This is a genomic window from Streptomyces sp. NPDC048275 (genome assembly GCF_040652275.1).
In the GTDB taxonomy this organism is placed as follows: domain Bacteria; phylum Actinomycetota; class Actinomycetes; order Streptomycetales; family Streptomycetaceae; genus Streptomyces.
Map to the genome: position 1 here is coordinate 1 of NZ_JBEZLR010000044.1, position 55,014 is coordinate 55,014.

55 protein-coding genes and 4 pseudogenes are annotated in these 55,014 nt (G+C 69.1%); 28 read left to right on the plus strand and 31 right to left on the minus strand.

The annotated features are described in order from the left end of the window. Window positions 1-413: 413 nt before the first annotated feature. Complete coding sequence (locus AB0D57_RS24780; protein WP_362076874.1) at window positions 414-623, minus strand: hypothetical protein; 210 nt, start codon at window positions 621-623, stop codon at window positions 414-416. 67 nt (window positions 624-690) lie between these two features. Beyond that, a complete protein-coding gene (locus AB0D57_RS24785; RefSeq protein WP_362076877.1) occupies window positions 691-1,080 on the minus strand; it encodes a hypothetical protein in 390 nt (129 codons plus the stop codon). A 124-nt stretch (window positions 1,081-1,204) separates the two neighbouring features. Between AB0D57_RS24785 and AB0D57_RS24790 the strand changes: the two genes are divergently transcribed. The 5 genes from AB0D57_RS24790 (at window position 1,205) to AB0D57_RS24810 (ending at window position 4,589) form a co-directional block, all read left to right on the plus strand. After that, complete coding sequence (locus AB0D57_RS24790) at window positions 1,205-1,630, plus strand: hypothetical protein (protein WP_362076880.1); 426 nt, start codon at window positions 1,205-1,207, stop codon at window positions 1,628-1,630. 175 nt (window positions 1,631-1,805) lie between these two features. Further along, window positions 1,806-2,114 (plus strand): DUF6191 domain-containing protein, encoded by a 309-nt coding sequence (locus AB0D57_RS24795; RefSeq protein WP_362077080.1) that lies wholly within the window; start codon window positions 1,806-1,808, stop codon window positions 2,112-2,114. 93 nt (window positions 2,115-2,207) lie between these two features. Then, on the plus strand, window positions 2,208-2,336 hold the full coding sequence (locus AB0D57_RS24800) for a hypothetical protein (protein ID WP_362076883.1): 129 nt from the start codon (window positions 2,208-2,210) through the stop codon (window positions 2,334-2,336). Between the two features lie 185 nt (window positions 2,337-2,521). Beyond that, on the plus strand, window positions 2,522-3,280 hold the full coding sequence (locus AB0D57_RS24805) for a GntR family transcriptional regulator (protein WP_362076886.1): 759 nt from the start codon (window positions 2,522-2,524) through the stop codon (window positions 3,278-3,280). Window positions 3,281-3,329: 49 nt separating this feature from the next. Then, window positions 3,330-4,589 carry an MFS transporter gene (locus tag AB0D57_RS24810; RefSeq protein WP_362076889.1) on the plus strand — a complete coding sequence of 420 codons (1,260 nt, stop codon included), beginning with the start codon at window positions 3,330-3,332 and terminating at the stop codon, window positions 4,587-4,589. 579 nt (window positions 4,590-5,168) lie between these two features. On the opposite strand, the gene AB0D57_RS24815 is transcribed toward AB0D57_RS24810, so the two are convergent. Then, window positions 5,169-5,747 carry a TetR/AcrR family transcriptional regulator gene (locus AB0D57_RS24815; RefSeq protein ID WP_362076892.1) on the minus strand — a complete coding sequence of 193 codons (579 nt, stop codon included), beginning with the start codon at window positions 5,745-5,747 and terminating at the stop codon, window positions 5,169-5,171. A gap of 88 nt (window positions 5,748-5,835) precedes the next feature. On the opposite strand from AB0D57_RS24815, the gene AB0D57_RS24820 reads away from it, so the two are divergent. Beyond that, a complete protein-coding gene (locus tag AB0D57_RS24820; RefSeq protein WP_362076895.1) occupies window positions 5,836-6,282 on the plus strand; it encodes a DUF1772 domain-containing protein in 447 nt (148 codons plus the stop codon). 125 nt (window positions 6,283-6,407) lie between these two features. Here the strand turns inward: AB0D57_RS24820 and AB0D57_RS24825 are convergent. After that, window positions 6,408-7,438 (minus strand): annotated as a pseudogene (locus AB0D57_RS24825) (IS5 family transposase). A 379-nt stretch (window positions 7,439-7,817) separates the two neighbouring features. Here AB0D57_RS24825 and sthA point away from each other — a divergent pair. After that, window positions 7,818-9,221 carry a Si-specific NAD(P)(+) transhydrogenase gene (sthA, locus tag AB0D57_RS24830; RefSeq protein ID WP_362076898.1) on the plus strand — a complete coding sequence of 468 codons (1,404 nt, stop codon included), beginning with the start codon at window positions 7,818-7,820 and terminating at the stop codon, window positions 9,219-9,221. Between the two features lie 265 nt (window positions 9,222-9,486). Further along, a complete protein-coding gene (locus AB0D57_RS24835) occupies window positions 9,487-9,645 on the plus strand; it encodes a hypothetical protein (RefSeq protein ID WP_362076901.1) in 159 nt (52 codons plus the stop codon). A 36-nt stretch (window positions 9,646-9,681) separates the two neighbouring features. Here the strand turns inward: AB0D57_RS24835 and AB0D57_RS24840 are convergent, their stop codons facing one another. Then, complete coding sequence (locus tag AB0D57_RS24840; RefSeq protein WP_362076904.1) at window positions 9,682-9,942, minus strand: helix-turn-helix transcriptional regulator; 261 nt, start codon at window positions 9,940-9,942, stop codon at window positions 9,682-9,684. A gap of 54 nt (window positions 9,943-9,996) precedes the next feature. Between AB0D57_RS24840 and AB0D57_RS24845 the strand changes: the two are divergent. From AB0D57_RS24845 to AB0D57_RS24890, 10 genes and pseudogenes are all read left to right on the plus strand, one after another. Continuing rightward, window positions 9,997-10,491, plus strand: a pseudogene (locus tag AB0D57_RS24845) (catechol 1,2-dioxygenase); the annotation flags it as partial. Between the two features lie 6 nt (window positions 10,492-10,497). Continuing rightward, entirely contained in the window at window positions 10,498-10,788 is a 291-nt protein-coding gene (gene catC / locus AB0D57_RS24850; protein ID WP_362076907.1) for a muconolactone Delta-isomerase, read from the plus strand. Between the two features lie 35 nt (window positions 10,789-10,823). Then, a pseudogene (locus AB0D57_RS24855) lies at window positions 10,824-11,078 on the plus strand (3-oxoadipyl-CoA thiolase); the annotation flags it as partial. Between the two features lie 109 nt (window positions 11,079-11,187). Then, a complete protein-coding gene (locus AB0D57_RS24860) occupies window positions 11,188-11,718 on the plus strand; it encodes a PadR family transcriptional regulator (protein ID WP_362076910.1) in 531 nt (176 codons plus the stop codon). A 20-nt stretch (window positions 11,719-11,738) separates the two neighbouring features. After that, complete coding sequence (locus AB0D57_RS24865) at window positions 11,739-12,719, plus strand: NADPH:quinone reductase (RefSeq protein ID WP_362076913.1); 981 nt, start codon at window positions 11,739-11,741, stop codon at window positions 12,717-12,719. 182 nt (window positions 12,720-12,901) lie between these two features. Further along, window positions 12,902-15,052: pseudogene (locus tag AB0D57_RS24870) on the plus strand (MMPL family transporter); the annotation flags it as partial. Between the two features lie 658 nt (window positions 15,053-15,710). Next, complete coding sequence (locus tag AB0D57_RS24875; RefSeq protein WP_362076917.1) at window positions 15,711-17,045, plus strand: histidine kinase; 1,335 nt, start codon at window positions 15,711-15,713, stop codon at window positions 17,043-17,045. Then, a complete protein-coding gene (locus AB0D57_RS24880) occupies window positions 17,042-17,698 on the plus strand; it encodes a response regulator transcription factor (protein WP_362076920.1) in 657 nt (218 codons plus the stop codon). The genes AB0D57_RS24875 and AB0D57_RS24880 overlap by 4 nt, the downstream gene beginning before the upstream one ends. Window positions 17,699-17,844: 146 nt before the next feature. Continuing rightward, complete coding sequence (locus AB0D57_RS24885; RefSeq protein WP_362076923.1) at window positions 17,845-18,813, plus strand: SGNH/GDSL hydrolase family protein; 969 nt, start codon at window positions 17,845-17,847, stop codon at window positions 18,811-18,813. 279 nt (window positions 18,814-19,092) lie between these two features. Beyond that, window positions 19,093-19,830 (plus strand): response regulator transcription factor, encoded by a 738-nt coding sequence (locus AB0D57_RS24890; protein ID WP_362077083.1) that lies wholly within the window; start codon window positions 19,093-19,095, stop codon window positions 19,828-19,830. Here AB0D57_RS24890 and AB0D57_RS24895 read toward each other — a convergent pair. Continuing rightward, window positions 19,775-20,443, minus strand: a complete 669-nt coding sequence (locus AB0D57_RS24895) for a glycoside hydrolase family 3 C-terminal domain-containing protein (RefSeq protein ID WP_362076926.1) — start codon at window positions 20,441-20,443, stop codon at window positions 19,775-19,777. The genes AB0D57_RS24890 and AB0D57_RS24895 overlap by 56 nt on opposite strands. Window positions 20,444-21,060: 617 nt before the next feature. Between AB0D57_RS24895 and AB0D57_RS24900 the strand changes: the two genes are divergently transcribed. From AB0D57_RS24900 to AB0D57_RS24910, 3 genes are read left to right on the plus strand one after another with little or no spacing between them, the layout of a single operon-like run. Then, window positions 21,061-21,477, plus strand: a complete 417-nt coding sequence (locus AB0D57_RS24900; RefSeq protein ID WP_362076929.1) for an NUDIX domain-containing protein — start codon at window positions 21,061-21,063, stop codon at window positions 21,475-21,477. Next, entirely contained in the window at window positions 21,474-23,462 is a 1,989-nt protein-coding gene (locus AB0D57_RS24905) for an ABC transporter ATP-binding protein (protein ID WP_362076932.1), read from the plus strand. Before AB0D57_RS24900 ends, AB0D57_RS24905 begins: the two co-directional genes overlap by 4 nt. Continuing rightward, complete coding sequence (locus AB0D57_RS24910) at window positions 23,459-23,641, plus strand: hypothetical protein (RefSeq protein WP_362076935.1); 183 nt, start codon at window positions 23,459-23,461, stop codon at window positions 23,639-23,641. The genes AB0D57_RS24905 and AB0D57_RS24910 overlap by 4 nt, the downstream gene beginning before the upstream one ends. A gap of 57 nt (window positions 23,642-23,698) precedes the next feature. Here AB0D57_RS24910 and AB0D57_RS24915 read toward each other — a convergent pair whose 3' ends face one another. After that, window positions 23,699-24,577: a sigma-70 family RNA polymerase sigma factor gene (locus AB0D57_RS24915; RefSeq protein WP_362076938.1), complete on the minus strand. Its 879-nt coding sequence runs from the start codon at window positions 24,575-24,577 to the stop codon at window positions 23,699-23,701. Window positions 24,578-24,671: 94 nt separating this feature from the next. Between AB0D57_RS24915 and AB0D57_RS24920 the strand changes: the two genes are divergently transcribed. Next, window positions 24,672-25,121 (plus strand): carboxymuconolactone decarboxylase family protein, encoded by a 450-nt coding sequence (locus tag AB0D57_RS24920; protein WP_362076941.1) that lies wholly within the window; start codon window positions 24,672-24,674, stop codon window positions 25,119-25,121. Between the two features lie 510 nt (window positions 25,122-25,631). Beyond that, entirely contained in the window at window positions 25,632-26,582 is a 951-nt protein-coding gene (locus AB0D57_RS24925; RefSeq protein ID WP_362076944.1) for an alpha/beta hydrolase, read from the plus strand. Window positions 26,583-26,730: 148 nt separating this feature from the next. Here the strand turns inward: AB0D57_RS24925 and AB0D57_RS24930 are convergent, their stop codons facing one another. The 5 genes from AB0D57_RS24930 to AB0D57_RS24950 all read right to left on the minus strand — a co-directional run bounded on the left by AB0D57_RS24930 (window position 26,731) and on the right by AB0D57_RS24950 (window position 33,275). Continuing rightward, a complete protein-coding gene (locus tag AB0D57_RS24930; RefSeq protein WP_362076947.1) occupies window positions 26,731-27,801 on the minus strand; it encodes an Ldh family oxidoreductase in 1,071 nt (356 codons plus the stop codon). 20 nt (window positions 27,802-27,821) lie between these two features. Next, window positions 27,822-29,531 carry a thiamine pyrophosphate-dependent enzyme gene (locus AB0D57_RS24935; RefSeq protein ID WP_362076950.1) on the minus strand — a complete coding sequence of 570 codons (1,710 nt, stop codon included), beginning with the start codon at window positions 29,529-29,531 and terminating at the stop codon, window positions 27,822-27,824. A 13-nt stretch (window positions 29,532-29,544) separates the two neighbouring features. Then, window positions 29,545-30,405: an amidohydrolase family protein gene (locus AB0D57_RS24940; RefSeq protein WP_362076953.1), complete on the minus strand. Its 861-nt coding sequence runs from the start codon at window positions 30,403-30,405 to the stop codon at window positions 29,545-29,547. Window positions 30,406-30,539: 134 nt separating this feature from the next. Next, a complete protein-coding gene (gene lhgO / locus AB0D57_RS24945) occupies window positions 30,540-31,751 on the minus strand; it encodes an L-2-hydroxyglutarate oxidase (protein ID WP_362076956.1) in 1,212 nt (403 codons plus the stop codon). Between the two features lie 75 nt (window positions 31,752-31,826). Next, on the minus strand, window positions 31,827-33,275 hold the full coding sequence (locus AB0D57_RS24950; RefSeq protein WP_362076959.1) for an aldehyde dehydrogenase family protein: 1,449 nt from the start codon (window positions 33,273-33,275) through the stop codon (window positions 31,827-31,829). Window positions 33,276-33,481: 206 nt separating this feature from the next. Between AB0D57_RS24950 and AB0D57_RS24955 the strand changes: the two genes are divergently transcribed. Then, window positions 33,482-33,769 carry an antibiotic biosynthesis monooxygenase gene (locus AB0D57_RS24955; RefSeq protein WP_362076962.1) on the plus strand — a complete coding sequence of 96 codons (288 nt, stop codon included), beginning with the start codon at window positions 33,482-33,484 and terminating at the stop codon, window positions 33,767-33,769. Between the two features lie 101 nt (window positions 33,770-33,870). Here the strand turns inward: AB0D57_RS24955 and AB0D57_RS24960 are convergent, their stop codons facing one another. The 12 genes from AB0D57_RS24960 to AB0D57_RS25015 form a co-directional block, all read right to left on the minus strand. Then, on the minus strand, window positions 33,871-34,911 hold the full coding sequence (locus AB0D57_RS24960; RefSeq protein ID WP_362076965.1) for a methionine synthase II (cobalamin-independent)-like protein: 1,041 nt from the start codon (window positions 34,909-34,911) through the stop codon (window positions 33,871-33,873). 3 nt (window positions 34,912-34,914) lie between these two features. After that, window positions 34,915-35,394: a heme-binding protein gene (locus AB0D57_RS24965; RefSeq protein ID WP_362076968.1), complete on the minus strand. Its 480-nt coding sequence runs from the start codon at window positions 35,392-35,394 to the stop codon at window positions 34,915-34,917. Then, a complete protein-coding gene (locus AB0D57_RS24970) occupies window positions 35,391-36,194 on the minus strand; it encodes an alpha/beta hydrolase (RefSeq protein ID WP_362076971.1) in 804 nt (267 codons plus the stop codon). The genes AB0D57_RS24965 and AB0D57_RS24970 overlap by 4 nt, the downstream gene beginning before the upstream one ends. A gap of 49 nt (window positions 36,195-36,243) precedes the next feature. Next, a complete protein-coding gene (locus AB0D57_RS24975; RefSeq protein WP_362076974.1) occupies window positions 36,244-36,615 on the minus strand; it encodes a VOC family protein in 372 nt (123 codons plus the stop codon). Continuing rightward, on the minus strand, window positions 36,612-37,382 hold the full coding sequence (locus AB0D57_RS24980) for a fumarylacetoacetate hydrolase family protein (RefSeq protein WP_362076977.1): 771 nt from the start codon (window positions 37,380-37,382) through the stop codon (window positions 36,612-36,614). The genes AB0D57_RS24975 and AB0D57_RS24980 overlap by 4 nt, the downstream gene beginning before the upstream one ends. Then, window positions 37,379-38,827 (minus strand): NAD-dependent succinate-semialdehyde dehydrogenase, encoded by a 1,449-nt coding sequence (locus tag AB0D57_RS24985; RefSeq protein ID WP_362076980.1) that lies wholly within the window; start codon window positions 38,825-38,827, stop codon window positions 37,379-37,381. The genes AB0D57_RS24980 and AB0D57_RS24985 overlap by 4 nt, the downstream gene beginning before the upstream one ends. A 31-nt stretch (window positions 38,828-38,858) precedes the next feature. Next, window positions 38,859-39,779, minus strand: coding sequence for a VOC family protein (locus AB0D57_RS24990; protein WP_362076983.1), 921 nt, complete (start codon window positions 39,777-39,779; stop codon window positions 38,859-38,861). Between the two features lie 264 nt (window positions 39,780-40,043). Continuing rightward, window positions 40,044-40,955: a LysR family transcriptional regulator gene (locus tag AB0D57_RS24995; RefSeq protein WP_362076986.1), complete on the minus strand. Its 912-nt coding sequence runs from the start codon at window positions 40,953-40,955 to the stop codon at window positions 40,044-40,046. 233 nt (window positions 40,956-41,188) lie between these two features. Further along, window positions 41,189-42,148 carry a sugar ABC transporter substrate-binding protein gene (locus AB0D57_RS25000; protein WP_362076989.1) on the minus strand — a complete coding sequence of 320 codons (960 nt, stop codon included), beginning with the start codon at window positions 42,146-42,148 and terminating at the stop codon, window positions 41,189-41,191. Between the two features lie 62 nt (window positions 42,149-42,210). Beyond that, complete coding sequence (locus AB0D57_RS25005; protein ID WP_362076992.1) at window positions 42,211-43,227, minus strand: ABC transporter permease; 1,017 nt, start codon at window positions 43,225-43,227, stop codon at window positions 42,211-42,213. Further along, window positions 43,224-44,750, minus strand: coding sequence for a sugar ABC transporter ATP-binding protein (locus AB0D57_RS25010; RefSeq protein ID WP_362076995.1), 1,527 nt, complete (start codon window positions 44,748-44,750; stop codon window positions 43,224-43,226). Before AB0D57_RS25010 ends, AB0D57_RS25005 begins: the two co-directional genes overlap by 4 nt. Before the next feature lie 47 nt (window positions 44,751-44,797). Further along, window positions 44,798-45,361, minus strand: a complete 564-nt coding sequence (locus AB0D57_RS25015; protein WP_362077086.1) for a carboxymuconolactone decarboxylase family protein — start codon at window positions 45,359-45,361, stop codon at window positions 44,798-44,800. Between the two features lie 235 nt (window positions 45,362-45,596). Here AB0D57_RS25015 and AB0D57_RS25020 point away from each other — a divergent pair, with 235 nt between their 5' ends. Continuing rightward, entirely contained in the window at window positions 45,597-46,001 is a 405-nt protein-coding gene (locus tag AB0D57_RS25020; protein WP_362076998.1) for a cupin domain-containing protein, read from the plus strand. Window positions 46,002-46,465: 464 nt separating this feature from the next. Here AB0D57_RS25020 and AB0D57_RS25025 read toward each other — a convergent pair whose 3' ends face one another. From AB0D57_RS25025 to AB0D57_RS25050, 6 genes are all read right to left on the minus strand, one after another. Beyond that, complete coding sequence (locus AB0D57_RS25025) at window positions 46,466-47,791, minus strand: aromatic acid/H+ symport family MFS transporter (protein WP_362077001.1); 1,326 nt, start codon at window positions 47,789-47,791, stop codon at window positions 46,466-46,468. A 290-nt stretch (window positions 47,792-48,081) separates the two neighbouring features. Next, window positions 48,082-49,032: a catechol 2,3-dioxygenase gene (locus AB0D57_RS25030; protein WP_362077004.1), complete on the minus strand. Its 951-nt coding sequence runs from the start codon at window positions 49,030-49,032 to the stop codon at window positions 48,082-48,084. Window positions 49,033-49,045: 13 nt separating this feature from the next. Continuing rightward, window positions 49,046-50,146, minus strand: coding sequence for a 4-oxalomesaconate tautomerase (locus tag AB0D57_RS25035; protein WP_362077007.1), 1,101 nt, complete (start codon window positions 50,144-50,146; stop codon window positions 49,046-49,048). Next, complete coding sequence (locus AB0D57_RS25040) at window positions 50,143-50,853, minus strand: 4-carboxy-4-hydroxy-2-oxoadipate aldolase/oxaloacetate decarboxylase (protein ID WP_362077010.1); 711 nt, start codon at window positions 50,851-50,853, stop codon at window positions 50,143-50,145. The genes AB0D57_RS25035 and AB0D57_RS25040 overlap by 4 nt, the downstream gene beginning before the upstream one ends. After that, a complete protein-coding gene (locus AB0D57_RS25045) occupies window positions 50,850-51,599 on the minus strand; it encodes a PIG-L deacetylase family protein (RefSeq protein ID WP_362077013.1) in 750 nt (249 codons plus the stop codon). The genes AB0D57_RS25040 and AB0D57_RS25045 overlap by 4 nt, the downstream gene beginning before the upstream one ends. A gap of 48 nt (window positions 51,600-51,647) precedes the next feature. Beyond that, window positions 51,648-52,298 (minus strand): GntR family transcriptional regulator, encoded by a 651-nt coding sequence (locus AB0D57_RS25050; protein ID WP_362077016.1) that lies wholly within the window; start codon window positions 52,296-52,298, stop codon window positions 51,648-51,650. A 261-nt stretch (window positions 52,299-52,559) separates the two neighbouring features. Here AB0D57_RS25050 and AB0D57_RS25055 point away from each other — a divergent pair, with 261 nt between their 5' ends. After that, window positions 52,560-53,027: a hypothetical protein gene (locus tag AB0D57_RS25055; protein WP_362077019.1), complete on the plus strand. Its 468-nt coding sequence runs from the start codon at window positions 52,560-52,562 to the stop codon at window positions 53,025-53,027. Between the two features lie 24 nt (window positions 53,028-53,051). Here the strand turns inward: AB0D57_RS25055 and AB0D57_RS25060 are convergent, their stop codons facing one another. Then, window positions 53,052-53,435, minus strand: coding sequence for a hypothetical protein (locus AB0D57_RS25060; RefSeq protein WP_362077022.1), 384 nt, complete (start codon window positions 53,433-53,435; stop codon window positions 53,052-53,054). A 184-nt stretch (window positions 53,436-53,619) separates the two neighbouring features. Between AB0D57_RS25060 and AB0D57_RS25065 the strand changes: the two genes are divergently transcribed. Further along, complete coding sequence (locus AB0D57_RS25065) at window positions 53,620-54,000, plus strand: DoxX family protein (RefSeq protein ID WP_362077025.1); 381 nt, start codon at window positions 53,620-53,622, stop codon at window positions 53,998-54,000. Beyond that, complete coding sequence (locus AB0D57_RS25070) at window positions 53,997-54,464, plus strand: peroxiredoxin (RefSeq protein WP_362077028.1); 468 nt, start codon at window positions 53,997-53,999, stop codon at window positions 54,462-54,464. The genes AB0D57_RS25065 and AB0D57_RS25070 overlap by 4 nt, the downstream gene beginning before the upstream one ends. Window positions 54,465-55,014: the final 550 nt, after the last annotated feature.

The window sequence follows — 55,014 nt, forward strand, 5'->3', positions numbered from 1 at the left end:
TTGCCGGGACGCTTCGTGGGCTGCAGTCTCCGCAGAGATCGCCACGGGTCTCGAACCGGAACGCGTAGCTCTTGATCCCCTACACCACGTCGCGGGACACGGCCCGATGGCAGCGCCGAGGCTATCCCCGCACCCCAGCGCGAGACGGGAATTTTTGAACGGTCGCACTCCCCAGCGCGCCCACCCTGACCGTCGGCTTCTCCCAGAGAGGCCTGCTTGGGCAGTCGAGCCCAGCCGTCCGTGGCTTTCGCAACAGGCCCTAGCCGGCCACCCCTGCTCCAACTCCGCGAGCACCCCCGCCGTATCCGGTCGTACATGCGCCGCCAGCGCACCTGCGGGGTTGGCCGCGACGTCGTTCGGCGGCCCCACCCGGGCGGCTGGAATCTGCCCCCACGTGAGCATCGGCAGCTTTCTCAGGCTCCGGCAGAGACCTGCCCATGCCCGGCACGGGGGCCGCTTCGAGTCGTCATGCCGCGACGTCGTAGCCAGTCCGGGGCGTCGGCCGTGGACATGTGCAGGGCGGTGCCGTCGTAGACGAGCCGGATCCAGTCCTGCTCAAGGTCTCGTCGTCGTGGTGCCTGACGCAGGAATTCGGCCAGGTCCCGGATCTTCAGCTGAGCCATGGCATCATCCTCTCCCCGAAGTCGCCGTCGAGCCGACGGAGGTCAGCACATCGATCGCCGGTTCCGCTCATGAGGGTCCCAGGCCGAAACGCCAGTACTTGGTGAAGCGCTCCAGCGTCAGCTCGGCGTCGAGTTCCTCGTTCCACACCCCTTCGAGCCACAGCGGGGCAATGTCCAGGCGCTCGCAGACCACAACGCTCTCGGGCTGATGGGTCAGGTAGCAGCGACTCTCGTCCGCGAACTTTCCGCCCGGCCCGTACTTCCCGTACAACTGCCCGAGGCGTTCACGGTTGGCTGCGGCGAAGGCCTCCAACTGCCGTACGTAGCCCTCCTGCTGTTCGGCACTGACAGTCTTCAGGACGACCATGAGGATCTCTTCCGACAGGTCGCGGTCGAAGCCGGTGTAGCCGGTCAGGGACACGAAGACCCTCTCGGCCGCCTCCAGCACCTGGTGCACCTGCTCCGCCCCCCACGCTTTCGACTGGCGTGGGCGAGGGACGCGGAGTCCGGCTCGGCGCGGCCGACGGTGTCTCGAGGGCGGCGGCCTTCGCTCGGGCCTGGCCGACGGTGCGGTCGGCGATGTGGGCGAGCCTGCCGGCAGCCGCCTCGACAGCGCGAAGCCAGCCTTCGTGGACCTGGTCGCTGCTGCCGGAGGGGGCCTGAGTGTCCAGCTCGATGACCAGGCCCACTACGGCGTGGGCTGCCTCCGATGGGTTGCCCTCAGTCGCGCAGTCCACCATCGACTCCAGTTGGCGCAGCGCGAGATCGCGCAATCGGAGTCTTGCGTAGTCCCATGCGGCCCGGGCGTGCCGGTCCATTGCCTCGACGCGCTTTCCTGCTCGTCGGTGAGCGGCTGCTGCCTGTGCCGATGCGTTGGCCTGCAGGTGGACGATGGCTTCCCTGACCTCGTCGGACTGGCGCTGTGCGTACAGGTCGGCTTCTTCGAGCAGTTCGATGGCTGCCCGGGGTTCCTCCCCGTGGTACGCGTGCGCGGCCATGTGCAGTGAGGCGGCTGCTCGGCGTGCCGGATCGTCGGCGACTGAGGCGAGGACCGCAGTCACATCTTCTTGGGTGGTGTCCGGGCGCGGGCAGAACAGCTCATCACCGGGCAGCACGTGAACATGGCTCTCCCAGGTCTCCCGTAGGTATTCCCGGTCCGGAGGCGTGGGCAACTCCGTATGGATGGCGCTCACGAGTTCGCGGAGCTGTTCACGGTTGCCGGTCTCGCGCAGAAGACACAAGGCCTGGTTGGCTGTTGCCCAGGCCAGCCGCACACCGTGCTTCTCGACCAGCTCAGATGGGTCAGCTGCTGAGGCGTGGGGTGAGCTGTTCCATCCATCACAGCGACACGTCCAACAGGAGCCGGAACGCCAACTCGTCCTTCGAGACGACGCCGAATCCGGTGCACCACCCAGCTCCGTTGACCTCGACTCCGGCAAGGCGGCTATCCATCCCATGCGGAGCCCCATGAGCAGGCACGACGCGCCATGACGGCTCGTTAGGTCACCATCTCCGTGCACCGTTGGCAGGAGTTCCCTTTCGCCAAGCCCTGGGCACCCGCTGGACCAACAGAGGCTGATCGTAGTGCTGAACAACTTCTGTCCGCGCAAGCACGCCAAGGTCCGCGTCTGGACGGCCGATCGGCAGGTCTTGGTCTCCTCGCCGACCTACGACTCCTGGCCGAACTGGGTGGAAGCGATCCTCCAGCGATAGGTGGCCGGCCCGGCTCCGCGCCGAGTACCGCAGCGGGCAATCAGGGGCACGACGCCTCGAACTTCTGTAGGCGCATGAGCGCCGAGCGTATTCCTACTCCAGCAGCTTTCATCCGGTGCAGTAGCTTGCCAACGCCCCCTAGGAACGACCAGCTGCCGTCGAGCAGAACAACCGGAGGATCGCCCATGCCCCGAGAGGCGCCGTACCTCGCAGTAGCCGACGTGCTGCGTGCACGGATTCTCGCGGGAGAGTGGGAGATCGGGGAGCGACTGCCGTCCCGGGCACGGCTCGCCGTGGAGTACGGGGTCGGACGCAACGTCATGCAGAGGGCTATGGACCGTTTGATCATCGACGGTCTCCTCGAAGGACGCGCCGGCTCGGGCACCTACGTCCGCGTGCCGCGCGAGCGCCTGCGGCTGGTCCGGTCGCGGCACCGCGAACGCGGGGAGGGCTCTCCCCCCTGCTCCGGCATGAGGGAGCAGGGCAGGGCTAATGCCTGGGATTCGCACAGTCAGCTGCGCGTTCCCGCCCCTGAGTCAATCGCCGAGCGGCTCGCCATCAGTTCCGGGGACCTTTGCGTCAATACGCATTACGAGTTCCTCGCCGACGGGCAACCCGTCCAGCTTTCCGAATCCTGGGAGCCGATGGCTATCACGGATGGAACGCCGATTGTGCTGCCCGAGATGGGCCCCTCGGCGGGAAAGGGGGTTGTCGAGCGCATGCGCTCCATCGGCGTAGTCATCTCGACTGTGGTCGAGGTGCCGCGCCCGGCTCGTGCCACCCAGGTGCAGGCAAACCTCCTGGGGATCAGCGTGGGGGACCTCGTGCTTCAGATCGAGCGGACCATATTCGACACGGACGGACGTCCGGTGGAAACGGCCGACATGGTCATTCCGGACGTGCGCCGGGAAGTGGTCTACGAGTTCGGAGTCGACCGTCCGTAGTCGTTGAAGCCATTAGAGAGACATCGCAAATTCGACAGTAGGGTGTTCCATGCCAAAATCCTCCCGGCTCGGCCTCTTACGCGATCGGGACTTCGGGCGATTGTTTGCCGCCACTGCGCTCGGTCAACTAGGCGACCGGATCATCTTTCTGGCCTTGCCTCTGGTTGCCATCGCGGCATTACATGCAGACGAGTTCCAGGTGGGATTAATGACCACGATGACTACGGCAGGATCACTCCTGGTCGGGCTGCCGGCAGGCGCATGGATGGACCGCATGCGGAAGCGACCGGTGATGATCAGCACTGATCTCACTCGCGCGCTGGTCCTCTTGACGATACCGGTGGCGTGGTGGACAGACGATCTCACCATCTGGTGGCTCTACGCAGTCGCCTTGGTTCATGGAATATTGACTGTTTTCTTCGATGTTGCGTACGTCAGCTATCTCCCGCACTTGGTGGGACGCAGCAATCTCGTGGAAGGAAACTCAAAACTGTCGGCAATACGCTCGGTAACCAGTATCAGCGGGCCGATGGTGGCAGGGCCGCTGGTCGGCCTGGTTGGAGCTCCTGCAACGCTTTTGGTGAGTTCGGCCGGGATGGCTATTTCGGGACTGCTCGCGATCACCATCCGGAAACGCGAACAGAAGCCTGAGCTGAGTGAGCACCCTCAATTGGGCCGAGAGATCAAGGAGGGACTGAAGTTCGTCGTGAAGAACCCTACCCTACGTGCAATCATGCTGGGGGATGCGATATTCAACCTCTTCCTGGTCATGTATCAAACCATGTTGCTGGTCTTTTTGGAGCGGGAGATAGGTCTCCAGTCCTCTGGTATTGGCCTCGTTCTTTCGGGAATGGGTTGTGGTGCCTTGCTGGGCGCACTGTTGGCAACCAGGGTCTCGAAGCGGGTCGGGCGCGGTCCGGTCATCTGGCTCGCGTCACTGGTCACCTGTCCGTTGACCGTCCTCATGCCGATGGCGCGAACGGGTTGGAGCGTGTATGTGGCTGCGATCGGACTCGCGGCTCTTTCACTGGGCGGAGTCCTCCGCGTGGTGGCTCAATCAAGCTTCCAACAGGCCCTGACACCGGATCGGCTTCTGGGCCGGATGAGCGCAACAGCTCGATTCGTTTCCTGGGGTGGCATTCCTCTCGGTGGGCTTTTGGGCGGAGCCTCGGGCTCTGTGTTCGGAGCAACAGGCACCTTGTGGATTGGTGCAGCCGGTATGACGCTGAGCGTCCTTCCCAACTTGCTGTCACCGCTTCGAACAATGCGCACCCTGCCCACGGAAAAGGCCCCCGAACTCGCGCGCTGAGTGACCCAGATGTACCCAGGTCAGGACGATGATGGCGGGCGCCGAGCCAAGTCAGTCCCCCACGTCCTTGGCGGGTGGTCTGATGACTGCGACGCCGTCGTGGGCTTCCAGGGCTGCGCGCAGGGTTGCGTTCTCCACGGTGAGGCGCCTGATGTGATCCTCGTAGATGTGCAGGTGACGGGTGAGATTCTCCTTCTCCTGCCGTAGGCGGGCGATGACTGCCCGGTCGGTGGTGGTGCCCCGGGGACGTGGGAGGGCGGCTGCGCGGGGGCATGCTGCGTCTGCAGGCGGGTGACCTGGTCAGGGAAGTCGCGGTAGAGGGTCTGGCGGTTGACCTGCAGACGGCGAGCGAGGGCGGAGACGGTGGCCCATGGCCCGTCCTCGGCTTCTTGAAAAAGGGCGTCGACAGCGGCCTCTACGACTTGGGGTGTCAGGGTGTGCCGTCTCATGTCCGTACCTCGTTGCCGCCAGCCCTCAGGGTCTCGCTGAGGTAGGCGGCGATTTCGTCGCGTCGTCGGGTCAGGCGTTCGCGGACGAGGGGCGCGAGGGCCCCGGCCTGGTGCCCGCCGGGAGGGGGTGTCAGGTGATGGCGAGCCGGTCCACCAGCAGCTCCACCCTCGGCTCGAGGTACTCCGGCGGCAGCCGTCCCGCCCGGGTCAGCGTCGCCACCCCGTGCAGGGCCGCCCAGAACAGCTCGGTGAACAGCCCCGGGTGGACGCCGTCCCCGGCGACCTCACTCAGGCTCTCCAGCAGCGCAGCGAAGGCGTCCTTGAGAGGTTCCGGGGTGTCCTCGTCCGCGAACGCCAGGCCGCCGTCGAGCTGGAACATGGCGTCGTAGAGCGCCGGGTTGCGCTCGGCGAAGTCGAGGTAGGCGCGGGCGAGGGCGGCGACACGCTCGCGCGGGCCGTCCGCGGCGGAGGCCGCGGCCCGCACCGCCGCGGCCAGCTCGGCGGCACCCTCGAGGGCGACGGCGCCGATGATCTCGCGCTTGCCGCGGAAGTGGCTGTAGAGGACGGGCTGACTGTATTCGATGCGCTCGGCGAGCCGGCGGGTGGTGACCGCGTCCCAGCCCTGCTGTTCGGCGAGTTCGCGGGCTGTCGCCACGATGAGGCGCTCGCGGGCCGCCCGTTCGCGCTCCTTGCGTTCCTGTACCGACATGATTCGATCCTAGCACCGCTAGACAAGCAAGCGTAAGCAGTACTAGCGTTGCCTCATCATCTAGCACCACTAGATATCAGGGGGCATCATGCTCAACGCACTTGAGGTCTTCACCACCGTGGTCGTCGGCCTGATGGTGGGGGTGGAGTTCTCCGTCGCCTTCGTCATGAACCCGATCCTCAACGCCCTCCCCGAGGACAGTGGCCAACTCGGCCACGCCCACGGGGGCCGGATGCTCGGCACCCTGATGCCGTTCTGGTACATCGGCTCGCTCGTCCTCGTCGCGGTCTGGGCCATCGCCGGATGGCATCACCACGGCGCCGGCCTCGTCGTCACCGCCGGCGCGCTGCTGATCCTGAGCGTGATCATGTCGCTCCTGCTGCTCGTCCCGATCAACAACCGGAACAAGTCGTGGACCCCCGAGAATCGGCCCGAGGACTGGAAGGAGCAGATGAACCGCTGGCTCCGCTTCCACTACGTCCGCGTCGCCGTCATCATCGCCGCCTTCACCCTGCTGGTCGCCGCCCTCGCCTGAGCCCGCGGGCCGACACCACGCTGGCGGCGCACAATCCCCACGCCCCGGGTGGCAGCGGGCCACCGAAATCCCGACATCCGGGAATGCGACTGCCGCTGAGAGCCCACAACTGCGATCCCGACAAGCTACGCCCCTCGGTGACCTGCGCGGCTCTCGGCTCTGGTTCGGGTGAGGTCTTTGATCCAGATCACCGAGGCACGCAGGTGCAGCCCGGCGAGGTAGCTTTCCGGGGTCTTGTCGTAGCGGGTCGCGATGCCCCGCCACGTCTTGAGCTTGTCGATCAGGCGCTCGACGGTGTTCCTCTCCTTGTCGAACTCGGCGTCGTGGTCGACGGGGCGTCCCCCTCTGCGGCCCTTCGCCTTCCGGTTGGCGGCCTGGTCCCGTTTTTCCGGGATGACGGCCTTGATGCCGCGCCTGCGCAGGTGGGCGCGGTTGCCGCGGGACGAGTACGCCTTATCCCCGGCGACCGCGTCCGGCCTGGTGCGAGGCCGCCCCGCTGGGCCGTGGACCCGGATCTTCCCCAGCACCGGGATGAACTGTGGGCTGTCGGCCGCCTGTCCCGCGGTCAAGACGAACGCCAACGGCCGGCACTTGCGGTCGCCGGCGAGATGGACCCTGCTGGTCTGCCCACGCCGGGAGCGCCCCAGCAGAGCGGCTTTCAGCCGGACCCTGCGCCGACGTCGGACGCGTCGCCGCTCGCCCCGCTCGGGATCGGCACCACCGTCCTGCCCGCTTCGTCCCTCTGGACCGCCCCCTTTGACCTGGCCACCTCCTCTTCGGCGGCAGCCTTCTCCAGAGCGGCGAGCACGTCCTGGCTCGTGTGCATCCCGGCGGCATCGTGATGGGCCCGCACGGTGGTGGAGTCGATACCGACCAGCGACAGATCCACCTCACCCCGCTTCGCTGCCTCCGCGATCAGGCCCTCCAGCAGGGCCTCGAACACGCCGGCGTCACGCCACTGCCGGAAACGATTGGACACCGTCGACCAGGCACCAAATTCCTGCGGCATCTCCCGCCACTGCCCGCCGGCCCTGAACCGCCAGACCACGCCCTCGAACCGCTGGCGCAACCATTCGGGGTACGGGCCATACTCGCCGATCGGCAGGTACGGCTCGATGAACTCCCACTCCACATCGGTCAGCTGCGCACGCGTCACGCAAGACGATCTACCGGATCGAAGATCAGCACGAGGGGAGAACCCGCTCATTGATCACGACCCGGTACGCGCCCTAGGGCCCGTCCGGTCGATCACGGTGGAGGAAAGCAGCAGCGCCTGTCCGATGCCGGTGAGCGGGGTGTGGTGCGTGCAGTTGCAAGGCGGAGGAGGGCGTCGACGCGGAGCCCTGACCCCCGAGGCGATCGTCCAGCAGGCCGAGGCGGCCTACGAGTTGTACGGCTTCCGCGACTTCAAAGCTCAAGGGTGGTGTCCTGCAAGCGGCACCGCCCTGTCCGTTAGGCAGTGAGCGGCGGTTCGGAGCCAACTGTTGCCAATTCACCCTTTCGGGAGAGGACTTGGGCCTGACAGACTCCGGAGGGTGCCAGACTTCGACATGCTCGTCATCGGTTCCGGCCCGGGCGGCCAGAAGGCCGCCATCGCCGCGGCCAAGCTCGGCCGCCGGGTTGCCGTCGTCGACCGCCCCGACATGGTCGGAGGGGTCTCCATCCACACCGGGACCATCCCCTCCAAGACGCTGCGCGAGGCGGTCCTCTATCTCACCGGCCTCACCCAGCGCGATCTGTACGGCCAGAGCTACCGCCTCAAGGAGGACATCACCGTCGCCGATCTGACCGCGCGCACCCAGCACGTGGTCAGCCGCGAGGTCGACGTCATCCGCAGCCAGCTGTCCCGCAACCACGTCTCCCTCTTCGCCGGCACCGGCCGCTTCGTGGACGACCACACCGTCGCCCTGTCCGAAGTGAACGGCAACGAAAAGCTGTTGAGCGCCGAGCACGTCGTCATCGCCACCGGCACCCGACCGGCGCGGCCGGCGACCGTCGAGTTCGACGGGCGGACGATCATGGACTCGGACAACGTGCTCAATCTCGAGCGGGTGCCTCGTTCCATGGTCATCGTCGGGGCCGGCGTGATCGGCATGGAGTACGCCTCCATGTTCGCCGCCCTCGGCAGCAAGATCACGGTGGTCGAGAAGCGGTCCGGGATGCTCGACTTCTGCGATGTCGAGGTGATCGAGTCGCTGAAGTACCACCTGCGGGACCTGGCCGTCACCTTCCGCTTCGGAGAGACCGTCGCCGCGGTCGAACGTCATCCCCGGGGCACCCTCACCCTCCTGGAGAGCGGCAAGAAGATCCCCGCGGACGCCGTGATGTACTCCGCGGGCCGGCAGGGCCTCACCGACGAACTCGACCTGGACAAGGCGGGCTTGTCCGCCGACCCGCGCGGCCGCATCAGGGTCGACGAGCACTACCGCACCGAGGTGCCGCACATCTACGCCGTAGGGGACGTCATCGGCTTCCCGGCACTGGCGGCGACCTCGATGGAGCAGGGGCGTACGGCGGCGTACCACGCCTTCGGCGAGCCGGTGCACCCGATGCACGACCTCCAGCCGATCGGCATCTACACCATCCCGGAAATCAGCTTCATCGGGCGGACCGAGGACCAGCTCACCGAGGCGTGCGTGCCCTTCGAGGTCGGTATCTCCCGCTACCGCGAACTGGCCCGGGGGCAGATCATCGGCGACTCGCACGGCATGCTCAAACTGTTGGTCTCCCCGGAGGACCGCAAACTGCTCGGTGTGCACTGCTTCGGGACCGGGGCCACCGAGCTGATCCACATCGGTCAGTCGGTGATGGGCTGTGGCGGCACGGTCGACTACCTGGTCGACGCGGTGTTCAACTACCCGACGCTCGCCGAGTCCTACAAGGTCGCCGCCCTGGACGCGACCAACAAGATCCGCCAGATCGACCGGCTCAGGGACTGACCGCGACGACGCGGCCGTCCTACGGCTCGCTGCGGGAGCGCGGTCGCCTTGGTGGAGATGGCCGGTAGCTGGCCGCGTCGTCCTTGTCACCCGTACCGTCATAGGCCACCCCGGGGGATACGCCTTGGTCGGCACGCGCAGCCTTACGTGCTGGTGTCGCTGTTGGCGACCGCCGCGTCGCCCAGCCCGACGTTCCCCTGATGGACATGCGCATGTCGTCCTCCAGCCGGGTGAGCCTCTCGCACTGGAGGAGGTCCGGGCGTCGATGGAACGCGCCGGCATCGCTCGGTTCAAGCTGCCCGAACGGCTGGTGATCGTGGACGAGTTGGCGGCCACGAAGGTCGGCAAGATCGACAAGAAGGCGCTGCAGACCGACATCACCCAGCGTTTCGAGACCGAGTCCCGCGACCAGCACCGCCGTTGACCTGAGCGGCGTCCGACGTGCCGGCGAGCACGCCGATCAGTCGGGCGACGGCAAGTCCCTGAAGCTGACGGCGAGTTCACTGCGAGAGCGGATGCCCAGCTTGGAATAGACGTGTGTCAGGTGGTACTGCACGGTCTTGACGGAGATGAACAGCTCCAACGCCGCCTGCTGGTTGGTCGCCCCGGAGGCGACCAACCGGGCCACGGCCTGTTCCTGGGGGGTGAGCTTGGCCATGCCGGGGGCGAGACGGGTGCCGTGCAGACCGCCTGCCTGCAGCTCCCGCTCGCAGCGCTCCACATGCGTGCGGGTGCCGAGGGTGGCATAGGCTTCGCGGGCGTTTTTGAGGATGGTGAGGCGACCCTGCCGATGCGCGACGGCGAGGAGGGCACCCCGCTGCTCTTCCAGGGCCAGGTCACGAACGTGGACGGCGCACCGCTGGTCGGCGCCACGGTGGACGTCTGGCACGCCGACAACGACGGCTACTACTCGCAGTTCGCACCCGGACTGCCCGAGTGGAACCTGCGCGGCACGGTCATCGCCGACGACCAGGGCCACTTCAAGATCCACACCATTGAGCCCGCCCCGTACCAGATCCCGACCGACGGCTCGTGCGGCAGGCTCATCGCGGCCGCCGGCCGGCATGCGTGGCGGCCCGCCCACCTACACCTGAAGGTGTCGGCGCCCGGCCACCAGCTCATCACCACCCAGCTGTACTTCCAGGGCGGCAGCTACGTCGAGGACGACATCGCCCAGGCCGTGAAGCCCGAACTGATCCTCTCCCCGACCCCGGTCGCGGACGGCACCGGCAACGAGGTCACATACGACTTCGTCCTCGACAAGGCGTGATGCGCGGTGCTGTTCGCGGTACGAATGGACGTTGAGATTCCGCGCGACCTCGACCCCGAGGTCCGCGCGGACCTGGTGGCACGCGAGAAGGCGTACTGCCAGGAGCTGCAGAAGTCGGGTGAGTGGGTGCACATCTGGCGGTGCGTCGGGCAGTACGCCAACATCAGCGTCTTCGATGTCGCCGACAACGAGGCACTGCACCGGATCCTGTGGAGCCTCCCGCTCTTCCCCTACATGAAGGTCGACGTGACACCGCTGGCTCAGCATCCGTCCGACCTGGCCGCCGTCGTGGCGTGATGGACAAGGTGGTCGCCACTGCGATGGAGGCGGTGGCGGTCAACCGCGCACCGGCCAAGTCGGGCAACGGGTTTGACGATCTGTCAGTTCTGGACGAGGACTTCGCCGCCCAGGTGCTGGGCTGTATGGCCGAATGGCCCGAGTTCGACCCGGCCATCCTCAACCCGCAAGGCGGCGCGATCGACCTCGGTCATCCGCTGGGCGCCTCCGGTGCTCGCCTCGCCGGTACCGTGGCGCTCTCGGGGAGTTCGGCGACGCTCGGGACGGGGGCACCTGCGGGGACGAGTTGAGCGGAACGGCGGGGACGTTCGGGCCTCGGCGGTGAGGCGAGCCGTCAATGACCGTAACATCGATTCGATGTACATATCGATTCGATGCACGTTGTGAGACGATGGCCCCATGCTGGAACTCGCCATACTGGGCTTCCTCGCCGAAGGCCCCTTGCCGGGGCATGAGCTGCGCCGCCGTGTCTCCCGACTGACCGGCCATATCCGCCCGGTCAGTGACGGCAGCCTCTACCCGGCCATCAACCGCCTCGCCAAAGCGGGCCTGCTGGAACGGCGGGCCGACCCGCGCGCGGGCGCCGCCCGCTACGTGCTGAGCCTGACCGAGGCCGGCCGTGCCGAGATGCTGGAGCGCCTGCGCGAGCCGGCCGACCACGAGATCACCGACCACACCCGCTTCTATACGGTGCTGTCCTTCCTCTCGCTGCTCCCCGACGTGACCGACCAACACACGGTGCTGCGTCGGCGCCTCGCCTTCCTGGAGGAGCCGGCGAGCTTCTTCTACGACGGTGACCGGCCGATGCGCGCCGAGGAGGTCGCCGACCCGTACCGGCGCGGCATTCTCCTCACCGCCCGCGCGACCAGCCGCGCCGAACGCGCCTGGCTCCGCGAAGTGCTGGGCGAGGAACCGCCCGAGAACTCCTGAAAGACACCGGAGGTACTTCCATGCTCGCGTCCTGGTACGACGAACAAGGCCCCGCCGCCGACGTCCTGCACGTCGGTGAACTGCCCGACCCGGAGCCCGGCCCCGGCGAGGTCCGCGTCCGCGTGAGCGTCTCCGGCGTCAATCCCGGCGACACCAAGAAGCGGCACGGCTGGCTCGGTTCCTCGATGCCGTACCCGAGGGTCGTCCCGCACAGCGACGCCGCCGGCGTCATCGACGCGGTGGGTGAGGGGGTCGACGCCCGCCGCGTGGGCCAGCGGGTGTGGGTCTACGGCGCCCAGTCCTACCGGGCCTTCGGTACTGCCGCCCAGTACACCGTCGTACCCGATCAGCAGGCCGTCCGGCTCCCCGACCATCTCAGCGACGAACTCGGCGCGAGCCTCGGTATCCCCGGCATCACCGCCCACCGCGCGGTGTTCGCGGACGGCCCGGTGGACGGCCGGCTCGTTCTCGTGCACGGTGTGCTCGGCGGCGTCGGCTCGCAGGCCGCCCAACTCGCCCGCTGGGGCGGCGCCACCGTGATCGGCACCGTCCGCCGCAGCGGCGATCTGGACCGCGTCGACCCGGCTGTCATCTCCCACGCCGTCGCCCTGGACGCCGAGGACCCGGCGGCGGCGATCCGCGCTTACGCGCCCGACGGCGTGCACCGCGTCGTCGAGGTGTCCCTGTCGGCCAACGCGGACCTCGACAACGCGGTCATCGCGCTCGACGCCGTCATCGCCGCCTACGGAACTCATGACGACCGCACCGAACTCCCTTTCTGGCCCCTGCTGTTCAACAACATCACCCTGCGCCTGCTCGGCGGCGACGACTTCCCGGTCGCCGCCAAACGGCAGGCCGCGCGCGACCTGACCGCGGCGGCCGCGGTCGGCGCCCTGACCGTCGACGTCGGTGACCGCTACCCGCTCGTGGACATCGCCAAGGCCCACGACCGGGTCGACGCGGGCGGGCGCGGCCGGGTGCTGGTCACCGTCACCCACTGACGAGCGCGTCGCCGGTCCTCTCGCTGGGAGGACGAGAGCCATGGGTACTGCGGTACTAATCGCAGCCCCTCGGATTCGGTCCCACAGGAGGCAGGGAGCGCGAAAAACCGCCCCTAGCTTGAGTTCACGGGCCGCCAAGGCCTCAGCGTACGCAATGATCTCTTCTCCAGTGGGAGTAATCCGTGGCCACCTTCCTCTATCGGCTCGGCCGGTTCGCCTTCCGGCGACGACGCCTCGTCCTCATGTTGTGGATCGCCGTCCTGGCCGCCGTAGGCATGGGCGCCATGAGTTCCACCGGCTCCACCTCGGACAGCTTCACGCTGCCGGGCACCCAGTCCCAGAAAGCCATCGACCTGCTGGGCAAGGAGTTCCCGCAAGCATCCGCGGGCGGCGCCTCCGCCCGGGTCGTCTTCGAGGCACCCGACGGACAGAAGCTGACCTCCGGCACCAACAAGGCCGAGGTCGAGTCCCTGGTGGCGAAGCTGGAGAAGTCGCCGCAGGTGTCGAGCGTCTCCGACCCCTTCGCCAGCGGCCAGATCAGCAAGTCCGGCACCATCGGCTACGCCGGGGTGACGTACAAGGTCACCGAGGCCGACGTCAGTGACGCCGCACACGACGTCCAGACCGCTGTCGTCGAGCAGGGCGAAAAGGCGGGCCTCACGGTGAGCCTGGGCGGCGACGCGGTAGCCGAGGAGGCCGCCAGCAAGGCGGCCGAGCTGATCGGCCTCGGCGTCGCCGCCGTCGCCCTGGTGATCACCTTCGGCTCGCTGATCGCCGCCGGACTGCCCCTGCTCACCGCGATCCTCGGCGTCGGCGCGGCCATCCTGTCGATCACCGTCGCCACCCAGTTCTTCGACATCGCCTCCCAGACGTCCGCGCTGGCACTGATGCTCGGCCTGGCCGTCGCCATTGACTACGCCCTGTTCATCGTCTCCCGCTACCGCAACGAAATCCGCGACGGGCACGACCCGGAAGAGGCCTGCGGACGGGCCCTGGGCACCGCCGGCTCCGCGGTCGTCTTCGCGGGCCTGACCGTGATCATCGCGCTGGCCGGACTGAGCGTCATCGGCATCCAGATGCTCACCTCCATGGGGCTGGGCTCCGCCTTTGCCGTCGCCGTCGCTGTGGTGATCGCGCTGACGCTGCTGCCCGCCCTGCTCGGCTTCGCCGGTATGCGGATCATGAAGGCCAAGCTGCTGTCGCGCCGTATGAAAGCGCTGGAGCGCGGCGAGGGCGAGTCGATGGGCGTGCGCTGGGCGACGTTCGTCACCCGCAACCCTGTCAAGGTCCTCGCTGTCTCGGTGATCGGCCTCGGACTGCTGGCCATCCCCGCCATGTCACTGCGCCTGACCCTGCCCGACGACTCCATGAAGCCCCCCGCCAGCACCCAACGCCTCGCCTACGACACCCTCAGCCAAGGCTTCGGACCGGGCTTCAACGGCCCGCTGACCGTGGTCGTCGACGCCCGGGGCAGTGACGACCCCAAGGCCGCCGCCGCGGACGCGACCGCGAGCCTGGGCAAGCTGGACGACGTCGTCTCGGTACGTGACGCGGCCTTCAACAAGGCCGGTGACGTCGCCATCATCGGTGTCGTCCCGAACAGTTCCCCGACCAGTCAGGCCACCAAGGACCTGGTCACCGACATCCGCGACCACAGCGCCGCCCTGCAGAAGGACACCGGCGCCGACCTGATGGTCACCGGCACCACCGCCGTCAACATCGACGTCTCCACCAAGCTCGCCCAGGCCCTCATCCCGTACCTCGCCATCGTCGTCGGCCTGGCCCTTGTCCTGCTCCTGCTGGTCTTCCGCTCGATCCTGATCCCGCTCAAGGCGACGCTCGGCTTCCTGCTCACCATCGCCGCCACCCTCGGCGTCCTGGTGGCTGTCTTCCAGTGGGGCTGGCTCGCGGATGTCTTCGGCGTCGACCAGACGGCGCCCATCGTCAGCGTGCTGCCCATCCTGCTGATCGGTGTCGTCTTCGGCCTCGCCATGGACTACGAGGTCTTCCTCGTCACCCGGATGCGGGAGGAGTACGTCCACGGGGCCACCCCCACACAGGCCATCGTCGGGGGCTTCCGGCACAGCGGCCGGGTGGTCACTGCCGCCGCGGTCATCATGATCGCCGTCTTCTCCGGGTTCCTCCTCGACGATGCGGCACTGATCAAGTCGGTCGGTCTGGGTCTCGCCTCCGCGGTCCTCTTCGACGCCTTCGTGGTCCGCATGACCATCGTCCCGGCGGTGATGGCCCTGCTCGGCGACCGCGCCTGGGGCCTGCCCAAGTGGCTCGACCGCGCCATGCCCGACGTGGACGTCGAGGGCGAGAAGCTGCGCCACACGCTGTCCGCCGCCAGCACGAGCACCGCGCCCGAACCGGTACTCGTCGGCGTGGCCGCCGGGGCTCACCCAGGCTCGTACAGCCACAGGGCACCGGCTGTCTTCACGGGCGGCACCGGCTCCGATGCCTCGGACACGCCTGCGTTCACGCCGGCGCCTTCACGCCACCACCGCGGCAGGACACCGGGACTGTCCGGGCTCAGGCAGCACCGCGCGCACAACCGCGACGCCAATGCCTCCGCCGCCACGGGAGCCGGGACACACACAGCCTCGGACAGCGACCTGCCCAACGCCAACGGCTCCGGCGACACGGAGGCGCCGGGCCGTCGCACGAGGGGCCGCGGCAGGAAGCGAGGACTGTCAGGGCTCATGCAGCGGCTCGCACGCGCCGACGACGCCACCACCACCACGCCCGCCGACACGGCCGAGTCGAAGGAAACGACGACGAGGGGGCTACGGAAGAAACTGTTCCGCAAGCGTTGACGGCACCGAGTCGCAGCGGCAGCTGCCGACCACCGCTGGATCGCCGACCGGAACGGCCGGATCCCACCGACCGACTCCCCAGGCCCGCCCGCCGGTCCAATCCCCCAGCCCCCGCCCGCCAGTCCAATCCCAGGACCGGCGGGCGGCCCTCCGAGCCATGAAGGACTCCCCCGTGACCGCACCGAGCGCACCCGCCCACCGCCCGGGCGACGACCGGACCCTGGAGACCCTGACCAGCGATTCCGAGCAGCGCGTGATCGCCTCGGTCGTCTTCCGGCTGGCCGCGTTGCGGCGGGCCGACCAAGCCCACCCCAAGGTCCGGCACTGGGGTGTTCCGGTCTTCTGCGCCGCGCTCGGCGTCAGCTCCCCCCTCAACCCCTACAACACCGGCGACATCCCGGCGCAGCTGGCACTCATCGTCGCTTTCGCCGTCCCGCTCCTGTGGCGGGAGCGCCGGTCCATGCTCGTCTTCGCCCTCACCACCGCCGTGTCCGTGGCGGCCCTGCCCCTGGGGGTCATGACCGGTGCCGAGTCCGCACGCGTCGTGGCCCTCTTCAACGTCGGCCGCCACTGCACGCCGCGCCAACTGGCCCTCGCCATCGGTGTCACCACCGCGCAACTCGTCGCGTGGGCCGCCGTGTTCTGGAACGGGCGCCAGCTGGAGCACGCCACACGGCCGGAGATCGTGACCCTGATGGCGATGACCGCCATGGCGGCCTTCGCCGCGCTCGGTCTGCTGAGCCGGCTGGCGAGCGCCTACGTCGACGCTCTGAGGAAAGAACGCGACCAGCAGGCGCGTCTCGCCATCGCGCAGGAACGCGCCCGTGTCTCCCGCGAGATGCACGACATCCTCGGCCACACCCTCTCCGTCATCGTCGGCCTCGCCGACGGCGCCGCCGCCCTCACCGAGACGAAACCGGAACGCGGCGCACAGACACTCCGCATCATCAGCGCCAGCGGCCGCGACGCCCTGGCCGAACTTCGCCGCCTGCTCGCCGTCATCGGCAAGGACAGCGACCGAGCGGACAACGCGCCGCTCGCCCCGCAGCCCGGTCTGGTCGACCTGGGCTCACTGCTGGACCGCGTCCGCGCAGCCGGTCCCACCGTCATGCTGGACACCCAGGGCGACCTCACCGGCCTGCCCCCAGGTCTCCAGCTCTCCGTCTACCGCATCGTCCAGGAGGCCTTGACCAACACCGTCAAGTACGCCGCCTCCGACACCTCGGTCCGCGTGTCCCTCGCGGCCGGCCCGGACGCCGTCCACGTCACCGTCGAGGACGACGGCCCGCCCCGCACACCGGGAACCCGCCGCCCGCGAACCGGGGGCGGTCGTGGCCTGGTCGGCATGCGCGAACGCGTCGCTCTCTACCGAGGAACTGTCACCGCGGGCCCCAACGCCCGTGGGGGCTGGACCGTCCACGCGTCTCTCGTTCCCAATCCGCCCTCCCCCACCCTCGACTCCGCTCGAGCGGGGGGACCCCCATCCTCCCCGGAGTACCCCGCATGACCACAGTCCTCATCGTCGACGACCAGGCCCTGCAACGCATGGGCTTCAGCATGCTCCTGGAGGCCCAGCCCGACATGACCGTCGTCGGCGAGGCCACCAACGGCAGCGAAGCGGTCCGCATGGCGGCCGAGCTGCGTCCCGACGTCGTCCTGATGGACGTACGCATGCCCGGTATGGACGGCATCGAGGCCACCCGCCGCATCGTCGAGTCCGGCGGCCGCTCCCGCGTCCTGGTGCTGACCACCTTCGACCTCGACGAGTACGCCTACGACGCCCTGCGCGCCGGAGCCAGCGGCTTCCTGCTCAAGGACGCCCTTCCCGAGGAACTCATCGCCGGTGTCCGGGCGGTGGCCGCCGGAGACGCCGTCATCTCCCCCAGCCTCACCCGCAAGCTCCTCGACGCCTTCAGTGACCGCCTTCCCGGCCACTCCCCCGGGCAGCAACGCCGGCTCGACGACCTCACCGAACGTGAACGTGAAGTCCTCACCGCCATCGCCACCGGCTGGACGAACCAGGAGATCGCCGAACGTCTGCACCTGGCCGAATCCACGGTCAAGTCCCACATCGGCCGCATCCTCACCAAGATTGACGCCCGCGATCGCGTCCAGGCCGTGATCTTCGCGTACGACACCGGGCTCGTACGGCCGACATGACCCGGTCCACCCCGCTCGCCCGCCTCGTCCGACGCCCGGACCGTCTCCCCACGTCCCCGCCCCGTGTTCACCTCTTCGCCCCCGAAGCCGAGCCACCTCGGCAGCACCGCAGTTGAGCATCCACGACGAAGGAACAGGACACAGCAATGGGACCGTTGGCACGAACCGGCATAGGCGTGGCCCTTGCCTGCGGGGTACTGGTCACCGCCGTCAGCATCGGACAGAACTCGGACAGCGACAGTAGCGGTGACGGTGACGGTGACAAGGAACAGGCAAAGGCATCGGCATCGGCACCCCCCAAGGGGCCTTACGTCGCACTCGGCGACTCGTACACCTCGGGCCCCAAAATCCCTCCCCAGACCGGCGATCCGGCCGGCTGCGACCGGTCCGGCCGTAACTATCCGGCCGTCGTCGCAAAGGAACTGGGCCTCAAGGCGGCCGACTTCCGTGACGTCAGCTGCAGTGGCGCCACCATCGCCGACCTCACCGCTCCCCAGTCGACCGACAACGGCACCAACCCCGCTCAGCTCTCGGCGCTTTCCACCACCACGAGGCTGGTCACCCTGGGTATCGGCGGCAACGACATCGGCTTCAGCTCGATGATCACCAAGTGCGTCACCACGGGAACGCTCTTCGAACTGGCCGACAAACTCATGGACATCACCGGCAAGGCGCCCTGTCAGGAGAGGTACGCCTCTGACGGCGCCGACGAAGTCGCCGAGAAGATCCGCGCCACGGGCAACCGCCTCGCCCGAGCACTGACCGAGATCGAACGCCGCGCGCCCGAGGCCCGCGTCTACGTCGTCGGCTACCCGGCGATCCTGCCCGTCAAGGGCACCGACTGCGACCGTGGCCTGCCCCTCGCCCCTGGCGACGTCACATTCCTGCGCCAGAAGCAACGGGAGTTCAACACCATGCTCAGCGAACACGCGCGGGCTGCGGGAGCGACGTATGTCGACACCTTCGCCCCGTCGGTCGGACACGACGCCTGTTCCCCGGCGGGCACCCGTTGGATCGAGCCGCTCCGGCCCAGCAGCCCCGCAGCCATGGTCCACCCGAACGCACACGGCGAACGAGGCATGGCCACCGCCGTCCTGAGCGCCTTGAAGAACTGAGGACGCCTCAGCAGGGCAGAGCCACGGGGCCATCAGCAGCCGGCCCGCCGCGTCCGCGTCCCTCATACACCCGCGCCTGCGGGCGCGCGTGCTCAAGCGGAGCGCGCGCCCGGTCCGCTCCGGCCGCCCGTGGGGACAGACGGCCGGTGCGCGGAAGGGCGCGGTCGCGATCCGGAACATTCCAGGATGCGCGGCCGGGTCCTCACCTTCATGCTCCGCCCCGCTGCGAACATGGTCGGCCGCATGCCTCCGGGCCCGGTCCGCCGGGAGAACGCCCGCATGATCACCGTACTCATCGTCAACGACCAGACTCTGCAACGTCTCGGCCTGCGGATGTTCCTTGAAGCCCAGCCCAGCATCACGGTCGTGGGCGAGGCGGCCGACTGCGACCAGGCGATCCGAGCCGCCGGCCCTCTCCGGCCCGATGCCGTCCTCATGGACATGGGCCGGCCGGACGTCGACCGCATTCAGGCCGTACGCCGCATCGCCCGACCCGACAGTCATGTCCAGGCGCGTCACACCGATCCGGCAAGCAGGCTCCCCCCGCGGGTACTGGTGCTGGCGCCCTCCGACGCCGATGAGTACGCCTACGCCACCCTGCGCGCGGGTGCCGGCGGACTCCTCCTCAAGGACGCTCTCCCCGACGAGCTCGCCGCAGCCCTCCACACCGTCGCGCTGGGAGGCTCCGTCCTGTCGCCTCGTTTCACGCGCGCACTCATCGAGGCCGTCCGTGACCAGGGCTCCACCAGCAGCACAGACCGAAGAAGCAGGCTGTCCCGCCTCACCGAACGCGAAATCGAAGTGCTTGCCGCTCTCGCCTCCGGCTGGAGCAACTCGGAGATCGCCGAGCGGCTGTCGATAGCCCCGACCACGGTCAAGACCCACATCAGCAACATTCTCGCCAAGATCGGCGCCCGTGCCCGGGTCCAGGCCGTCGTGTTCGCCTACGAGACGGGTCTGGTCAAGCCTCTGTCCCTTCGACCCCCCGGCCGAGCAGACGCAGTGGCGTCTCGGTGAAGGCCTGACGCGTGTGCGGACGTCGCACGGCAGGACCGCCTGCGCGGTCAATCGGTTCGAGGACGTCAAGATGGCGCGGAGCGATCCGCCGATCAGCGCGGACGCCCGCCGGTACCCCGTGCTGACGGCCAGTGGCCAGAACACGGATTTGCCGGCGGCGTTCCCGCGCATGGACGACCCCGAACACGCGGTGGTCATGGTCCGGGTGTCGTCGACGAGGCGCGGCTCGCCCCACACGACCGGGTCGGTGAGGTACAGCGGGTCGATGGTGTTGGTCACGCCATCGCTCCTGAGTGCGAGCGGAGGCGCCAGGTAGGTGCCCGGCCGGCCTGGTGCCGCCCGGGATCTGCACGGGCAGGCGCCCCGAGGAGTTGATCCGCCCGGAGAAGACACCGGCGATCGCCGCCGCGCCCTCATCGCCGGGGAAGAACGCCTGCACGGTCGCGTCGGCCTTGCGGGCGTGCCGACCGATCGCGTACGGGCGGCCCGAGACCATGACGAGAACGGCGCGGTTCGCGGCCTCGAGGGCCGCCTCCACCAGGGCGTCCTGGACTCCGGGGAGTGTCAGCGCGCCGACGTCGCGGCCCTCGCCGGAGGTTCCCGCTCCGAACATCCCGGCTCTCCATCAAGAAACTCCCTCGCTTACGGCTCCGCCGGTCCCCGGCGGGTCGCCTGAACGCCTGGCTACTTGCACCGAGAGCCCATAAGAGGCCGACAGCGCAGCGCACCCCTGCGCTCGCTGCTGGAGCAGTGGCGGACGAACCACTTGCCGCACCCCGGCCGGAGCCGCGCGCTCGCACCCCCAGCCGGTGGTTTCCCCGACTCCAGCAATACCCGCTTCAAACTGCTGGCCACGCCGAAGGATGCCTGAGCGAATAGGAGTTCTGCCAGCCCTCGCAATCCCCTAGGAGGAGTACCCACACCCACAGGAGTGATCGAACGCAGCATCACGACACATCACCCCGGCATCGCTGCGGCTGGATCGAGAATGCGAAATCACGTTCTAGATTTCGCCCCCGCAGCCCCGTTACGGCGACAAACAACTCCCAGTTACCCGATCACCTGTCCGCATCAAGCCCCAGGAGCACCCATGCATACCTCGCCTCGCCCTGCCCTCGTTCATCCTCCGTTCGAAACCGTCACCGCCCCCTCTGACAGCTTCGTCCGCAGCATTGACGGCTTTGGCTGGTTCCTGGCCGGCGCATCCCGACCGGATACGAGGTACCTGGCATGACGCACTTCAGGAACATTCCAGCTGTCCTCAGGAAACCCGACTCGGCGCAGGCGCCGGGACAGCTGACCGTCGTGGGCGGCCACCTTCAGGCCGGCGAGCCCTTGGACCGGGCAGCACGCCGGGAGGCAGAGGAGGAGACCGGAGTCCGCATCACTCCAGCGCAGCAGGAATTCTGCGGGATCGTGCACCATCACGCTCCCGACGGCATGGACCGAGTCACCGCCGTGTTCGTCGCGCAGTCCTGGACCGGCGAGCCGCACAACTGCGAGGACAAGCGCGGAGGGCTGTTCTGGGTCTCGATGGAGAAACCTCCGCCGGACTGCCACCCCTACAGCGCTGCCATCTTCCAGATGCTCACCCACGGCCCTTCGTACAGGGCGCTGAACTGGCCCACGCAGGGAGGCGCTCTGTGAAGAGGTTCTTCGGGAAGGTCAGGCCGGCCGAGCCGGTTGTCTCCGACGCAGAGCGTGAACTGTTCGGCGGCCCCCTGCGCTACGACATGGGCTGGTCCCAACACGAGCATGCGCGGCTGGACTTGACCATGATGTCCGCGCTCCGATCCATGCCGAGTCTGGTCGGCGCGACCCTGCGCATGGCGTGGAACACGGATCGCCGGGCGCTCATCGCCGTCGGGATCAGCGAGATCGGGCAGGGCATTGCCGCTGCCGTCGGGCTGCTTGCCGTCAACGCCGTCATGCACGCCCTTCTCGGCTCCAGCAGCGCCGTGGAGCGACTGCATGCCCTGCTGCCCGGTCTGTTCGCCGCCGCTGCGACTGCCGTCGTCAACTCAGCTCTTGCCGGGTGGTCCACGTCCCGAGCGGGCCGCCTGGAGCCGCTCGTCGAGCGGATCGCCACCACCCAGTACCTGGCTGCCGCAGCCTCCGTCGAGCTGGAAGCCATCGACGACCCGGACTTCCGCCGCTTGATCGACATCGCCCAGTACGGCCCGGCCAGCGCCCGCCGCATGATCGGCGCCTGTGTCGCCGCGCTGAACAGCGCCATCTCCCTGGTGGCCACGGCTGGCGTGCTCACCGTCCTGCACCCAGTACTGCTGCCCATGCTGATCCTCATCGCCGCGCCGCGCGGCTGGGGCGCCATGCGCGTGGCCCAGGAGCGCTACGTGTCGGTGATGAGCTGGATCGAGCACCTGCGGGCCAGCCGCCTCATCGGCAACCTCCTGACTGAGCGCACTGCCGCCCAGGAAGTGCGCATCCACGGTGTCGGTCCGTTCCTGCTCAGCCGGTACAAGCGCATGGCCCAAAGCGCCGAGGCCGAGCAGGAACGGCTGGCCTCCAGCAAGGCGGTCACCGAGTGGGTGGCCGCCGCGCTGTCCGGGGTGGCGATGGCGGCCACCTACGGAACCATGATCTGGCTGGTCATGAGCGGGCATATGAGCCTTGCAGTGGCCGGCACCGCGGTGATCGCCGTCCGCTCCGGCTCGGCAAGCCTGGGCGCCCTGGTGATGAACATCAACACGCTGCACGAGGAGTCCCTCTACGTCCGCGATCACGGACGGTTCCTGACCGAGGCCGCCCAACGCGCCATCCCCGAGACAGGCAATCCGGTCCCGAACCAAGTCAAGCAGGTTGCCCTCGACCAGGTCACCTACCGCTATCCCGACCGCGAAACTCCGGCGTTGGACCATGTGACGCTCACGCTGCCCATGGGCTCGGTCACGGCCGTGGTGGGCGAGAACGGCTCCGGCAAGAGCACCCTGATGAAGATCCTCTCGGGCCTGCTGCTGCCCCAGGAAGGGACCGTGCGGTGGGGCGACTTGGACATCGCCGGCCTGGAACGCTCCCAGGTCTTCGACCGCGTCGCACTGCTCACTCAGGATTTCCAACGCTGGCCTGTGACGGCCGCGATGAACATCCGGATCGGGCGAGCCGACCACGACGCCTCTTCGGAAGACCTGCAAGTATCCGTCGACTACGCGGGAGCCGACTCGGTCATCGCCAAACTCCCCGACGGGTTGCAGAGCCTGCTGGCCCGCATGTTCCGCGGAGCTGTCGAACTGTCCGGCGGTGAATGGCAGAAGGTCGGCCTGGCCCGCACTCACTGGCGTAGCTCAACTTCCCAGGGAGACAGCGTCCTCATCGTGGACGAACCCACTTCCGCCCTCGATCCGGAAGCCGAGATCGAAGCGTTCGACCGCATCCGCCAGCTCGCTGCCCCGAACCGCGCTGTCGTCCTCGTCACCCATCGCATGTCCGGCGTCCGCTACGCCGATCGCATCTACGTCCTGCACCAGGGACGACTGGCAGAACGCGGCAGCCACGACGAACTCATGGCTGCCCAGGGGCACTATGCCGCGATGTTCGATGCACAAGCCGCCCAGTACGCCCCCGCCGGCACCATCCCGCGCCCCGCCTCACCCACCGTCGTGGATCCCGCATGAAACCTCCACCCGGAAGGCTCACCGTGTCGACTCCTCCTCCCACCACTCAGCCACACGAACCCAGCACCCTGCGCAGCCGCCTCGCCGATCAGCTCCTCGCAGCCGGTCACATCCACACCGCTGCTGCCCGCTTCGAACGCGGCCACCTCGTCGAACGCCACGAAGCCCCCGCAGCCTGAAACAGGTCAATGATCCACAGACCTTGGCCGCTTGACGGCAACTGCCTCGGCAGGGACTCACGCCGGATCCGGCAGGTCCATCAGCGCGAGCTTGGCCGGGTCGATCACGACGGTGATGCCGGTGATCCGGCCGTCGACGACGGTGAACGCGAGGACCGAGAGCGGGGTGCCGTCCTCGCGCCAGGAAATGATCCCCGGGAGGCCGTTGACGAGCACCGTCCGCCCCTGCGTGGCCGCGCTGGCGGACAGGTGCGCGCCGGCTGCGACCTGGGTGGCGCCGAGGGTGACGACCACGCCGGACGGGGTGTCGACGGTCAGTTTCACCTCGGGGTCGAGTACCCGCAGCAACTCTTCGAAGTCGCCGCGGCGAGCCGCTGTCAGGAAGGCCTGGACCACCTCTCGCTGCTCCCGTCCGACGCCGGTCGGTCGCTCGATCGTCTGCACCTTCCTGCGGGCGCGGCTGGCGAGCATCTTGGTGGCGGCGGTGGACTTGCCGAGGATCTGGCCGATCTCGTCGAACGGCACCGCGAACAGGTCGTGCAGCACGAACGCCAGCCGCTCGCTCGGCCCGAGGGAGTCCAGGACGACGAGGAGCGCGAGTCCGACCGAGTCGGCGAGCACGGCGTCGTCCTCGGGAGCAGGACTGTCGTCGAGCGTCACCACGAGCTCGGACAGACCATCGTCGTAGGACGCCTCCGGGCGGGCCTGGCGCGATCGCAGGACATCGAGGCTGATCCGGCCGACCACCGTGGTCAGCCAGCCGGCGAGGTTGTGGATGGTCGCCGTGTCCTGGCGGGAGAGCCGCAGCCAGGCCTCCTGGACCACGTCCTCGGCGTCGGCGTGCGACCCGAGCATGCGGTGAGCGACCGCGCGCAGCCGGTCGCGCTGGGCCTCGAACGTCTCGGCTATCGGGTCCGTCGGGCTGGTGTCGGACATGTTGTTACCTTCCTCGGCTCTGCTCCGTCATGGGTGATGACGGGCCCGGAGGGGCGCAGGTAACCGATCAACCACCGATGAAGGAGCAAGACCGATGGAAGCACGCATGACAAGCCCGGCCAATCCCGACGTGATCACAGCAATCCAGCACCTCTACAAGGCGATTCACGCCGGGGGCGTAGACAAGCACCTGCTGTCCCTGGTCCACCTGCGCACCAGCCAGATCAACGGCTGCAGCCCCTGCGTCTTCGCCACGATCCAGTCCGCGAAGAAGGCCGGTGAGACAGACGATCGGCTGCACAACGTGGTCGCGTGGCGCGACACGCCCTTCTACACCGATGAGGAGCGGGCTGCCCTCACCCTGACCGAGGCCGCCACCCGGCTCCAGGACGGCGCACCGGGCGTCACCGACGAGATCTGGGACGCCGCCGCCGACCACTTCAGCGAGGAGCAGCTGGGCGCGATCACCCTGGAGATCGCGATGACCAACTTCTTCAACCGGATCAACCACACGGTCCGGGAGCAGGCCGGCAAGACCTGGTGAGCCGGGCGGGGCGTCATCCCCCCGGAGGCCGCGCCTTCCTGACGTCAAGGGATGACGCCCCCACAGACCGAAACTCCGGGGCCTGTGGCATTCGTGACAGGCACCCCCATCCACAGGTATTGACCATTCCTCGGCCTTTTACTCTGGTCAGAGCGTGAGCAGCCCCACGCAGAAGAGCGCCGGACCATCCCCGGTGATCGCGAGTAGAGTCCGGCGCCGTCCGGCTACCACCAGGTGGCTGCGGTGAATACGCGGAGAAGTTCTGCCGGGTGCGTCAGCCGGCCTCGGGCAGCTCGGGGAGGACTCCACGAGCCAGGGTCCGCTGTTTGAGGCCCGGAAGCTGCCGGAAAATACCACTCGCGATTGCCAACAATGTCGTTCACCCCGCGGTGGGTGCGTAAGGCACCCCTGGCAATCACCTAGGAGGCTTCACCGGCCCGTGCTAGCATCACCCCACTCAATTGACAGGAATCCTGTCGATTGGCGCCACGGCTCGACGAATGGAACCGCATGTCCCTCCTCGCCCGGCCGACCGTGGCCGCCTTCGCCGCCAAGTCGGTCCAGCGCCTCGCCGTATTGGCGAGCCGACGTGCCGAAGGCCGCGGCTCCGCGGCTTCGTTGCACGGCCGGTTCCCGGAATTTCCCCGCGACGCACGCGAACTGACGGTCCCCACCTCGGTCGCTCCGGCCCGGGTCGTGGTGTACATGCCCGCGACCGAGGGCCCACCTCCGCCGGTTCACGTCAACTTCCATGGGGGTGGCTACGTCATACCCCTGACGGAAATCGACGATCCGCTGTGCCGCTGCCTCGCCGCCGAGGCGGGGGTGGCCGTGATCAATGTGGACTATGTCGTCGCCCCCCAACACCCGTTCCCCGCACCGACGCGACAGGCCTTCGAGGTCGTACGGTGGATCGCCGAGCACGGTGGGGAACACGGCTGGGACGGCAGCCGGCTCACCGTGGGTGGCCAGAGTGCCGGAGGCGGTCTCGCGGCGGCGGTGGCCCGCCAGGCGCTCGAGGAAGGTGGACCTTCGATCGCGCTGCAGGTCCTCCACTACCCACCGCTGGACCTCGTGACGAGCGCCAAGGACAAGCGTGCGGCCATCCCCAAGCCGGTGCTGCGCCCCTGGATGGCGGAGGTCTTCGACTCCTCGTACGTGCCCGACCCGCGCGAGCGCGCCGACCGGCTGGTGTCCCCCGCCCATCCGTCGGACACCGCGAATCTCAAGGGCATCGCCCCGGCCCTGATGGTCACCGCGGAGTTCGACCTCCTCAAGGCGGAGGGCGAGCGCTACGCCGGACGCCTGCAGCGGGCGGGCGCGCTGGTCCAGCACTACGACGTGCCCAACGCGGACCACGGGTACGACGGCACCGACGACGTCAAGGCCCGGGAGGTCTACGCCCTGATCGCCCGGCAGGTGCGGCGGGCCGTCGACGCCGGGGCGCCCGACGCCGGTTGACGAGGCAGCCCGACACCGGGGCGCCCGGCGCCGGTCGAGTGGGCGGCGGGCGCTTCGGAGCGGACCGGGTGGCCGGGGCGGCCGTCATACCTCGGGCGCCCCTGCCACCTGTCCCTCCATCCCCCTTCGTGGAGACCTGTCAGCCCCGCTATCGGGCTTCGGGCGGTGTCACGCCCAACTTGGCCGCGTTCTCGATCAGTTCGCGCCACACCTTCGGCGCCACCGGCACTCCCTTCGCGGCACGCTCCGCGGCCACGGAGGCGCTGCGCTCGCCGGGATAGAACACACCCTCCGCGCCGTCCGCCGGCGGCAGTCCCTTGAGGGTGCTCAGCGTGGCATCGACGGCCGCGGTGAAGCCGACCGCGTCCCCGAAGGCCGCCGGGTCGATCGCGATGATCAGGGCGTTCTGGCGGTGCTTGCGGCCCTGGGGATCGTCCGAGTGGAAGGCGGCGAAGATCGGCGCCCCGACCAGCACGCTGGTGAGCAGCTCGAAGGCGATCGACATGCCGGACCCCTTGGCGCCGCCCAGCGGCAGCGGCATGACCGCCAGCGAAGGGTCGGTGGTGGGGGTGCCGTCCTCGGTGGCGGCGGCGCCCTCCGGCAGCGGGGCGCCACTCGCCTTCGCCTGGCGGATCTTGCCCAGGGCGATGGTGGCGGTGGCCATGTCGAGCAGCAGCGGGGCGTGGCTCTCGGCGGGCACGGCGATGGCGAGCGGGCTGGTGGCCACGGCGGCGCCCTTGACTCCGGTGTAGCCCATGTTGGGCATCCCGGCGACGAAGGCGATGCCGACCAGGCCCTGTTCGGCGATCTTCGACACGTAGTAGCCGATGGCGCCGGTGTGCACGGTGCGGCGCACTCCCACGGCGGCAACACCGCTCGCCCTGGCCCGGGTCACCGCTTCCTCCGCTGCCGCGGTGAGGGCCACCGGTCCGGGCGCCCGGTCGGCGTCCAGGACGGCGACGGCGGACGTGCCGGACTCGACCTTGATCTCGGGCTTGGCGTTGGCCACGCCCTTGGCCAGCAGCTCCAGGTAGGCGGGGACACGCGCGGTGCCGTGGGAGTCGACGCCGCGCAGCGCGGCCCAGACGAACACATCGGCGGTGGTACGGGCGTGCTCGGGGCTGAGGCCGCCCTTCTCGAGGAGGGCCGCGGCGAAGGTGCGCAGCTCCTCGGCTGGGACAAGTACCTTGCCAAGCTTGGGCGTTGGGTTGTCGGTCATGGTGGCGGGTGCCTCCTGGGTCAGCGGGTGACGAGAACGTCGACGACGGCAGTGGTGCCCTCCGCCACGGCCTTGAGGGCACGCTCCAAGGCGGGGGCGAGCCCGTCCGGCGCGTCGACGGTCTCGGTGTGCATGCCGAACGGCTCGGCGAACTGCGCGAGTCGGGGCAGCCGGTGCAGGTCGGTACCGAGCCACTCCCCGGTCTCGGCGGCGGCGCCCTCGGGATAGAACCTGCGGTGGTTGAGGTTCATCGACTTGTAGACGCGGTTGTTGAAGACCACGATCAGCACCGGTAGGTCGTACGCCTTGGCGGCGTCGTACGACGGGAGGACCGGGTTGTAGGTGAACGCGCCGTCGCCGATCGTGAGGACCACCGGCCGCTCCTTGGCGGCGAGCTTGACGCCCAGCGCCACCGCGATGCCCTGGCCGAGTCCGCCCTGCACATAGAAGTACGAGTCGGGGGCGTCCTGTTGGAGATGGCGCTTGACGACCCGGCTGTGCGTGATGGTCTCGTCGACGACGATCGCGTCCGAGCCGTCGAGCAGCCCGCGCAGCGTCGCGGCGACGAGCACCGGGTCGATGCCGTCGGCCCGCGCCGCCTTCGCCTCGGCCGCGGCGATCGCGGCCTGCTCGTCGGCGTGCCGCTCCTCCTGTACTCCCCGCCGCGCGGTCACCGCGACCTCGTCGAGGTCCTTGGCGCGCTTGGTGAGCTGGCGCAGGGTGTTGGCGACGTTGCCCTCCAAGTACCTGTCGGCGAACAGGACTTGGTAGACGACGTGCGGGCGCTGCGGCACCTCGTCGATGACGACGATCTGCGCCTTGGACGGGCGCCGGCTGGGCGGGTAGAACGGGACGCGGCAGTTGACGAGGAGGATGAGGTCCGCCTCGTCCATCCACGGGCCGATGTCGCTGCCCGCGTGCAGCGGGTGGGTGCGCGGGAAGTTGCCGCACACCGCGGAGTCGGGCTCGACGACCGGGATGTTCCACGCCTCGGCGAAGGCGACGAGGGCCTCGAAGCCGCCCGCCTCGCGGCCCGCCGTCTCGGTGACGATCACGGGGTTGACGGCCTCGCGGATCATCTGGGCGACGGGATCGACCTCTTCGGGCGAGCTGTGCGTGGAGCCCGGCGGGACGATGGGCTTGGCCTCGCGGCCGTCCCACTCCTCCAGGAGGATCTCCAGCGGGATGTTGAGGTACGCCGGACCGGCGGGGGCCCGCCAGGACAGCTCCGCCGCCCGGGTGATCATCGTGGGCAGGGTGTGGACGCTGGCGGCCTCGTTGGACCACTTGGTGAACGGGGTCGCGATGTTGTGCGGACCGCCCACGATCGACAGGTTGCGGTACCACTGACCGCCGGGGTCCTGCCCCGGGCCGTCGCCGTAGGTGCTCGACTCCGAGGAGGTGACCACCATCGGGACGCCGGCGAGCAGCGCGCCGTGTACCGCCATCGACCCCTGCAGCAGCCCGGGGGCCGCGTGCAGCAGCACGCCCTGCGGGCGCCGCTTGACCAGGCCGTACCCGGTGGCCATGCCGACCGCCACCGTTTCGTGGGTGAGGTCCAGGTACTCCGGCGCCGGGGCACCGTCCCGGTGACGCCGGGCCAGGGACTCCCACACCGGGGCCCATTCGGACCCCGATGAGCAGAAGAGGTAGTCGGCACCGACGGCGTTGAAGGCCGACACGAGGGCTTCACCGCCGTCGCTGCCTGAGGTGTTCTTGCTGTCACTCATCTCTGGTGGTTCCTCAGCCCTCGATCGGCCAGTTCAGGACCTCGCTGATGCCGCGGCCCATGATCCACTCAAGCTCCTCGGGAGTGAAGTCCCAGTGCTTGGTGAACTGCTCGATCGTGTCGGTGTAGGTGATGCCGTGGCCGAGCAGACGGGTGATGTCGGTGCCGTAGAAGCAGCGCTGCGGGCCCATCTTGTCGACCATCTCGCGCACGTACTTCTCGATGTTCTTGTTCGGGAAGGGCTGCGTCGAGTAGCCGGGGAGCGCCGAGACCTTGACGTAGATGTTGGGGTGCACGGCCAGGTCGGCGGTCTCCTGGACCCAGTAGCCGATCGCGTCGTCGACGCAGCGGGCCATGATGCCCATGTGGTCGATGATGATCTTCAGGCCGGGGTGCTTGGCGGCGATCTGGCCGAGCTCACGCTTCCAGATCGGGGCGTGGACCATGGTGGGGACGCCGAGCTCCTCGGCGATCGGCCAGTACCAGTCGTTGGTGCCGTCGATCATCCAGTTACGGTCCTGCGGCCGGTGGAAGGTGAGGCGGGTGCCCTTGATGTGCGGGTTCTGGGCGAAGTCCTTCAGCATGGCCGTGCCCTCGACCTCGTCGTCCTGGGGGACGCGGGCCATGATGCCGAAGCGGTCCGGGTACGCCTCGCAGGCCTCGAGGGCGTAGTCGATGCGGTTGCCCTCCCAGGACGGCGGCAGGATCAGCGCGCGGTTGACGCCGGCCTCGTCCATCAGCTCCAGGGCCTCCTCGTAGGAGAAGGCCTCCTCGCGGTGGCCGTTGAGGCGGATCCGCTCCCGGGCGCCCGGGACCCAGGGACGGTCCGGGGTCTCTTCCAGCCAGATGTGGATCTGCGTGTCGACAACGAACATGGCGTGAGCTCTCTCTCGACGGGGGGTGTGGTCTGCGGTGGTGCGAAAGAAACGCTAGGCGGGCCGTGAGCCCTTGCAGAGCCCTGGGGATGCAAGCACTAGTTGCGCGAAACAGCGCTGCACGCAGGGCATTTTCAGGTTGCGGCGGCGGAGTCGAAAACGGTGCCGACGATGTGTTCCGCGATCGCCATGGACGAGGTCGCGGCGGGCGAGGGCGCATTGCGTACGGCCGTGACCGCGCCCACTCGATGGATGGCGAAGTCGTCCACGAGCGAGCCGTCCCTGCCGAGCGCCTGAGCGCGTACGCCGGCTCCGCCGCGCACCACGTCCGAGGCGTCGATGTCGGGGACGTACGCCTTGGCCGCCTTCATGTAGGACCGCACCGACAGCGAGCCGCGCATCTCCTTGATGCCGGTGCGCCAGTGCTGCCTCGCCAGGTGCCAGATGCCGGGGAAGGCGGCGATGCGGCCGAGTTCGCGCAGGTCGATGTCGGTGAGGCGGTACCCCTCGCGGGAGAGGGCGAGCACCGCGTTGGGGCCGACCTCCACCTCCCCGTTCACCCGGCGGGTGAAGTGCACGCCGAGGAAGGGGTAGCGCGGGTCGGGCACGGGGTAGATGAGGCCCCGCACCATGTGTGCCTTCTCCTGGGCGACCGTCATGTACTCGCCGCGGAACGGAACGATCCGCGGATCGGAGCCGTCCTCGGCGAGCTGGGCGACGCTGTCGCTGTGCAGTCCCGCGCAGAGCACGAGACGGTCCACCTTCAGCGTCTCGGCCCCGGAGGCGACCTCGATGCCGCCGCCGGTGAGCCGGGTGACGCGAGTGACGGGGAAGCCGAGCCGCACCTCGCCGCCGGACTCCTCGATGTCCTTGGCGAAGGACTGGGCGATGGCGGTGTAGTCGGTGATGGCGGTGCGCGGGGAGTGGATGGCCGCCCGGCCCATGGCGTACGGCTCGATCTCGCGGATCTCACCGGCCGAGATCCGGCGGGCGCCCGGCACCCCGTTCTCCAGGGCGTTGGCGTGCAGCGCCTCCATACGGGGCACTTCGTCGTCGGTCACCGCCACGACCAGCTTGCCGCACTCGTCGTACGGCAGGTTCCGCTCCTGGCAGTACTCGCGGATCATCGCCATGCCCTTGGTGCACAGTCGGGCTTTGAGGCTGCCGGGCTTGTAGTAGATCCCTGCGTGCACCACCCCCGAGTTGTGCCCCGTCTGGTGGACGGCGACCTCCCGCTCCTTCTCCAGCACCACGACCCGGGTGCCGGGGCGACGCAGGGCGATCTCACGGCCGGTGGCCAGGCCCACGATGCCGGCGCCGACGATGCCGATCGTCTCGTCAGCCATCGGCATCCTCCTTTCCTTGCGAGTTTCCTTGCGCGACCGCTCGCGAGAGCGTTCGCACGACCGTTCGCGCGAGCGTCACGCGCCGAAGTGGACGGCGACGGTCTTGACGCGGGTGTAGAAGCGCAGGGCTTCCTCGCCCTGCTCCTTGAACGGCGATCCGGAGTCCCGGAAGCCTCCGAAGGGGTGGTGGACGTCCCAGCCGGAGGTGGTGGTGTTCACGGCGATCTGGCCGCACTCGGCCTCGTCGGCGAAGCGGTACGCGGCGCCGAGGTCCCGGGTGAACACGGCGGCGGCGAGGCCGAAGACGGAGTCGTTGACCGCCTCGATCGCCTCCTCGAAGGAGTCCACCGGAAGCAGGGCGACGACAGGGCCGAACACCTCCTCGCGCCAGATGTCCAGGTTCGGGGTCACCTCGCCGAGCACGGTGGGGTTGACGTAGCAGCCGTGGCTGAGCGCCTGGTCCTTCGGCTGGTCGCCGCCGGCCAGGACCGTAGCGCCCTGCTTCACGGCGCGTTCGACGTCGGACAGGACGCTGTCGCGCTGCCGGGCGCTCACCAGCGGCCCCATCGTGGTGCCCTCGGCAAGGCCCGGGCCGACCCGCAGCGCGGCGGCCTCGGCCAGCAGCAGCCGGGTGAACTCCTCGTACACGGACCGCTCGACGATCACCCGGCTGGTCGCGGTGCAGCGCTGCCCGGCCTGGGCGAAGCCGGCGGCGGCGACGGCCTTGGCAGCGGCGTTCAGGTCGGCGTCGGCAAGGACGGCGGTGGCGTTCTTGCCGCCGAGTTCACCCTGGAAGCGGACGCCGGTGTGGGCGAGTTGGGCGCGCAGCCCCTCGCCGACCTCGTTGCTGCCGGTGAAGGTGAGCGCGACGAGGCGCGGGTCGGAGATCAGCGCCTCGGAGATCTCCGAGCCCCGGCCGGTGACCACGTTGAGGACGCCGGCCGGCAGGCCCGCGTCGTGCAGGGCGCGGGCGAAGTGCAGGGCGGCCTGCGGGGTGTCGGTGGCCGGCTTGAGGATCGCCGCGTTGCCCGCCGCGAGGCAGGGGGCCAGCTTGCGGGCCGGGGTGATCAGCGGGTCGTTCCACGGGGTGATCGCAAGGACGATGCCGATCGGCTCCCGCTGGAAACTGGTGCGGGTGTCGGGGCGGGCGTCGTGCAGCAGGGTCCCGTAGCCCTGGCGGGCGATGCCCGCGTAGTACTCCAGGAAGTCGGCGGCCTTGACCGTCTCCACCGTCGCCTCGGCGCGGGTCTTGCCCATCTCGGTGGCCAGGTCCTCGGCGATGTCCGCGACGCGTTCGCGCAGCAGCCGGCTCGCCTCGGTCATGATCCGGGCGCGCTCAAAGGGGCTGGTGCGCTTCCAGACGGCGAAGCCGCGCTCCGCGTGGTCGTAGGCGCGGGTGACGTCGGCGGCGCTCAGCGCGGGAACGCGGGCGACGGGGGTGCGCAGGTCGGAGGGGTCGTGGACGTCGATCCACTCGCCCGTCGCCACCCACTCTCCGCCGGAGAGCGTGTCCAGGGTTCGCATGAAGATCACTTCTCTCGTCTGCCGCGGTGCGGGCCGCGGTCAACCAGATGGGACGGCCGGGGGGCCAGACTGACAACACACGAAGAGGCACCTCGGCGACCAGCCCCGCGGGGGCAGACATTGCTTTCGCTCCGCGCGGGTCGCTCATCAGGGGATTCGTGCTGGAATCGGCGGGCCCTACCGCACAACCCATCCGGAGGAAAGACATGGCGTTCGCTGTCGTCGCCCACTACCGGTGCGCACCCGCCGACGAGGCCACCGTGCGCGCAGCGCTGCTCAAGATGCGTGACCTCACGCCGACCGAGCCCGCGAACCTCGCCTACGAGGTGCATGCCGAGGCCGACCAGGCGGGTTCGTACGTGCTCTACGAGCAGTACACCGACCGGGCCGGCTTCGAGGCGCACAAGGCGACGGATCACTTCGCGGAGCTCATCGTGGGGTGCGTGCTGCCGCTGCTGACGGAGCGGACCGTGACGTTCGCCGAGGTGCTCTGAGAGCCGAGGATCTCTGAGCAGAGGTGCTCTGAGAGCCGGGGTCCCCTGAAAACCCTGCCGGGAAGCGCGGACGCGCTTCCCGGCTCTTCGTCGGCCCTGGATCAGAACTCGTTGCCCCAGCAGTAGCGGGCGAGGGTCTCCACCAGGACCATCTTGCGTCGCTGGTCCTCGGCGCTCAGCAGTGGCCGGGCCGCCGAGTCGGCGAAGCCGCGGGACGGTGCGATGGCCATGTCCTCGATGTCCTTGAACTCGGCACCGGCGTCGATCCGGGCCATCACCGTGTCGATGTCCTCGAGTGCGGGCACGGTCGCGTCCACGACGCCCAGGCACACGTCCCGGTCCTCGGGCAGGGCCTTGAGGAGATCGAGTTCGGCCTCGGTGCCCTGGTCGTACGGCAGGACCCACCGGTCCGCCGGGACCTCGCCGTACAGCCGCTCGGCCCGGGCCCGGTCCACCACGGCGGGGGCCGCCCAGCCGGGCGAGACGCCGATCCGTACGCCCTCCGGGCGCTCGTCCAGTCGTACCGCCAAGGCCTCGACGGCCAGCGCGTCCTCGAAGGAGAGCACGCCGGGGGCCGACGGGTCCACGGCGATGTGGCCGAGCAGGAGCGGGTTGTTCAGCTGGATCAGGCGCACGCCGCGGGAGACCAGCAGTTCGATCTCCGCGTGGATGATCTCCGCGAGTGCTTCGCCGAGTTCACGGGCCGAGGCGGGGCCGCCCGACGCGGCCAGTTCCGGCGCGAAGGCGGTGGCGGCCAGATAGGCCGGGGACGGCAGGGAGACCTTGGGGGCGATCACCGTCAGCTCCGACAGCCGGTCGGCCCAGTCGGCCACCAGCGGGCCGTTCGCCTTCGGCAGCGACTCCGCCACCCAGCGGGGCAGGCCGTCGGGGGTTTCCTCCTCCGTGCGGCGGAATCCGGAGACGGCGTCGAAGACGGCGCCGCGGAAGTCCTCACGGGGGAAGTCCCCGTCGGTGACGACCGTGGAGCGCAGCCTGCGCTGCAGGACCACCGCCTCCTCGACCGCCTTGACCTCGGCCGCGTGCAGGGCCTCGGGGTCCCCCGCCGCCCGCGCGGCGAGGAGCTCGGCGGGGCGGATCAGGCTGCCGTGGTGGTCGATGCGGTAGTTGAACGTATCCGCCATGGCTCAGGCGTCCTTTCCGGTGTCCCCGGCGGGCTTGCCCGCGACGCCCCAGGCGGCGAACTCCAGCTCGTAGCCGAGAGATTCGAGGACGTCGTCGGCGACCTGCTGGTCCTCGTCCGCGGTGCCGCCGGCGATGCCGAGGCCCCCGATGATCTCGCCGTCCTTCTTGATCGTGACGCTGCCCTCGGTGGCCATGATCGGCAGGGCCGCGCCGGGCAGTTGGGAGAGCTGGGAGAAGAACACCGGCTGGCTCTCCTGCCACTTCTTCAGCATCTTGCCGGGCCGCTGCATCACGGCCGCGGTGTACGCCTTGGCGCGGGCGATGTCCGGGGTGAGCGGGCGCGCCCCGTCCGAGCGGCGGACGCTGACGACAAAGCCGCCCGCGTCCACCACGGCGACGCTCACCGCCTTCCCCAGCGAGTGGGCGCGCTTGAGGGCCGCGTCGATGATCTCGTCGGCGGCGTCGAGGGTGAGGCTGCTCATACGGCTTCCTTCGGTGCGGTGAGGGTGCGGCGCAGGTGGGCGACGGCCGCGTTGTACTTCTGGGGCGTCTCCCAGTACATGGAGTGCGGGGCGTCCGGGACGATCTCCAGGTGCGAGCCGGGCAGCAGCTCGTGGGCGCGGGTCACGGTCTTCACGCTGAGCACCGCGTCCTTCTCGCCGGCCAGGAAGGCGACCTTGACGCCCGAGGCCTGGATGTCCTCCAGGGACGGGCCGTTGGTGTCGAGGTTGCGCAGGTCGGCCATCTTCGCGACGTTGAAGGTGCCCATCTGCTGGAAGAGGAAGGTGAGGTCGGCGCGCTCCTGCTGGAACGTCTTGGTCAGCAGCCGGTCGATGACCGGAAGCTTGACGGCCTCGGCGCGGTCCGCGGCGGCCAGTTCCTTCAGCTCCGGGTGGCTGATGCTGCCCAGGGAGTGGCCGAGGGCCACCGAGGACACCCGCTCGGGCCGCAGCAGAGCGGCGCGCAGTGCGGCGACGGAGCCGATGGACTGGCCGACGAGCATGACGTCGGTCAGGTCCTCCTGGTCGAGCACGGCGACCACGTCGCCGGGGAAGTCCTGCCCGTCGAACTCGGGCTTCGAGGAGTGCGGACGGGCCGGGGCGTCGGACTTGCCGAAGCCGCGCAGGTCCACGGTGACGACGGTGAACTCCTCGCGCAGCGCGGCCACTTGCTGCCACCAGGCGGCATGGTGACCGCCGCTGCCGTGCACGAACAGGATCGCCGGACCGCTGCCGTGGCGCTCGTAGTAGATGGAGGTGCCGTCGGAGTCGGCGATGGGCATGGGGATGAACTCCTAGCGGTGCTGGGAATGAACTCCGGTCGGAGCGCGATCAGTTGGGGCGCTTGCCGTGCCAGACCAGCTCGATCATGGTGTGGTCGGGGTCGTGGATGTAGCAGAACTTGGACTGGTTCTCGGGGCGCTCGATCGGGCGGGTGTGCCGGATGCCCAGCTCCTTGAGGTGGGCGAGGAAGTCGTCCCAGTCGTCGACCTCGACCGCGAAGTGATAGGGCGCCATGCGCTCCATCTCCTCGACCGGGGTGAAGTGCAGGTCGAAGTTGCCGCGGGTCATCAGCACCACGCGGGTGTTCGACTTGGGCATGATCCGCTTCATCCCGAAGACCCTGGTGTACCACTCGGCGGTCCGGTCGGGGTCGGTGGTGGGGAAGTTGACGTGGTGGATGTAGCGGGGTGCGTTGCTCATGCGTGGTTCCCTTCTGGATGTACGGGGTTGGAGAGCACGCCGATTCCGCTGATCTCGACGTCGACGGTGTCGCCCGCCTCGATCTGGCAGGTGGATTCGGCGCCCATCCACAGCACGTCGCCGGGGTGCATGGTGATGTGCTTGGTGATCTCGACGATGTAGTCGAAGGGGTCGAAGACCATGTCACCGGTCGGGAACGACGCGCGGTCCTCGCCGTTCACGCGGAGCGTGGTCGTCTGCGCCAGGGCGTCCACGTCGGTCTCGATCCAGGGCCCCATGGGTTTGAACGAGTCGCTGTTCTTGCTGCGCCAGAACGTACGGTCCTGGTGCTGCCAGGTGCGGGCGCTGACGTCGTTGCCGATCGTCCAGCCGAAGACGGACTTACGGGCTTCCTCATGGGTGGCGTGTCGCAGGGTGCGGCCGATGACCGCGACGAGTTCCGGCTCGGCCTCGAACCGGCCCGCTACCTCTTGTGGCTTCACGATGGGCGAAAGGTGGCCGGTCAGCGCGTTGTTGGCCCGGTAGCCCACCTCTGGGCGGGTGGGGACCTCGGCGCCGGCGTGCTCGATGTGCCGCGGGTAGTTGAAGCCGACGGCATAGAACACGGGCGGGACGACGACGGGCAGCCAGGTCGCGGTGGCGCGCGGCACCGTGCCGATGACCGTGGGGTCGCCATAGAGGGGGGACTCGGACAGCAGCTCGATGTCCTCCTCCCCCACGCGGCCCCACACCGCTCGTCCGCCGACCGAGACGCGGGTGTACCTCATGGCACCAACAGGTGGGAGACACGCTTGGTGATGAGGTACGCGTCGAGGGCCTCGGGGCCGCCCTCCCTGCCGTAGCCGCTCTCCTTGACGCCACCGGAGGGGGCCTCGCTGACGGAGCCGCCGCAGTGGTTGACGGACAGGATCCCGGCCTCCAGCTCGCGCACGAGGTGCTCGGCGGTGGCGGCGGACTCGGTGAACCCGTACGCGGCCAGCCCGTACGGCAGCGCGTTCGCGGTCGCGAGCGCCGCGTCGACGTCACTGAAGGGCACTATGGGCGCGATCGGGCCGAACGGTTCCTCGTGCAGGAGCTCCGCGTCCGCCGGCACGTCGGTGAAGACGGTCGGCGCGAAGAAGTAACCGGCGCGGTCCAGGCGTTCACCGCCCGTGCGCACCGTGGCTCCGCGGCGGACGGCGTCGGCGGTCAGCCGCTGCATCGCCTGGAGCCGGCGCTCGTTGGCGAGCGGTCCCATGGTGGTGCCCTCGGCCAGGCCGTCACCGACGACGACCGCCTCGGCCGCCTTCACGAACTCGGCGGTGAAGTCCTCGACAAGGCTCTCGTGGACCAGGAACCGGCTCGGCGAGGTGCACACCTGCCCGGCGTTGGCGAACTTGGCCTGCGCGGCGCGACGGGCGGCCTTCGCCGGGTCGGCGTCGGCGCACACGATCACGGGGGCGTGGCCGCCCAGTTCCATCAGGGAGGGCTTCATGACCTCCCCTGCGGCGGCGGCGAGCAGCTTGCCGACAGGGACCGAGCCGGTGAAGGCTACGAGGCGGATGGCCGGGGAGGCGATCAGATGGGCGGAGACCTCGGCCGGTTCACCGAAGACGAGGTTGAGCACTCCGGCCGGAAGGCCCGCGTCCACGAAGCACCGCACGAGGGCGGCGGCGGTGGCGGGAGTCTCCTCCGAGGCCTTGATGACGATGGAGCAGCCGGCGGCGAGCGCGGAGGAGATCTTCCGCATCGGTCCGCCCGCCGGAAAGTTCCACGGGACGAAGGCGGCGACGGGGCCCACCGGTTCACGGCGTACGGACAGCAGCGTGCCGGGGGCGGACGGGATGATGCGGCCGTACGCGCGCCGGGCGTCGTCGGCGTGCCAGCGCAGGGTGTCCGCGACCCGGCGGGCCTCTCCGGTCGCCTCGGCGAGGGGCTTGCCCTGCTCCAGGGTCATGGTCCGGCCGACCTCCGCGCTGCGCTCGGTGAGCAGGTCGGCGGCGGCGTGCAGGAGGGCGGTGCGCTGGGCGATCGGGGTGTCGCGCCAGGTCCGGAATCCCTCGGCGGCCGCGTCGAGGGCGCGGTCCAGGTCGTCGGTGGTGGCCAGCGGTACTTCTCCGATCACCTCCTCGGTGGCCGGGTTCACGATCGGGGCGGTACGTCCGGTGCCGCCCTGGCACCACTCGCCCGCGATGTACATGCGGACGGCGGGGTAGCCGTGGTCGGTGCTCATGGGTGCCCTTTCAGGCTGGCTGAATGGTGGATCAGGAGGCGGGGGCGTCCTGCTGGTCGCGGTTGGTGCGCAGCGCCCAGATGTGGTGCGGCGGGGTGGTCTCGTGGAAACGGGTCTCGTAGGTGTCGTCGACCCGGTCCATGTCGGCGGCGTATTCGACACGTCCGCCGCACGGGGCGTGCAGAAAGCGGAAGACGTTGGAGCCGACGGTGTGGCGACCGAGCCGGCGGGCCTCCCGCCAGCCGTGGTCGATCATGTAGTTGCCGCCCTCCACCACGTCGTCGAAGCCCGGGACCTCGTAGGCGATGTGGTTGACGCCGGCCCGGTCGGGGCGGTGGCACAGCAGGATGGTGTGCTGGTCGTCGTCGCCCGGGGCCTGCATGAACACGCCCATGGGCTCGACGACGTCGGTGGGCCGGAAGCCGAGGCGGTCCACGTAGAACCCGACGGCTTCCTTGCGTCCCTCCTTGATGATGTTCAGGGCCACGTGGCACATGCGCAGCGGGCGTATCCGGGTGATGGGCTCCAGCCCGGTGTTCCAACGGTTCACGCTGCCGAGCGCGTTGGCGGGCCGGGGCGTGACGTCCGCGGCCTTCGGCCGGGCCAGGGTGAGTCCCACCCCGAATCCGGTCTCGTCCACGGTGTGGTGGACACTGTCGGCGCTCTCACGGATCGCGCGGTCCCGGCCCACGGCCGTCACCAGCCGCTCCAACTCCTGCGGGGTGTCGACTCCCCACACCACCTCCCGGAGGGTGGGGCCGGCTTCCACCGGCGGAGGAAGCAGCGGGCCGGGGTCGGTATCCAGCCGGAGCGTCTGCCCGGTGAGGGTCTCGAAGACCGCGTGCTCGTCGGTCCGCTCCAGCAGGAAGAGTCCGAAGTCGTCGAAGAACCGGACGCATTCGTCGAGATCGTCGATGGTGTAGGTGACCGATTCGATTCTCTGGATTCCCATGGATTCCTCGCTTAGGGCCTGTCCGGCGGATCACGCCGGAGACGCGGGGTCTGGTGCGCCGATCTGCGGCGTTGCTTCCCTCCGACCTGATCCGCCGGACAGGCCCTGGTCGCAGATCGCGCCTGCGGTGCTCGTACGGTCACCGGTTCCCCGCGATCGTAGGTTTGCGGCTCTGACGGCCTCAACAGCCTGGTCGCGCAGGCATTGCAATCGTTAGTTGCGCTCTCGGTCGTTTGCTCACGGTCCTGACCGGACAGGGTCAGATCACCGATCCATCGCCGGAATGGGATTGCCCGAGAACCACTCGGTGAGAAAGTCGAGGAATACGGTGACTTTCCTCGGGGTGGCCTGACCGGGGCCGTAGATCGCGTAGAGCGGGCGGTCGGGCACCGCGAGCTCGGGGAGCAGGACCCGCAGCGCGCCGGACATGAGGTCGTCGTACGCCGGCCGCTGCGGCAGCAGGCCGATGCCCAGGCCATGCACGGCGGCCTTCTGCAGGGCGATGTAGGAGTTGGACGAGAACGCCACGTTACGGATCTTGTGCAGGGTGGAGGCGTGTCCGTGCCCGATGCGCCAGACGGGGTCGTTGACGTGCACGAGGCAGTCGTGGTGTGCGAGACCGTTCGGCTCGGTGAGCGGGCCCTTCCGGTCCAGGTACTCCTTCGACGCGCAGAGCACGAAGGGCAGCGAGGCGATCTTCTTGAGCCGGACGCTGGAGTCCCGCAGGTCCCGTGTATGGAAGGCGACGTCGAATCCGCTGTCCAGAAAATCGTAGGTACGGTCGGACATGCCGCCCAGCTCGAAGCGGACATGAATTTTCGGGTGTGCCGCGGAAAACGCGGCGATCGCGTCTCCGAGGTCCAGGCTTCCTATCCACTTGGGACAGATGATGCTGAGCGATCCTTCGGCGCGGTCGTGGAGGTGCGAGAGAACGGCGTCCTCCGCGTCGATTTCCTCGAGTATGCGCGCGGCGAATTCGGCGTACCGCTGGCCGGGTTCGGTGAGGCTCACCGACCGGGCGGTGCGGTTGACGAGTCGGACGCCCACCTGCCGTTCCAATTCGGCGACATGTCGTGACACCAGCGAGCCCGATGAGCCCAGCTTCTTGGCGGCTCCGCTGAAGCTGCCGGCCTGTGCGACGGTGACGAAGCTGTGCATGAGGAGCAGACGATCCATGATTCCTCCGGAGGCCCACCTCACCAGGGGTGGGCCCCGGCGGCGGTGCCGGTCGTACGGGATGTGCGGGTGGTGCGTCCGCCCGCGGAACGGGTTTCACGAACGGTCGGCGTGCGGTCGTGCCGCGCCGGAAGGTCCTCATAGCGGCTCCATCAGGACATTCCGGCACTGCGTGCGGCGGTCGGGCGGCTCAGAACGCGGTGAGGCAGGCACCGTTCCCCAAGCGGATCCTGCTACTTGGGGCAGTATTGAGGTGCCTCGCTCACGTTGCCCTCGGTGACCAAGACAAGTGGAATGTTGGCAATTTTGTCAACGTCCTTGTCCTTGTCAAGTAGTCCGATCGTGTTCTTGACCGCTGTCTGACCGATGGTCATCGCCGAGTTGGCGACGGTGGCGGAGAGGCTGCCGCTCTTGACCGCGGCCAGGCCGTCCTCGGTGCCATTGACGGTCACGATCTTGACATCCTTGGCGCCGGCCGCGTCGAACGCCTTGCGGACGGCGAAGGCCATCTCCTCGTTGGCGACGAAGGCGTAGTCCAGGTCGGGATTTGCCTGGATCATGTTCTCGGCGACATCCTGCGCCTTGGCGGGGTTGAACATGCCGGGCTGGTTCGCGACCACCTTGGCGGTCGACGGCAGGGCGTCGGTGAAACCGCCCACCAGCAGGTCGGAGGCCGCACCCGGGGCTCCGGCGACGATGCCGACCTTGACGTCCTTACCGGCGGCGTCCTTCTCGATCCAGCCGGCGTCCAAGCCGCCGACCTTCTTCAAGTCGACCTTGGCGACGCCCAGGACGTCCGACATGTCGTCCGTGGCCACGGAGGTCAGATAGATCGGGATACCCGCGCTCTTGGCCTTGGCTATGTCGCCCTCGAGGGCGTCGACATTGACGGTCTGCACGATCAGGGCGTCGACGTTCCGCGCGATCATGTCCTCGATGTTGGACAGCTCTGTCCCGGCATCCTGCTTGGAGTTGGCCGTGTAGACCGTGGCCCCCTCCGCCTTGGCCGTCTGCTCGACGGACTTGAGCAGACAGGTGTGGAAGTGGGTGTTGGCGCCGTTGACGAATCCGAGGGAGACGGAGCCGGCGGCGCCCGCGCCGTCGGACTCCGAGCCGCAGCCGGAGAGCACCAGGGCGGCGACGCCGACGAGCGAGGCCGCGACTGTGCGGCGGGGGCGGGCTGTGGACTTCATGGATTACGCCTTTCCTGCATCTTTGAAGAGAAGGTGCGTTTGCAGAACGTATGGATGCGGCCTCAATGGCCTGGTGAGGACTTCCGCTGGAACTCGTTGACGATGGCGGCGACCAGCAGCACTCCGCCGGTGACGACGTACTGGTAGTAGCTGTTGACCTGGAGGAGGTTGAGGGCGTTGGCGACGACGCCGAGCAGCACCACACCGAGGATCGTGCCGGGAATGCTTCCCTGGCCGCCGGCCAGCGAGGTACCGCCGATGACCACCGCGGCCACGGCGGTCAACTGGAGTTGCAGACCACCGGTGTTAGGGGCGGCGGCGCCGAGCCGGGAGAGCAGCATCAGCCCGGCCAGACCGGCGAGCGCGCCGGCGAGGGCGTACAGGGCGAGCTTGCGCCCGGAGACGTTGATGCCGCTCAGCCGGGCGACGTGCTCGTTGCCGCCCATCGCGAAGGCGTCGCGACCGAAGGTGGTGAACCGCATGGCCAGGCCGATCACGACCAGGACCAGGAGCGCCACGATCAGCAGGTAGGGAATGCCGAGGAACTTGGAGTTTCCGAGCGCGAACATCTTGTCGCCGATGGTGATGCTCATGCCATTGAGGACGAGTAGGGCGACGCCGTCGAGAAGCATCGCGGAGGCGAGGGTGGCGACGAACGGAGCGACCCTGGTGAAGGTCACCACCAGGCCGTTGACCAGGCCTATCAGGGTGGCGAGGAGCAGGGTGAGGACCACCGTCACGGGCGTGGAATGGCCGCCCGACAGCAGTTGCGCGGCCACCGACACGGTGACGGCCGCGTTGCTGCCCATGGAGAAGTCCATGCCGCCGGCGGTCATCAGCAGGGTCAGCCCGGCCGCGATGACGGCGGTCACGCTGATCTGCCTCAGCACGTTGAGCAGGTTCTGCGAGCTGGTGAAGGAGTCCGCGTTCAGGGCGGTGAACACGCACACCAGGACGAGGACGACGATCAGCCCGCCGTGCGGGATCCGCAGCAGGGACTGGGGTGTCAACCGGGACGAGGTGCGCTCGGGCGGACGGGCCACGGCGTCCGTGGAGGCGGAGGGGGTCTTGAGGCTCACTGCGGTTGACCTCCGAGTGCAGTGGCGACGAGCTCGTCGCGGGTGATGGCGGTGATGGCGTGTTCGGCGACCATGCGGCCGCCGCTGACGACGACGACACGGTCGGCGAGGCGCATGACCTCCTCGGCGGACGAGGAGGCGAGCAGCACGGCCACGCCGCGGTTGGCAAGGTCGTCGACGAGGGTGTGGATGTCGGCCATGGCCGCGACGTCCACGCCGTTGGTGGGGTCCTCGAGGAAGCAGGCGACCGGCTCGGTCTCCAGCCACTTGCCGAGCAGGACCTTCTGCTGGTTGCCGCCGGACAGCGCGCCCACGGGCGGATTGCCGGTGAGGGCGACGACGCCGTAGCTGCCGCGCAGAGGCGCGGCACGACGGGCGAGTTCGGTACGGCGGTGCAGCTTGCGGCGTGCGAAGCGGTCGCCCGCGAGCATCAGGTTCTCGTCCAGGGACATCCCCTGGACGAGTCCCAGGGTGCGGCGATCACCCGTGACGCAGCGCAGACCGCTGGCCAGCGAGGCCTGGACCCGGCCGAAGGGAACGGCCCGGCCGTCGACGCTCAGTTCGCCGGCGTCCGGGCGCTGCCGTCCGGAGAGCAGATCGAACAGGCGTGACTGGGCGTCGCCCGCGGGCCCGAGTACGGCCACGATCTCGCCCTTGCGCACCTCGACGGTGAAGTCCTGGACGGCCCGGCCGTGGCTGAGGCCGCGTACGGCGAGGCCCCTCTCGTCCTTCGGGGCGGGGCGCTCGGGGCGCTGCGAGACCACGTCCCGGCCGACCATGCTGCGGACCAGTCCCGCGGGGTCGGTGTCCGTGGCCGGCACGCTGGTCACCACGTTCCCGTCCCGCAGCACGGTCAGGCGGTCCGCGATGGCCATGACCTCGTCGATGTAGTGCGAGATGTAGACGACGGCGACGCCCTCGTCGCGCAAGGTGCGCACCAGCGTCCTGATCTGGTTCGCGGCCTCCGCGCTCAGACAGGCGGTCGGCTCGTCGAGGATCAGGATCCGGCCGCCGCGCCGGACCTCCCGGGCCACCTCCACCATGGTCTGCTCGGCCACGGTGAGGGAGCCCGCGACGCGCTCCACGTCGATGTCGATGCCGAGGTCGGACAGCGCACTGTTCGCCTCGTCCTTGACCGCCTTCCAGTGCACGGTGCCGCGCCGGGTGGGCAGATCGCCCAGCATGACGTTCTCGGCCACGGTCAGGCCCATCGCCAACTCGCGGCGCTGGGGAACCGAGGCGATGCCGAGCCGACGGGCCTTGCGCACGGTCAGCCCGGACTGCGTGTGTCCGTTGACCTCGATGGTGCCGGCGTCGGGCTGATGGATCCCGGAAAGGACCTGCACCAGAGTCGACTTGCCGGCTCCATTCATGCCCATCAGCGCGTGGATCTCGCCGGAGTACAGGTCGAGATCCACGCCCTTGAGCGCGGCCGCCCCGCCGAAGGTCTTGGTGACGCCTCGTACGCGCAGCACGGCTTCGGGCCGCGTACCGGCGGTGCCGCCGGCCGCGGGGGGTTTCATGGGGGTCACGTCAGTGCCTTCCTGCGTGCTCCGGTCCCTGGTGGCCGTCACGGCCGCGGCCCGTCCCCGTCGGGCGTGACGCGCTCGTAGCCGCGGATGTCCGGGAAAGGGGGCTCGCGGTCGGCCTGGAGGTCCACCTGGAAGGTGTTCAGGCACATGCCGAGCATGGTGAAGTTGCCGAGCGCGCCGATGGTGTCGACCAGTCCCTTGGAGCCGAAGTGCTCGAGCGCGCGGGCGAAGGTGTCGTCGCAGACGAAGTGCTCCTCGAGGATCTCCCGGCAGAACTGGTAGAAGGCCTGGTCCGCCTCGTCCTCGAAGACCGCCTCACGCTTCTCGGCGACGGCCTTGACGGCGGCCTCCGGGATGCCGGCCTCGATCGCCTGGTGCACATGCGCGTTCCAGGAGTACTGCGCGTCCCAGTTGCGCGCCGCCATCAGCAGGGTGAGCTCGCGCAGATGCTTGGGAAGGCTGCAGTCGAAGCGGGCGAAGGCACCGAGGGACTCGGCGCGCTCACACATCTCCGGGCTGTGCAGCCAGACCCGGAACGGGCCACGGACAGCGCCTCGGCGGCCGGCGATCCGGGCGGCCAACTCCTGCTGGCGGGGATTCATTTCCTCTTCGGCGAGAACGGGGAGCCTCATGTGGCCGATACCTGCCTTTTCTTTCCGGCGCGTTTCGGGCACGGAACGGAACGCCGTGCGATGCCAGCCGACGGTACAGCCGGGTTCGCGAAGCTCACCCCTCTCGGAGTGCAAGGTAAACCTGCACGCCAGAGGGCACCCATTCGCCGGGGGACGGCCTAACGTCGGTCGGCGTATCACCGTGAAGCTGGAGAGGATTTTCCGGATGACCACGATCATCAAGGCCGCGTCCGTGCCCCTGCTCGACCGAGGTGGCTCGGTTGTGACGACACCGCTGGTCACCACGTTGTCCGCGGCCGGAGAGAACCGGATCACCAGTGGGATGAGCGTGTATCCGGTCGGTTCCGGGGCGCCGTTGCACTCGCACAACTGCGACGAGCACGTGACGATCCTCGAGGGCGAGGCGGAGGTGGTGGTGGACGGTGAGGTGACGAAACTGGAGCAGTTCGACACCACGTATGTTCCGTCCCCCATTCCTCACCTGTTCCGGAACATCGGCGACCGCCCGCTGCGCATCCTGTGGGTGTATTCGTCGGGCCATGTGACCCGTACGTTCACGGAAACCGGCAAGACGGTGGAACACCTTTCGGTCGAGGACCAGATGGGGTGAACTCATAGGCGTACTCGGCCCTTTGACGCATACGTGCGCCCGGCAGTCCTCGGTGACGGCCGGGCGTTCGGCATGAGTTCCCCCAGGGCTGCCAGGGTGCGCCCGTCGCCGAGCGGGGCGGCGCCCCGCACGCCCTGGGCCGAACGGCACGCGAGAACGGCGCGGTGCCCCGACCGGGACGGGAATCCGGCACCGGGGCCCCGCGCCGGCCCGAGGGCCCACCGCGCATGCCCATCCGTCCCGCCCCCGAGAGTCCGCCCGAAGGCTTTGCGAGCAAAGTCCCCCGCGAGCCCGCCCGAGCGCTTCACCAGCCCTCCCATGGCTCCTCCGTACCGAGCCCGCCGACGGATTCCGCGAGGTCGACCTATGACGCAGAACGCCGGCCACCGCATCCCCTGCGGCGGCCGGCGTTCGTCCTCGTCTCCCTGGATCGGGTACTGCCCGACCAGGCGCGGATCTGCCCGTCAGTGGGCGCTGATCAGCTCCTGTTCGGCGGCGCTGCGCGGCGCCTGCTCGGAGCTCCGCAGGGCCGCGATGCCGATGAAGACCATGGAGGACAGTCCGGCCAGCGCGAAGGCGGTGAAGCCCCAGTCGCCCTGGTTGGCGGCGAGCAGCTGGCCGCCGAGCCACGGGCCGAACACGGCGCCGAAGCGGCCCATGCCGGAGGTCCAGCCGACGGCGGTGGCGCGGTTCTCGGGGATGGAGCGGATCGACACCGTCGCGTAGATCATGGTCTGGGCGCTGTTGAGGAACACGCCGGTGAAGAAGACCACGACGAAGGTGACGGCCAGCGGCATGTGGACGCTGAGCAGGAAGACTCCGGCGGCGGTCAGCGCGAACCAGATCGCCGAGATGCGCGGGGCGCCGAAGCGGTCGGAGGCCCGGCCGGCGACCAGCATGCCGACGATGCCGCCGAGGTTGAAGACGACGACGAAGGTCAGGGCGGAGCCGAGGTTGTAGCCCTCGCTGCGCATCAAGGTGGGCAGCCAGGTGGCGACGCCGTAGACGAGCAGCAGGCCGCCGAAGGAAGCCAGCCAGTACAGCAGGGTCTGGATCCACTCACCGCCGCGGAACAGGTTGGTGAGGGCGTTCCAGCGGTCGGCGGGGGCCTTCTTGTCTGCCTGGGCGGGCAGCTCGACCTCGTAGCGCTCGGCCAGCTCGCGGGCCTCCTCGGTGCGGCCCTTGGCGACCAGGAAGCTCAGCGACTCGGGCAGGAACTTGGCCAGCACCGGGGCGAAGAGCAGCGGGACCACACAGACCCAGAAGGCGGCGCGCCAGCCGACGGGCTCCACCAGCCACTTGGCCACGTAGGCGGAGAGGATGCCGCCGGCGTGGTGGGCGGTCATCAGCATGCCGATGGTGAGGGCCGCGCGGCCGCGCGGGGCGTAGTCGGAGACCATGCTGATCGCGGTGGGCAGCAGACCGCCGAGGCCTATTCCGGCGAGGGTCCGGCCGAGGCCGAAGACCTCGACGCTGGAGGACATCGCACACAGGCCGGAGGCCAGCGAGAAGAGCGTGACGCAGGTGACCATCAGCTTCTTGCGGCCGATCCGGTCCGCGATCGTCCCCGCGGTGAGCGCGCCGATCAGCATGCCGAAGGTGGCGTAGCTGCCCAGGTCCCCGGCCTGGGCCGGGGTGATGCCGAGCGCCTTCGTCTCAAGCATGTGGGGCAGCACGGAGCCGTAGATGAACATGTCGAGGCCGTCGAAGAGCACGGCCAGCCAGCACAGACCGACGACCAGAATGGCCAGTCTGCTGCCGCGAGCTGACAGGGAGGGGGAGGAGGACATCTTTGTTTTCCTCTCGTCCAGGAAAGGCGGTCCCTGGAGGGGATCAGTTCTGGGGGTCCCCCTGCTCGAGCGGAGCCGAGAGCTCGGGGGCGGGTCGACGCGGCTCGTGCGGCTGACCCGGTGTGCGCTAGACGCTAAGGATCCGTTTCAAGAGTGTCAACGGTTTTGTCAACAATCTCAGCAACAATCCACCTCTGGTCGTCGGACGGCGACGGACCGGCCTCGGACGCGGCAAAAGCAAGGGGGTGAGGGCACCCGGCTGTGTGCCCTCACCCCCGGTCCGACTCGACTCAGCAGACAGGCGGTGTGCCGTGGGTGTGGAAGGACTCGATGGTCTTCAGACCCCACGCCTGCCCCTTGGCACGCTCGGCCTGCGTCCAGGTGACCAGCGGCCAGTCCGGGGCCAGCACCAGGCGGGTGAGCGGGTTGCACAGTTCGATGCGGTTGCCGCCCGGCTCGTAGACGTACAGGAAGAACGTCTGCTGGATGGCGTGCTTGTGCGGGCCGGTCTCGATGAACACGCCGGTGTCGATGGCGAGGTCGGCGGCGCGCAGGATGTCCTCGCGGGTGTCGGTCGCGAACGCGATGTGGTGCAGGCGTCCGCGCGAACCCGTCCAGTCCTCGGTATAGACGACGTCGTACGACTTGTTCGTGAACGTCAGCCACTTCGCGGAGATCTTCCCGGTGTCCAGCTGGACCTGCTCGGTCGGGCGGGCACCGAGGAGGTGCTGATGGAAGTCGGCGTTGGCGGCGACGTCCGCGGCGAGGTAGTTGATGTGGTCCAGGCGGCGTACGCCCACACCGTGACCCGGCTTGGCCTGGGGCTGGTTCTTCAGGCCCGGCTTGAGCGCGTCCGGGGCCTCGTACCACTCGGACTCCCAGTACAGGGCGATCTCATGGCCGTCGGGATCGGTGGTCACGTACAGCGGGCCAAGGCCTGGCTCGCCCTCGGTCCAGCGACCCTCGTGGCCCGCGGCCTCCAGCTCCTTGACCCTGCGCTGCAGGGCCTCCTCGCTGGCGGCGCGCAACGCGGTGCGACGTATGCCGGAGGTCTCGTGCGCGGTCAGGACGAGACTGTGGTGCTCGTAGTCGTCCCAGGTCCGTAGATAGACCGAGTCGCCACTTTGGCCGTTGACCGTCAGACCGAGGTACTCGGTGAAGAACTTGAGACTGCCATCCAGGTCCGGGGTGAGCAGTTCGACGTGCCCGAGGTGGGCGATATCTCCAAGGGGCGGAGTCATCAGCGGCTCCTCCTTAACGGCCGTGTGCGAGTGTGGGGGCGGTGTCGACGGACCGGGGGAAGACGGTGCCGTCGAAGATCTTTCGTGCGGTACGCACCACGGCGGTGTGGCGAGCCACTGGAGCGGTCTCGCCGAAGCCGGGGTCGACGCTAGTGACGATTTCTATGAATCCGCTAGGGTGTTCGATGCGAATTCGGTCACTTTGTACGGGAAGCTCCGCAATCCCCTGCCCCACACTGCCCGGGATACGCAGCCCGGCCGCCACGCTCGCGGCGCCCAGGACGCCGATGGAGGTGTGGCAGCGCACCGGGATGAAGGTGCGGGTCATCACGGCGCCGCCACCGAGGGGCGGGGCCAGCAGGCTGAGCTTGGGCACGGTGGTGCCCTCGACATCGCCGAGACCCATCAGCCTGCCGACCTCCAGCCTGATCTCCCTCAGGCGCTCGGCGAGCGCGAGATCCTCCTCCAGGTCCTTGGGGGCCTCGTCACCCTTGACGTTCAGGGCAAAGGCCGGGATCAGGACGGTCGGCATCCCGTTGTCCACGCAGGTCACCGGCGTACCGGCCACGATGTCGCGGACGTTCCCGGTGGGCAGCAGTGGGCTCGCGCCCTGCGGGAACTCGATCACCACCGGTGCGGCGGTCCCCGGCACGCCGGAGATCTCCGCGGAGCCGGTGTAGTCGACGCGCCCGCCGGGGGTGGGGAAGGTCGCGACGGCGAGCTCCCCGGTGTTGAGCATGCGGATCCGTACGGATGTCTCGCCCTCGCCGGGCGGCACGAGTCCGCGTTCGACGGCGAAGGGGCCGACCCCGGCCAGGATGTTGCCGCAGTTCTGCCGGTCGGACACCTCGGGCCGGTCGACGCCCACCTGCAGGAACAGATAGTCGACGTCCGCCTCTGGATCGTCCGCGGCCGAGACCACGGCCACCTTGCTGGTCAGCGGGTGCGCCCCGCCCAGACCGTCGATCTGGCGCGGGTCGGGGCTGCCCATGACGCGCAGCAGCAGGTCGTCGCGTGCGGCGGCGTCGGCGGGCAGGTCCTCGGCCAGGAAGTAGGCGCCCTTGGAAGTGCCGCCGCGCATGAGCATGCAGCGCACCTCCACGGACCCGGTCATGACTCCGCTCCGTCCCGCACGTACTCGTCGTACGTCCGGTAGGTCACGCCCAGCCGTACGAGCGTCTCGCGCAGCCCGTACCGGTCCAGGCCCAGCTGGCCCTCGATGAAGGCGGCGCGGGCAAGCGCCTCCTTGTTCTCGCGTGCCTCGGACGCCTCGGCGGTCCGGCGGGCGCTCTCGCGGGGGACGACCACCACACCGTCGTCGTCGGCGAGGATCACGTCGCCGGGGCGGATCACCCGGCCGTCGATGGCGATCGGCACGTTGACCGAACCGCCCGTGGCCTTCACGGTGCCCTGTGCCGAGACGGCCCGGGACCACGCGGGGAAGCCCATCTCGCGCAGCTCCTGGGTATCCCGGATGCCCGCGTCGGTGATCAGGCCACGCACGCCGCGCCGCTGCAGCGCGGTGGCGAACAGCTCGCCGAACATGCCGTCGGTGGAGGGCGAGGTGGTGGTGACCACCAGGATGTCGCCTTCGCCGCACTGCTCGACGGCAGCGTGGATCATGAGGTTGTCGCCGGGCCAGCTCAGCACCGTGACCGCGGTGCCCGCGACCCGGGTGCCCTGCTGGATCGGGCGCAGCTCGGGGCCGAGCAGGCCGGTGCGGCCCATCGCCTCGCTCACGGTGGCCACGCCGAAGCCCGCCAACGCCTCGACGTCCTTCGCGTCCGCCTTCGGCGGGTTGGTGACGATCACGCCGCTCATGCCAGCTCCTTCGCGATCTGCGGGTAGGGACGCATGTACGCCTCGGCCATGGTCTTGTGCGCCAGGCCCAGGTTGGGTCCGGCGTTGCGCTTGAGCTGAACACCGCGGCGGACGGCAAGGTCGGTGTAGTAGTCCCACAGATGCTGCTGGGCGCCGAGACACTCCATCGCCTTGCGCTTGGCCTCCCAGACCTCGGTGATGTCGAGGAGGACCTCGGGCTTGAAGCCGCTCATCTCGGGCTGGTGCGGCTCGAAGAAGAAGACCGGCGGGGCGCCGATGATCTCGCCCGGGGCGGGGTAGCCGATGGCCTGGGCCAGCACACGGGCCTCCAGCGCCATCCGGTTGGCGGCCGGGTGGTCGCCGTTGTACGGGTCCTCGGTCGGGTGTGTGAGAACGACGTCGGGCTGGGTTTCGCGGTAGACCTCGACGAGTTTGTCGGTCAGCTCGGCCGTGGCGATCAGCGGGTAGTCGCCGGCGTCGAAGAAGCGGACCTGGGCGCCGAGGGTGGCGGCGGCCTTCTCGGCCTCCTCACGGCGGATCGCCTTGATCTCCTCGAGCTTCTTGCCCTCGCGCCACGCTTTGGCGGACTCGCCGCGCTCGCCGAAGGTCAGGCACGCGATGGTGACCTTCTCCCCTCGGGAGGCGGCCAGGGCGATGGCTCCGCCGGCCCGCCAGACGAAGTCTCCGGCGTGCGCGGTGACGACGAGCGTCGATCGTGGGGGGGCGGGCGCGTTGCCGTGCGTCATTGCTCAAATCTCCTTGGTGGACAGGCCGGTTGGCCCACCCGTGCGGCGTCAGGCGCGCAGTGCGTCGATGACACCCGCGAGGTGGGTGCGGACGGCCGCTTCGGCCGCCTGCGGGTCCCTGGCCCTGATCGTCTCGATCATGGCCAGGTGCTCACTCAGGGACTGCTGGGGGCGCCCAGGTCTCAGCGCGAGCTGGAAGCGATGGCGCACCAGCTGTCCATTGAGCCGCTCCAGCAACTCGACGGCGACCTGCTGGCCGGAGATCCCCCTGATCCGGTCGTGCAGTTCGTGGTTGAGCTCGGAGTAGAGCACCGGCTCGCCGCCGGCGACGGCCTTCGACATCGCGGTGCCCAGGTCGGTCAGCTCGTCGAGCTGCTCCTCACTGGCCTCGACGGCTGCCTTGGCCGCGCACAGCCCCTCGAGGACCATGCGGCACTCGGTGATGGCCACCGCTTCCTCGACCGTCACCACCCGCACCCGCGAGCCGCGGTTGCGGATCCGCTCGACCAGTGCCTCCGATTCCAGCTCGATCAGCGCCGCCCGGACGCTGGCCCGCGTGACACCGAACTGCTCGGCGAGTTCGTTCTCCACCAGCCGCTGGGCCGGCGCCATCTCGCCCCGCAGAATCGCCTGCCGCAGCCGCACGAGTACGTGCTGCTTGGCCTGCTCGCCGGTGCCTGGACGGGCTTCCTTGGGCATCGCGCCCTCCCTGAGTGAGTGCCTGTCGAACGTAAATCCAGGCCAACAAGATTGTCAACAATTTCGTTCTCCATGTCGCCGACATGGTCCACCGACGCGACGGCGATCCGTCACGGCATCACTGATCAGGGCACCCACGAACACGGGGGCGATCTTCGAACGACCTGGAGGTAAACGCCAGACCACGCCACCCCTTCCGCCGCATAGAAATATCTACCAGCATGAACACGCCGAGTTGGCGTCCAAGTGCGGGAGTTGGCCATGCCGAATGCGATGTGGATGCGAGGTGTCGAGTGGCTCGCCGCAGCCGCCTCGAACCCTCGGACGTGCAAGCGGGAGTGGGATCAGGGACCGGGGACCGTACTCATGGAGGCCGGGCGGTTCTGGGACGTGCTCAGCGTGCCCGAGCATCTCGGACTGCTCGCCCTGGACATCCTGTGGCACGACCCCCTGCACGCGCCGGGGCCGACATTGATGGACACCGCGGCCCGCAGAGTGGGCTTCTTTCTGCCCCCGGACCCGGGAAGCCACTGGATCGGATCCGGGCTCCGCTGCGCCGGCAAGGGCTCATGGGTCGCCGTTCCACCGCCGTACCGCGCCGCGCGGTTTCTGGAATGGATCATTCCGCCCGATGGGACCGGGGCCCTGCACCCCGCCCCCACCCTGGAGCTGGCACTGCAACAGGCCAACGGAACGCTCGCCGTCCTGGCCCCCCTGCACGAACGGTGAGCGCCCCCGCCCGCGCCGCGCGGTTCACCAACCCAGCAGGCCCCGGGGCACCGGGATGGCGGGCACGGGACCGGCCTCCGTATCCCGTGCCGCGCGCTCCCGATCCCGCACCGCTCGTTCCCGCTCGGGGCCCGACGATCGAGCCGGGGGTCCCACCCGCGGGCCGTCCGCCCAGGAGTCCACCGGCCACAGCTCGCTTTCCAGCGGGCCGGACGCGGCAAAGGAAGCCCACAGCACCTCGAACACCTCGCGGCGCTCCGGAATCACCCGGCCCTTGGCGTGCCACTCCGCGACCAACTGGGCGTAGATCGGCGGATGGCCCTGTCGTCCATCCGTCAGTTCCGCGTACGACCGGCCCACCACGTCGGGTTCCGGACGGCGCCGCCGGGCCGTGTGAGTGCTGTCCATGACGGGACAACGTCCGCGTGTGCGCCGGTGGTACGCCGCCTTCGCGGCCGCTCACCGAGTCGGGTGAGGGCGCCGCCCATTTGGAGTCATGCGCCGGTCCGACAAGCCTCTTCACCGATCATCACCCTCCCCTCGTCACTACTGTCCAGTAATATCGCGCGGCAGATCCCTTGGAGGAGGAACCGTGCCACGGTCGGAACGCTCGCCCCTGTTGCTCGCCGGTCTGCCGGCCGCCTCGGGGGTCGCTCACTTCGTGTCGCCACGGCAGTTCGACGCGACCGTTCCGCGGGCACTGCCGGGGGCGCCCCGGGCCTGGACGTACGGGAGCGGGGTCGCCGAACTGGCGCTGGCCGCCGGGGTGGCGCTGCCCCGCACCCGGCGGGTGGCCTCGCTCGCCACGGTCGCGTTCTTCGTCGGGGTGTTTCCCGCCAACGTCCAGATGGCCGTGGACTGGCGTCACCGTCCCGCGCCTCTCAGGACCGCCGCCCTCGCGCGGCTGCCGCTGCAGGTGCCCCTTGTACTGTGGGCCCGGGGTATCGCCAAGCGCGGAGAGGGACGGTCATGACACGTGGTGTGGATGTGGGCGACAAGGTCGAGGACTTCGTCCTGCCGGACGAGACCGGCGTGGAACGGAAGTTGTCCGATCTGCTCGAGGCCGGACCGGTGGTGCTGTTCTTCTATCCCGCCGCCCTCACCCCCGGCTGCACGGCCGAGGCATGTCACTTCCGTGATCTGGCGGCCGAGTTCGCCGCCGCGGGCGCGCGGCCGGTGGGCGTCAGCGGCGATCCCGTCGACCGGCAGCAGGAGTTCGCCGGGCGTCACACCCTCGGGTTCCCCCTGCTGTCCGACACCGACGGGAGTGTCCGGGAGCGGTTCGGAGTGAAGCGCGGCTTCTCACTGGCCCCCACCAAGCGGGTCACCTTCGTCCTCGCCCAGGACCGCACGGTCCTGGAGGTCGTGCGCAGCGAAATCCGGATGAGCGCCCACGCCGACCGGGCCCTCGCCGCGCTGCGTGCCCATCGGGGCTGAACCACAGCTCAACCACGACTCCGTCCCGGCGGCGCCGGTCTGCTCAACGGACGAGTTCCGGATGAACCAACCCTGGAAACGCCGACAGAGTGCGGTAGGCACTGGTCAGATGGGTGTCTCGACGGTGCGCCGAGACACCTGTCTGTACGACTCTGTACGACATCCGTGAGGATGTGACGCGCCGCGAGCGCGGCGACCGCCCGACCCGGCTGCTGGACCTGGTCATCACCTCGGGCATCTCGACCGGCCCGGACCAGCTCACGCAGTCGGCGCTCCCGCACCGCATCGAGGCCCGCATCACCACCGCGTGCCGCCGCGGACAAGCGGGTCTCCATAGCCGAGATCGAGATCTCCGGCCCGTCGAGCGGCAACGGCTCATAGGGAGAGGGCCTGGAAGGGACTGCCGGTAAGGGGACAACAGAGAAGGGGATCGTAGGGAAGGTGCCATTCCATGGTCGTGTGCTTCCGGTTCTGGCCGAACTGGGAGGATGACCACCGCGGCACCGCCGCGGCCTTACCGTAGGGGCAAGGCACCAGACCCGAGGAGAAG

Excerpts from the sequence above, each read along its gene's own strand:
- AB0D57_RS24935 (WP_362076950.1), bottom strand. The coding sequence starts at position 29,531 with ATGAGTGACAGCAAGAACACCTCAGGCAGCGACGGCGGTGAAGCCCTC.
- lhgO (WP_362076956.1), bottom strand. The coding sequence starts at position 31,751 with ATGGCTGACGAGACGATCGGCATCGTCGGCGCCGGCATCGTGGGCCTG.
- AB0D57_RS25050 (WP_362077016.1), bottom strand. The coding sequence starts at position 52,298 with ATGCCCAAGGAAGCCCGTCCAGGCACCGGCGAGCAGGCCAAGCAGCAC.
- AB0D57_RS24960 (WP_362076965.1), bottom strand. The coding sequence starts at position 34,911 with ATGGCGGATACGTTCAACTACCGCATCGACCACCACGGCAGCCTGATC.
- AB0D57_RS24885 (WP_362076923.1), top strand. The coding sequence starts at position 17,845 with ATGGGACCGTTGGCACGAACCGGCATAGGCGTGGCCCTTGCCTGCGGG.
- AB0D57_RS24835 (WP_362076901.1), top strand. The coding sequence starts at position 9,487 with ATGGAACGCGCCGGCATCGCTCGGTTCAAGCTGCCCGAACGGCTGGTG.
- AB0D57_RS25055 (WP_362077019.1), top strand. The coding sequence starts at position 52,560 with ATGCCGAATGCGATGTGGATGCGAGGTGTCGAGTGGCTCGCCGCAGCC.
- AB0D57_RS24880 (WP_362076920.1), top strand. The coding sequence starts at position 17,042 with ATGACCACAGTCCTCATCGTCGACGACCAGGCCCTGCAACGCATGGGC.
- AB0D57_RS24810 (WP_362076889.1), top strand. The coding sequence starts at position 3,330 with ATGCCAAAATCCTCCCGGCTCGGCCTCTTACGCGATCGGGACTTCGGG.
- AB0D57_RS25015 (WP_362077086.1), bottom strand. The coding sequence starts at position 45,361 with ATGAATCCCCGCCAGCAGGAGTTGGCCGCCCGGATCGCCGGCCGCCGA.
- AB0D57_RS24900 (WP_362076929.1), top strand. The coding sequence starts at position 21,061 with ATGACGCACTTCAGGAACATTCCAGCTGTCCTCAGGAAACCCGACTCG.
- AB0D57_RS25040 (WP_362077010.1), bottom strand. The coding sequence starts at position 50,853 with ATGAGCGGCGTGATCGTCACCAACCCGCCGAAGGCGGACGCGAAGGAC.
- AB0D57_RS24820 (WP_362076895.1), top strand. The coding sequence starts at position 5,836 with ATGCTCAACGCACTTGAGGTCTTCACCACCGTGGTCGTCGGCCTGATG.
- AB0D57_RS24895 (WP_362076926.1), bottom strand. The coding sequence starts at position 20,443 with ATGTTCGGAGCGGGAACCTCCGGCGAGGGCCGCGACGTCGGCGCGCTG.
- AB0D57_RS24965 (WP_362076968.1), bottom strand. The coding sequence starts at position 35,394 with ATGAGCAGCCTCACCCTCGACGCCGCCGACGAGATCATCGACGCGGCC.
- AB0D57_RS25020 (WP_362076998.1), top strand. The coding sequence starts at position 45,597 with ATGACCACGATCATCAAGGCCGCGTCCGTGCCCCTGCTCGACCGAGGT.
- AB0D57_RS24940 (WP_362076953.1), bottom strand. The coding sequence starts at position 30,405 with ATGTTCGTTGTCGACACGCAGATCCACATCTGGCTGGAAGAGACCCCG.
- AB0D57_RS24990 (WP_362076983.1), bottom strand. The coding sequence starts at position 39,779 with ATGGGAATCCAGAGAATCGAATCGGTCACCTACACCATCGACGATCTC.
- AB0D57_RS24915 (WP_362076938.1), bottom strand. The coding sequence starts at position 24,577 with ATGTCCGACACCAGCCCGACGGACCCGATAGCCGAGACGTTCGAGGCC.
- AB0D57_RS24890 (WP_362077083.1), top strand. The coding sequence starts at position 19,093 with ATGATCACCGTACTCATCGTCAACGACCAGACTCTGCAACGTCTCGGC.
- AB0D57_RS24925 (WP_362076944.1), top strand. The coding sequence starts at position 25,632 with ATGTCCCTCCTCGCCCGGCCGACCGTGGCCGCCTTCGCCGCCAAGTCG.
- AB0D57_RS25025 (WP_362077001.1), bottom strand. The coding sequence starts at position 47,791 with ATGTCCTCCTCCCCCTCCCTGTCAGCTCGCGGCAGCAGACTGGCCATT.
- AB0D57_RS25035 (WP_362077007.1), bottom strand. The coding sequence starts at position 50,146 with ATGACCGGGTCCGTGGAGGTGCGCTGCATGCTCATGCGCGGCGGCACT.
- AB0D57_RS24815 (WP_362076892.1), bottom strand. The coding sequence starts at position 5,747 with ATGTCGGTACAGGAACGCAAGGAGCGCGAACGGGCGGCCCGCGAGCGC.
- AB0D57_RS24795 (WP_362077080.1), top strand. The coding sequence starts at position 1,806 with ATGGCGCTCACGAGTTCGCGGAGCTGTTCACGGTTGCCGGTCTCGCGC.
- AB0D57_RS24970 (WP_362076971.1), bottom strand. The coding sequence starts at position 36,194 with ATGCCCATCGCCGACTCCGACGGCACCTCCATCTACTACGAGCGCCAC.
- AB0D57_RS24805 (WP_362076886.1), top strand. The coding sequence starts at position 2,522 with ATGCCCCGAGAGGCGCCGTACCTCGCAGTAGCCGACGTGCTGCGTGCA.
- AB0D57_RS25045 (WP_362077013.1), bottom strand. The coding sequence starts at position 51,599 with ATGACGCACGGCAACGCGCCCGCCCCCCCACGATCGACGCTCGTCGTC.
- AB0D57_RS25060 (WP_362077022.1), bottom strand. The coding sequence starts at position 53,435 with ATGGACAGCACTCACACGGCCCGGCGGCGCCGTCCGGAACCCGACGTG.
- AB0D57_RS24980 (WP_362076977.1), bottom strand. The coding sequence starts at position 37,382 with ATGAGGTACACCCGCGTCTCGGTCGGCGGACGAGCGGTGTGGGGCCGC.
- AB0D57_RS24910 (WP_362076935.1), top strand. The coding sequence starts at position 23,459 with ATGAAACCTCCACCCGGAAGGCTCACCGTGTCGACTCCTCCTCCCACC.
- AB0D57_RS25010 (WP_362076995.1), bottom strand. The coding sequence starts at position 44,750 with ATGAAACCCCCCGCGGCCGGCGGCACCGCCGGTACGCGGCCCGAAGCC.
- AB0D57_RS24865 (WP_362076913.1), top strand. The coding sequence starts at position 11,739 with ATGCTCGCGTCCTGGTACGACGAACAAGGCCCCGCCGCCGACGTCCTG.
- AB0D57_RS24955 (WP_362076962.1), top strand. The coding sequence starts at position 33,482 with ATGGCGTTCGCTGTCGTCGCCCACTACCGGTGCGCACCCGCCGACGAG.
- AB0D57_RS24930 (WP_362076947.1), bottom strand. The coding sequence starts at position 27,801 with ATGACCGACAACCCAACGCCCAAGCTTGGCAAGGTACTTGTCCCAGCC.
- AB0D57_RS25070 (WP_362077028.1), top strand. The coding sequence starts at position 53,997 with ATGACACGTGGTGTGGATGTGGGCGACAAGGTCGAGGACTTCGTCCTG.
- AB0D57_RS25030 (WP_362077004.1), bottom strand. The coding sequence starts at position 49,032 with ATGACTCCGCCCCTTGGAGATATCGCCCACCTCGGGCACGTCGAACTG.
- AB0D57_RS24995 (WP_362076986.1), bottom strand. The coding sequence starts at position 40,955 with ATGGATCGTCTGCTCCTCATGCACAGCTTCGTCACCGTCGCACAGGCC.
- AB0D57_RS24780 (WP_362076874.1), bottom strand. The coding sequence starts at position 623 with ATGGCTCAGCTGAAGATCCGGGACCTGGCCGAATTCCTGCGTCAGGCA.
- AB0D57_RS24920 (WP_362076941.1), top strand. The coding sequence starts at position 24,672 with ATGGAAGCACGCATGACAAGCCCGGCCAATCCCGACGTGATCACAGCA.
- AB0D57_RS24860 (WP_362076910.1), top strand. The coding sequence starts at position 11,188 with ATGCTGGAACTCGCCATACTGGGCTTCCTCGCCGAAGGCCCCTTGCCG.
- AB0D57_RS25000 (WP_362076989.1), bottom strand. The coding sequence starts at position 42,148 with ATGAAGTCCACAGCCCGCCCCCGCCGCACAGTCGCGGCCTCGCTCGTC.
- AB0D57_RS24950 (WP_362076959.1), bottom strand. The coding sequence starts at position 33,275 with ATGCGAACCCTGGACACGCTCTCCGGCGGAGAGTGGGTGGCGACGGGC.
- AB0D57_RS24975 (WP_362076974.1), bottom strand. The coding sequence starts at position 36,615 with ATGAGCAACGCACCCCGCTACATCCACCACGTCAACTTCCCCACCACC.
- AB0D57_RS24985 (WP_362076980.1), bottom strand. The coding sequence starts at position 38,827 with ATGAGCACCGACCACGGCTACCCCGCCGTCCGCATGTACATCGCGGGC.